The organism is Streptomyces sp. NPDC034099 (genome assembly GCF_055575415.1).
Window position 1 is genome coordinate 113210 of the sequence record NZ_JBVISR010000016.1, and the last position, 55911, is coordinate 169120.

Sequence of the window (55911 nt, forward strand, 5' to 3'; positions counted from 1 at the left end):
CGTGACGGCACCCGCATCGCCTACGAACGCTCCGGACGGGGACCGGCGGTCGTGCTCGTCAGCGGCGCCATGTCGACGGGTGCCACGACGGCGCCGCTGGCCGCCGAGCTGTCGGGCCGTTTCGACGTCACCGTGTACGACCGCCGGGGGCGCGGCGAGAGCGGCGACACCGCGCCCTACGCGGTGGAACGCGAGATCGAGGACCTGGCGGCGCTGATCGAGGCGGTGGGCGGCGAGGCGTCGCTGTACGGCATGTCCTCGGGCGGCGCGCTGGTGCTCCGGGCGGCGGCGAGCGGCCTGCCGGTGCGCCGGGTGGCCGTGTACGAGGTGCCGTACTCCATGGACGACGCCGCCGTGCGGGCGGCGGCCGAGTACACCGAGCGGCTGACCGAGGTGCTGGGGCAGGGCCGGCGCGGGGACGCGGTGGAGCTGTTCCTGCGGCACACGGGGCTGGGCGAGGAGATGATCCGGGGTGCCCGGCAGTCCCCCATGTGGGCCGGGATGGAGTCGGTGGCGCCGAGTCTGGCGTACGACGACGCCGTGCTGGGCGACAGCCGGGTGCCCACGTCGGTGATCGCCTCGGTCTCCGCTCCCCTGCTGGTCCTCGCGGGCGGCGCGAGCGACGCGTGGTGGCACGAGACCGCCCGTGCGATCGCTCAGGCGGCGCCCGACGGCAGGTACGGCACCGTGGCCGGGCAGACCCACATGGTGGAGCCGGGCGTACTGGCGCCGGTACTGGCGGAGTTCCTCGCCGGGTGAGCCGACGCCGCGGCGTCGCCGTCAATGTCGTCGTACCACCCGGCGGGCGGATCAGGCCGCGCCGGCCGTCGCGCGGGTGGTGGACGCGATCGTCGCCGAGCCCACCACGCGTGTGCCGTCGTACAGCACGATCGCCTGGCCGGGGGCGACGCCGCGGACCGGCTCGGTGAAGGTCACCTCCAGGGTGCCGTCGACCAGTTCGGCCCGTACCCCGGTCTCGCCGCCGTGGGCGCGGAGCTGCGCGGTGTAGGTGCCGGGGCCGGCGGGGGCGGCGCCGCACCAGCGGGGCCTGATCGCGCGCAGGGCGTCGACGTCGAGCGCCTCGGCCGGGCCGACCGTCACGGTGTTGTCGACCGGGGAGATGTCCAGGACGTAGCGCGGCTTGCCGTCGGGGGCCGGGGTGCCGATCCTGAGGCCCTTGCGCTGGCCGATGGTGTAGCCGTACGCGCCCTCGTGGGTGCCGAGCCGGTTGCCCGCCTCGTCGACGATGTCGCCCTCCGCCTTGCCGAGACGGTTCGCCAGGAAGCCCTGGGTGTCGCCGTCGGCGATGAAGCAGATGTCGTGCGAGTCGGGCTTCTTGGCCACCGCGAGGCCCCGGCGCTCGGCCTCCGCGCGGATCTCGTCCTTGGTGGTGACCGTGTCGCCGAGCGGGAACATCGCGTGGGCGAGCTGCCGGTCGTCGAGCACCCCGAGGACGTAGCTCTGGTCCTTGGCCATGTCGGAGGCGCGGTGCAGCTCGCGGACGCCGTCCTCGCGCAGGATCACCTTCGCGTAGTGGCCGGTGCAGACGGCGTCGAAGCCGAGGGCCAGCGCCTTGTCGAGCAGCGCGGCGAACTTGATCTTCTCGTTGCAGCGCAGGCACGGGTTGGGGGTGCGGCCGGCCTCGTACTCGGCGACGAAGTCCTCGACCACGTCCTCCCGGAAGCGGTCGGCGAGGTCCCACACGTAGAACGGGATGCCGATGACGTCCGCGGCGCGGCGGGCGTCGCGCGAGTCCTCGATGGTGCAACAGCCCCGGGCGCCCGTGCGGAAGGACTGGGGGTTCGCGGAGAGCGCGAGGTGGACGCCGGTCACGTCGTGCCCCGCCTCGGCCGCGCGGGCGGCGGCGACGGCGGAGTCGACCCCGCCCGACATGGCGGCGAGGACGCGGAGGGGACGGGTGCGCTGCGGAGTGTCAGTCATAGCCCCTCCAGAGTACGGGGAGGCGGGAACCGGAGCGCGCGAGTATGCGTTGAAGATCGTATGGGGGCGAAGCAGGGATCCACGAGCGGGTCCACACCGGGCGGGTCCGGGGACACGGACCGGCGCATCGGCCGCCGTGCGCTGATCGTCGGCGGTGCGGCGGCGGCCGTGGGCACCGGTGTGCTGGCCCGTGACGAGCTGTCCCGGCTGTGGTGGCGGGTACCGGGCGTCGAGCGGCCCCGCGAGGAGGGCGCGGTCGACTTCGCGGGCGCGCGCTGGGTGGCGGCGTCGGACGCGAACTGGCGGCGGGCGGACCGGCCGGACGACTTCGGCATCGACATGGTGATCGTCCATGTCACGCAGGGCAGTTTCGACAGTGCGGTGCGGGCCTTCCAGGACCCCGGGCACAAGGCGGCCGCGCACTACATCGTGGGTCAGGACGGGCGCGTCACCCAGATGATCCGCGAGCTGGACGTGGCGTACCACGCGGGCAACCGCGACTACAACGAACGCAGTGTCGGCATCGAGCACGAGGGCTTCGTGGACCGCCCGCGGGACTTCACCGCCGCGATGTACGCCGCCTCCGCGCGGCTGACGGCGGGGATCTGCGCGCGGTACGACATACCCGTGGACCGGAAGCACATCCTCGGCCACGTGGAGGTGCCGGGCACCGACCACACCGACCCGGGGCCGCACTGGGACTGGGACCGGTACCTGAAGCTGGTGCGGCGGGCGGCCACGAGCACCCCGTCGAAGCCGCCGACCAAAGCCTGAGCCCTGACGGCGTCGCTCACGACAGCCCCGCCGCCCGGGCGCGTTCCACCGCGGGGCCGATCGCCTTGGCGAGCGCCTCCACGTCGGCCTCGGTCGAGGTGTGGCCCAGGGAGAAGCGCAGGGTGCCGCGGGCCAGGTCGGGGTCGGTTCCGGCGGCCAGCAGGACGTGGCTGGGCTGGGCGACGCCCGCGGTGCAGGCGGAGCCGGTGGAGCACTCGATGCCCTGGGCGTCGAGCAGGAGGAGGAGCGAGTCGCCCTCGCAGCCCGGGAAGGTGAAGTGGGCGTTGGCCGGCAGGCGGCCTCCGGGCGACGGGTCGCCGCCGAGGATCGCGTCCGGGACGGCCGTGCGGACGGCGTCGACCAGGTCGTCGCGCAGGGCGCCGATCTCGCGGGCGAACCACTCGTGCTGCTCGGCGGCGAGGCGGCCGGCGACCGCGAAGGAGGCGACGGCGGGGACGTCGAGGGTGCCGGAGCGCACGTGGCGTTCCTGGCCGCCGCCGTGCAGGACGGGGACCGGGGTGTACTCCCGGCCCAGCAGCAGCGCGCCGATGCCGTAGGGGCCGCCGATCTTGTGGCCGGAAACGGTCATGGCGGCCAGCCCGGAGGCGGCGAAGTCGACCGGGAGCTGGCCGAAGGCCTGGACCGCGTCGGCGTGCATCGGTACGTCGAACTCGGCGGCCACGTCGGCGAGTTCCCGCACCGGCATGATCGTGCCGATCTCGTTGTTGGCCCACATGACGGTGGCGAGCGCGACGTCGCCGGGGTCGCGGGCGATGGCCTCGCGCAGCGTCTCGGGGTGCACCCGGCCGTGGGCGTCGACCGGCAGGTACTCGACGGTGGCGCCCTCGTGCTCGCCGAGCCAGTGGACGGCGTCGAGGACCGCGTGGTGCTCGACGGGGCTGGCCAGGACCCGGGTGCGGGCCGGGTCGGCGTCGCGGCGGGCCCAGTACAGGCCCTTGACGGCGAGGTTGTCGGCCTCGGTGCCGCCGGAGGTGAGGACCACCTCGCTGGGGCGGGCGCCGAGCGCCTCGGCGAGGGTCTCGCGGGCCTCCTCGACGGTGCGCCGCGCCCGGCGGCCGGACGCGTGGAGGGAAGAGGCGTTGCCGGTGACGCTCAGGTGCGCGGTGAGTGCCTCGACTGCCTCGGGAAGCATCGGGGTCGTCGCGGCGTGGTCGAGGTAAGCCATGGTGCGGCCGATTCTACGGGGCGGTTCCGCCCCGTCCCGGACCAAGGCCGGTCTCGCCGCCCGGCGGCCGGGGCCGGAGGGCGCGGTGGCTCACAGACTCCACGACATGGTGTGGTCGGCGGACATGAACGCCACCAGGACCAGCAGGTCGGCGACGCCCAGGCCGAGGCCGAGGAGGGCCCGGCCGCGGCGGGTGGTGCCGCGCCACAGGGCGATGCCCGCCAGGGCGATGGCGATCGGGCCGAGGAAGACGTTGAGGACGAGCAGGCCGAGCAGACCGAGGACGAACGAGGCGACGGCCATGCCGTCGGTGTCGTGGATACCCACACGACGGGTGGTGCGGGTGGTGTCGGTGCCGCGGTCGGCCGGTGCGGTGAGCTGCATGGTGTTCTCCCTGCCGTGCGTCGGTGGGCCGTGCGCCGGTGGGCGCGGGTCAGTGGGCGGAGGTGCTCCGTCGGCGGCCGTGCCGCTCGCGGAGGGCGAAGATGCCGAGCCAGACGGCGATGACCAGGCCGGCCGCGACGGAGAAGGTGAACGGTGCGTGGGCGATGGCGCCCAGGACCACACCGAGGAGCAGCAGTGCGACGACGAGAAACAGCATGGAGCGGATCCCCCAATCTTCGGTGAACGATTGTGGTTACAGTTGTTCACTGACTTCCCAGTCTAGCGCGCCCCATGACTTTTCAATTCCGGAGAACAGTTGTTAACTGCATGGCATGAGTCACACCTCCGGCGTTCGCCAGGCGCAGAAGCGGAAGACCCGGCAGGCGCTCCTCGACGCGGCGCTCGGCCTGCTGGAGGAGCAGAGCCTGAGCAGCCTGGGACTGCGTGAGGTCACCCGCGCCGCGGGCGTCGCCCCGACCGCCTTCTACCGGCACTTCCACTCCACGGCGGATCTCGGTGTGGCGCTGGTCGAGGAGGCGCTGGGCAGCCTGCACCCGATGATCCGGACCACGATGTCACCGGGCGAGGACGACGACGAACGCATCGCCCGCGCGGTCGAGTTGATCGCCGGTCATGTGGCCGCGCACCCGGCCCACGTCCGCTTTATCGCGCGGGAACGGCACGGCGGGGTGCAGCCGGTGCGCCGGGCCATACGGGAGCAGTTGGCGCGGTTCGCCGAGGAGGTGCGGGCCGAGCTGGCCACGGACGCGTCGGCGGCGGGCTGGAGCGAGACCGATCTGCGCATGCTGGCGGGCCTCTACGTCGACCAGATGCTGATCACGGCGTCCCTGTTCCTGGAGACACTGGACGCCCCGGAAGACGAACGCCGCCGGGCCGTCGAGACGGCGCGGCGGCAGCTGCGGCTGATCAGCGTCGGCCGCAGGCACTGGCTGGACTGAGGAACTGCCGGGTCAGCCGAGCCGGACCCGGGCCAGCTGGCGGGACTGGGCGACCAGGCGGTCGGCGCTGTCCCAGACCTCGGCGTCCTCCTCCAGGAAGCCGCCGGCGAGGTTGCGGGTGGTGATGGAGACGCGCAGCGGGCCCGGCGCCGGGCGGCACCGCACGTGCGCGGTCAGCTCGACCGTCGGCACCCAGCCCTTGAGCCCCAGCTCGAAGGCGGTCGGGGGCAGCGCGTCCACCGCGAGCAGCAGCGAGAGCGGGTCCGCGTCACGGCCGTCGGCGAGACCGAACCAGGCCCGCATCTCGCCCCGGCCCGAGGGCCGCCCCAGCGCCCAGCCCAGCGTGGCCGGGTCGAGCTTGAGCATCAGCCGGTCAGCGATGGCCGAGCTGCCCTCGACGGGGGCGGGGCCGTCCTGGGGGCCGAAGCACTGGTCGAGCGGCGGGATCGCGGGCGGCTCGGCCGAGGTGCGGACGTCGTCGGGCAGCGTGTCGAGGTCGCCGTAGGACGCGAGGACCCGGATGCGCTCGACCTCGTTGCCCTCGTCGTCGTACTGGAAGAGGGAGGCCTGGCCGGTGGAGAGGGTGCGCCCCGTGCGGACGGTCTCGGTGCGCACGACCGCCGGGCCCGGCCGGGAGGCGGTGAGGTAGTGCGCCGAGACGGTGAAGGGGTCGGGGTGCGGGAGCGCGTCACCGAGGGCCCGGCCCAGGACGGCCAGCAGATAGCCGCCATTGACGGCGTTGATGATCGTCCAGCCGGCCGACAGGTCGAGGTCGTAGACGCCGGGGGCGCGCGGAGTGACGGCGGTGTCGCGGTCGAACTCGCTGTCGCCGATGGTGGCCCGGGTGGCCGCTGCGGAGGCTGCTTCTGGCATGCCAGCACGGTACAACAGGAAACTACTAAGCGGTAGCTTTCTCTTCTCGCTCGCACGTGCGCAGATACGTCTCCAGCTCCGCCGCCCCGGTCACCATGGCCCGGCCCCGGGCGGAGACCCGGTCGCGCCATTCGCGCAGGGCGGCCTCCAGCGGCTCCAGCCCTCCGGCCGACCGCACCCGGGCGAGCACGGACGCGATCCGCTCCAGCGAATAGCCGCCCCGCCTGAGCTGGTGGGCGAGGCGGGCGTCCCGGACGTCGGCCGCGTCGTAACGGCGGTATCCGGTCGCCGGGTCGCGACGTGGGCGCACCAGGCCGGCGCGCTCCCACTTGCGCAGGGTCGCGGGCCGGATGCCCAGCTCCCCCGCGAGCGCCCCGATGAATCCGCCCGTCGGCCCCGGCGCACCCTCGTCGGACTCGGGCACCAGGTCCCGCAGCGCGCCCTCCACGGCCCCCAGCGTCCGCCGGTCGTCGAGCAACTGGGCGTGGCTCTCGTCGATCAGCCGGAACGCCTCGTCGAGCGCGCCCTCGTTCACGCCCCGCATCACCGCGGCCGCCGTCCCGTGGCCGTGGCCCGCCACCAGGGCGAGGAACGCGACCAGGGCCCGGGCGTGCAGCGTGGTGTAGCGGCGGTATCCGTGGGCCGTGCGGGCGGCGGCCGGGAGGATGCCGGCCGCCTCGTAGTTCCGGACCGCCTGCGCCGACAGACCGTGCGCACGGGCCAGATCGACGGGCCTGAGGCTTCCCCCGCTTTGAAGGTCGGCGGCCATCAGTCCCACGCTCCCAAGGGCAAAGTCTCAACCGAAAGTTCAACGATACCGTTGAATCCATGGCTGAACGCATCCAGGACATCGCCCGTCCCCTCGACGCCGCCGCCGTCATGCGGCTGCTGCCGGCCCCGCCCCGGCTGCTCGCCCTCGGTGAGCCCACCCACGGCGAGGACACCCTGCTCGACGTGCGCAACGACGTCTTCGGGCAACTCGTCGAGCGGCACGGCTACCGGACGATCGCGATCGAGAGCGACTGCCTGCGGGGGCTGATCGTGGACGACTACGTCACCCGGGGCACCGGCACCCTCGACGAGGTCATGGCGCACGGGTTCAGCCATCCCTGGGGCCCGAGCGCACCCAACCGGGAACTGGTGCGCCGGATGCGCGCGTACAACGAGGACCGGCCCGAGCACGAGCGGCTCCGCTTCGCCGGTTTCGACGGCCCGCTGGAGATCACCGGCGCCGCCAGCCCCCGGCAGGCGCTCACCGCGCTGCACGGGTACCTCTCGGCACAGGTGGACGCGGACCTGCTCCCCTGCACCGCTCGGACACTGGACCGCCTGCTCGGGGCCGACGACCGGTGGACCGAGCCCGAGGCGATGACGGACCCGGCGAGGTCCGTGGGGCGGTCGGCCGAGGCCGGGGAGCTGCGGACGCTCGCCGCCGACCTGGTGTCGCTGCTCGACGAGCAGACACCGCACCTGCTCGCGGCGGCCTCGCGCGACGCGTGGGACCGGGCCCGCCTGCACGGACGTACCGCCACCGGACTGCTGACGTACCACTACTGGATGGCCGACACCTCCCCGGCCCGCATGGCCCGGCTGCTGGGCGTGCGGGACCGGATGATGGCCGACAACCTCCTCGCGCTCGCCGGCCGGGGGCCGACGCTGGTCCACGCCCACAACGCCCACCTCCAGCGCGAGAAGAGCTCGATGCGGATGTGGCAGGGGCCGGTGGAATGGTGGAGCGCCGGCGCCCTCGTCGGCGCCCGGCTCGGCGGGGAGTACGCCTTCGTCGCCACGGCGCTCGGCACGATCCGGCACCAGGGGGTGGACGCCCCGCCGCCGGACACCGTCGAGGGGCTCCTGTACGCGCTGCCGCTGGACCCCTGCGTCGTGGACGCCGGACGACTGGCCGAGGCCCTCGGCGATCCGCGGCCCGCGCCCCGGGTGTCCCCCTGGTTCGGCTACGCCCCGCTCGACCCTGGCCACCTGGACTCGGTCGACGGCCTCGTCTTCGTCAAGGACATGCCGCGGCCCTGAAGCGAGCCGGGGGTCAGTCCCCCTCCACCACCGTCGACCGGCGGTTCCAGGCGCGCGGTGCCCGCCAGTGGAAGCGCAGCGCGAGCAGCCGCAGGACGAAGGCCGTGACGACCGCGAGCCCGCTGGTGAACGGGGTGAGCGTCTCGTAGCGGATGCACAGCGCGACCATCGTGGAGCCGACGATCGCGGGGACGGCGTACAGGTCGCGGTCCCAGCGCAGCAGTGAGGGCACCTCGTTGGCGAGCACGTCGCGCAGGACGCCGCCGCCGACCGCGGTGGCCAGGCCCAGGCAGGCGGAGGCGGTCAGCCCGAGGCCGTAGTCGTACGCCTTGGTGGTGCCGGCGACGCAGAACAGGCCGAGCCCGGCCGCGTCGAAGATGTTCACGCCGTTCTGCAGGCGCTCCACGTGGGGGTGGAGGAAGAAGACCAGCAGGGTGGCCAGCAGCGGGGTGAGGAAGTACCCGAGGTCGGTGAAGGCGGCGGGCGGCACCGCGCCGATCACCAGGTCCCGGAACAGCCCGCCGCCGAGCGCGGTGACCTCGGCGAGGACGGCGATGCCGAAGACGTCGAAGTTCTTGCGTACGGCCAGCAGCGCGCCGGAGATGGCGAAGACGAAGATGCCGACCAGGTCGAGCGTGTGCTGGACGGTGGGGCTGAAGAGTTGCTCGTACACCCTTCCATTCTTACTCGACAGCGAGCCCCGGCCTTACAAACGAAGGCAGGGGCTCGCTGTCGGATGAGGTGGGCGAGGTCACTTCTCCTTGGCGGGAGGCTCCTCGGTGGGAGACTCCTCGGCGGCCGGCTCGTCACCGTCCGACGTGGCACCCTCGGACGCCTCGGTCTCGGACGCCTCGGTCTCGGACGCCTCAGCCTCGGACGCCTCAGCCTCGGACGCCTCAGCCTCGGACGCCTCGGTCTCCGACGCCCCGGTCCCGGTCGCCTCGGTCTTCGCGGCCTCGGACGCCTCGGTCTTCGCGGCCTCGGACGCCTCGACCTCCGCGGCCACCGCCGCCGAGGTCGCCGCCGACTCGGCCAGCGCCTCCTCGGACACCAGCTCCGCGGCCTCCTTGGCGGCGCTGAGCAGGACGACGTCCTGCGGAGCCTGGTCCTCGAAGTTCTCCGGGTGGTGACAGGCCACCTGCTGGCCCGGTCGCAGCTCCTTGAGCGGCGGCTCGGTGGTCGTGCAGATCTGCGTCGCCTTCCAGCACCGGGTGTGGAAGCGGCAGCCGCTCGGCGGGGAGATCGGCGAGGGCACGTCGCCCTTGAGCAGGATGCGCTCGCTCTTGGCCGACTTGCGGGCCGGGTCCGGGATCGGGACGGCCGACATCAGCGCCTTGGTGTACGGGTGCATCGGCGACTTGTAGAGCAGGTCGCGGTCGGCCAGCTCCATGATCTTGCCGAGGTACATCACCGCGATGCGGTCCGAGACGTGCCGCACGACGGACAGGTCGTGCGCGATGATCACGTACGTCAGGCCCAGCTCGCTCTGGAGGTCGTCGAGCAGGTTGACGACCTGGGCCTGGATCGACACGTCGAGCGCGGAGACCGGCTCGTCGGCCACGACCAGCTTCGGGTTGAGCGCGAGCGCGCGGGCGATGCCGATGCGCTGGCGCTGGCCGCCGGAGAACTCGTGCGGGTAGCGGTTGTAGTGCTCGGGGTTGAGGCCGACCACCGACAGCAGCCGCTGCACCTCCTTCTTGACCCCGCCCTCGGGCTCGACGCCCTGGAGCTTGAACGGGGCGCTGACGATCGTGCCGATGGTGTGGCGCGGGTTCAGCGAGGAGTACGGGTCCTGGAAGATCATCTGCACGTCGCGGCGCAGCGGACGCATGCCGCCGACCCCGAGGTGGGTGATGTCCTTGCCCTGGAACTCGACCTTGCCCGCGGTCGGTTCGAGCAGCCGGGTGATCAGCCGGCCCATGGTCGACTTGCCGCAGCCGGACTCGCCCACGACGCCCAGCGTCTCGCCGGCCCTGACCTCGAAGTCGATGCCGTCGACGGCGCGGACCGCGCCGACCTGGCGCTGCAGCAGGCCCTTCTTGATCGGGAAGTGCTTCTGCAGCCCGGTCACCTTCAGCAGCGTGTCGCCGGGGGCGGCGTCCTTGGTGAGGGTGGTGCCGCTGGTCTGTGCGGGGATGGTCACCGCTTTGTCCTCTGCCTGGTCGCTCACAGCTTCGGCGCAATCTCTTCGGTCCAGATACGCTCCCGCTGCTCCTGCGACATGTGGCAGGCGGCCCAGTGCTTGCTGCCGACCTCGGTCAGCTCGGGGCGGACCGTGCGGGTGACGTCGTCCTTGGGCACGTCGGCGTACGGGCAGCGCGGGTTGAAGGCGCAGCCGGACGGGAGGTTGATGAGGGAGGGCGGCGAGCCCTTGACCGGGATGAGGCGTTCCTGCTGGTCGCGGTCGAGCCGCGGCATCGAGCCGAGCAGGCCCCAGGTGTAGGGGTGCCGGGGCTCGTAGAACACCTTCTCCGCCGGACCGCGCTCCACGCACCGGCCGCCGTACATCACCAGGAGGTCGTCGGCCAGCTCGGCGACGACGCCCAGGTCGTGGGTGATGACGATGACCGCGGAGCCGAACTCCTTCTGCAGGTCCCGGATGAGGTCGAGGATCTGCGCCTGGACGGTGACGTCCAGGGCGGTGGTCGGCTCGTCCGCGATCAGCAGCTCGGGGTTGTTGACCAGCGACATCGCGATCATCGCGCGCTGGCGCATACCGCCGGAGAACTCGTGCGGGTAGCTGTCCACCCGCTTGTCCGGCTGCGGGATGCCGACGCGGTCGAGCATCTCCACCGCGCGGCGCTTGGCGGTCTTCTTGTCCACCTTGTGGTGGATGCGGTACGCCTCCACGATCTGCTGGCCGATCGTGAAGTACGGGTGCAGCGCGGACAGCGGGTCCTGGAAGATCATCGCCATCTCCCGGCCGCGCAGCTTGCGCACGTGGTCGGGGTCGGCGGACAGCAGCTCGGTGCCGTCCAGCCAGATCTCGCCGGATATCCGTGCCTTGCGCTTGCCGTACTGGCCGGCGGTGTGCAGGCCCATGATGCCGAGCGAGGTCACCGACTTGCCGGAGCCGGACTCGCCCACGATGCCGAGGGTCTTGCCCTTCTCCAGCTGGAAGGAGAGCCCGTCGACGGACTTGACCAGGCCGTCGTCGGTCGGGAAGTGGACCTTGAGGTCGCGTACTTCCAGGAAGGCGGTCGGCGCGGGCGAGGCGCCGGTGGGCTCGCCCACCGCTGCCCCGCTCTTGCTCAGTTCGGTCATGCGAGCCTCACTCGGGGGTCGATCACGGCGTACAGGACGTCCACCACGAGGTTGGCGATCAGCACCGCGAGAGAAGTGATCAGGACGACGCCCAGGATAAAGGGCAGGTCGTGGTTCTGGATCGCGTCCAGCACCTTCTGGCCGAGGCCGGGGAGGCTGAACGTGGTCTCGGTCAGGATCGCGCCGCCCATCAGGGCGCCGAGGTCCATGCCGAGCATGGTGAGCAGGGGCGTCAGGGTCGAGCGCATCGCGTGCTTGCTGATGACGACCTGTTCCTTGAGGCCCTTGGCCCGCGCGGTGCGGATGTAGTCCTCGCCGAGGATCTCCAGCATGGTGGCGCGGGTGATCCGGGCGTACATCGCGGCGTACAGGAAGGCCAGCGTGATCCAGGGGAGGATCATGCCGCCGATCCAGCCGCTGAAGCTCTCCTCGAGCGGCACGAACTCACCGTCGATCCAGCCCAGACCGTAGGAGAAGATCGCCAGGCTGAGCAGGCCGGTGAAGTAGATGGGGAGGGAGACACCCGCCAGGGCGACGACCATCGCGCCGCGGTCCCACAGCGTGCCGCGCTTGAGGGCGGAGAGCACACCGGCGGCCACACCGAAGATCAGCCACAGCACGGCCGCGCCGAGCGCGAGGGCCAGGGTCACCGGGAAGCGCTCGGTCAGGACCGGCCAGACGGACTGCTCGGTCTTGAAGGAGTAGCCGAAGCAGGGCGCGGCGCAGTGGGTCACGTCGCCGCCGGCCGCGTAGGTGCGGCCCGCGAAGATGCCCTTGAAGAACTCCCAGGCCTGGACGAAGACCGGGTCGCCCAGACCCAGCTTCTCCCGCACACCCTCGACGGCGGCGGGATCCGCCTGCTTGCCGACGAAGTTCAGGGCGATGTCGACCCCGGCCCACTTGGGGACGAGGAAGAAGATGCAGAAGACCACCAGGATGATGACCACGAGCATCACTGCGGCGGCGAACAGCCGCCTGATGAGGTAAGCGAGCACGGGTTGCGGCCCGCTGCGTCCCGCGGGCCGCCGGAGATTGTCCGACGGCCCGCGGTCACGCCGCGCCGGCCTTCACCTGCCTTTCGTGCCGTACGGCGGGTGTACCGGTTACTTCTTGGGGTTCTTCAGGCCGATGTTCACGAAGTCGTACATACCGCTGTAGGCGTCGGTGGTGTACACGTTCGCGATGTTGCTGGAGCGCCAGTTGATGAACTTTTCGAAGACGAAGGGCAGGTAGTACCCGCCTTCCATCACCTTGTGGTTGATCTCCGTGGCGATCTTCTGCTTGCCCGCGTCGTCCTTCGCGGTCAGGTAGTCGGCGAAGAGACCGTCGATCTTCGGGTCGTCGATCATCGCGAAGTTGTTGTTCGCGCTGTCGAGGATGTAGTCGCTGTGCCACAGCGGCAGACCGTAGCCCTGCACGGACGGGAAGTCCGGGCCCCAGCCCATGATGATGATGCCGTAGCCCTTCTTCTTCACGTTCGTGGGGCTACCGATGACGCTGGCGTACTGCGAGCCGTCGTACTGGTCGATCTCGACGTCGATGCCGACCTTCTTCAGCGAGGCCTGGAGGGACTCGGCGGTGGCGACCTCGACGGGCTTGTTGTTGCGGACCGCGATGGTGGTCTTGAAGCCGCTGGGCTTGTTGCAGGCCTTCAGCTCTTCCTTGGCCTTCTCGACGTTGCCCTTCTTGTTCGCACCGGCCATCTCGTACGGGTCGTACTTCTGACCCTCGGAGCCCGGGACGGCGGGCGGCAGCATGTTGGTGCCGATGTCGCCGCCGGCGACCGGGCCACCGCGCGCGGTCTGCAGGGAGACGTGGTCGGCCCCGTAGAGCACGGCCTTGCGGCAGTGGATGTTGTCGAACGGCTTCACGTTCTGCGGGAAGGCCGCGTACCGGATGTAACCCGAGACCGGGTTGTCCAGGTTCTCCTTGTGCTCGTTCAGCGCCGTGGTGCGACCCTGCGGGGACAGACCGGTCTGGGCCAGGTCGATGTCGTAGTCACCGGCGATCAGGCGGGCGTCCAGGTCGTTGGCGTTGGTGAAGAACTTGATCGTGATCTTGTCCGGGTACGCCTTGCGGACCGGGTCCGAGCTCTGCTTCCACTCGGTGTTGCGGACCAGGGTCAGGTCCTTGCCCGGGTTGTAGGACTGGAACTTGTACGGGCCCGAGGAGAACGGGTGCAGGCCGTACTTGGACTTGGTGTCCTTGTCCTGGCGGACCGGGGACGCCGAGGTCAGCGCGAGCATCTCCTCGAAGTCCGAGTTGGCCTGCGGCAGGTGGAAGACGATCGTCTTGTCGTCCGGCGTCTCGATCGCCTTCAGACCCAGCTTGTCCTTGGACTTGTCCTTGTACGGGCCCTGGTACTCGTCCTTGGGGTCGAGCACCTCCTTGAGGTACGTCGGACCGCCGGACAGCACGTCCTGCGCCCACACGCGCTCGATGCCGTACTTGACGTCCTTGGAGGTGATCGGCTTGCCGTCCTCCCAGGTGATGCCGTCACGCAGGGTGTACGTGTAGGTCTTGCCGTCTTCCGAGACCTTGGCGACGTCGGTGGCGAGGTCGGGGGTGACCTCGGCGCCGGTCTTCCCCGGCTCCGTCTTGTTCGTGACGAGCTGGCGGCTGTAGTAGCGGGAGAAGTTCCACATGAAGCCGTAGTAGCCGCGCGTGGTGTCCCACGAGTCGGCGTCCTGCGTGCTGGCGTACTTCAGCGTGCCGCCCTTCTTGGCCTCGGAGGCCTGGGCGACCTTGTTGTTGGCTGCGTCGAAGCCGGCCGCGCCGTTCTTCGAACCGCTGCCGCCGTCGTCGCCGCCGCCGCCGCACGCCGCCGTGGTCAGCAGCGCGGCGACCACTGCGGCAGCGGCCAAAGCCTGCTTGCGCCGCCCTGAGGTGCGTTGGGTAGTCACGATCTCGGATCCTCCGGATTAGATGAGAGACCCCGTGCAGGTGCCACGGGTCGCTTTGCGGTACGGCAGGTCAGCGGGAACCCTTCGGGTCCAACGCGTCGCGCACGCCGTCACCGAAGAGGTTGAAGGCAAGAACGGTGATGAAGATCGCCACACCGGGGACCACCATGTACATGGGGTCCGACTTGTAGTAGTCGATCGCGCTCGAGAGCATCTGCCCCCAGGACGACGTGGGCGGCTTGACGCCTACGCCCAGGAAGCTGAGCGCCGCCTCGGTGAGGATGTTGGTCGGGATCATCATCGTCGTGTAGACGATGATCGGCGCCACCAGGTTGGGCAGCAGTTCCTTGAACAGGATGTAGAACCGTCCGGCCCCCAGCGACCTGGCCGCCTCGACGTACTCCCGTTCACGCATCGAGAGGGTCTGACCGCGGACCACGCGACCGATGTAGGGCCAGCCGAAGAAGCCGATGACCACGATCATCATCAGCAGACGCACGCCCGTGCCGCTCAGCCCCAGCATGGAGTCCGGCATCACGGAGACCAGGGCGATGATGAACAGGAGCTGCGGGAAGGCCAGCAGGCCGTCCATGATCCGGCTGATGAGGGAGTCGACCCAGCCGCCGAAGAAGCCGGCGAGGACACCCAGAACGGTGCCGATGACCACGGCGACCATGGCGGACAGGAAGCCGACGAGCAGCGAGATCCGGGCACCGTGGACGATACGGGCGAAGATGTCACGGCCGTTGACCGGCTCCACGCCGAGCCAGTGGTCGCCGCCGACGCCGCCCAGGGAGCCCCTGGGCGTGCCGAACAGCGGGTCGATCATGTCCTCGTTGTACGCGTTGGGCTCCTGCCCGTACAGGGAGGTGATCAGGGGCGCGAAGACGGCGACCAGGATGAGGAGCAGGACCACGATGCCGCCGGCGAGGGCCAGCCTGTCCTTCTTCAGGCGCTCCCAGGCGATCCGGCCCAGGGAGCGCCCTTGTACCGACTTGGCTTCGGCGCCGGCGACCGCCGCTTCCTCTGCCGCACTCGGGGCCGCTTCCGCGGTCGGCTCGTGCAATGGTGCCGTCATCTGGCAGGGACCCCTCTCAACCGGCGGTAGCCGGCCCGCACTTGCCGCTGTAGCGGCGTGATCAGTCCGTCGTACAAAGAGGCGAGCATCCACCCCTTGTTGCGGGAGTCTTCAACGCTTTGGCGATCTGTAGCCAGACTTGACGGGGAATGGATGCGCAACCGTGATGCTGTTTGAGGTGTTCCGTTATCCGGACAGTGGGTAACGGGGGCCGGACACGGGCGAGTTGGGACATCGGGGACAAGGGGGCGCTTTGCGTCCTCATCTACGCGCGAAGATCGCCTCGTCCGGCGGGGTCCGCGGATCCCGCGGCCGTCAGTACCGGCTACCGGCCGGAGGGTATCCGTACCCGCCCGCCGGCGCCTGGGCGGGGGCGGCCGCGTGGGCCTCGCGGTCGTAGAACGGGCGCGCGTTGGCGCGCAGCCACAGGGCGACCGGGTCGTGGGCGTCGGTCATCGCCACCGTCGACACCGGCAGCCCGTCCGGCACGGCGCCGACGGACTGCTGCATCATCGCGCGCACCGCGTCGACGGCGGGCGGTGAGGTGTCGTACACGTCCAGGCCGATGGCGAGGTACGGCGCCCCCAGCGCCGGCTGCACCCAGGCGCGTCGCAGCGCGCGGACCGCCGGGGTGCGGTGGGCGTTCTGCGCGAGCAGGGCGTAGAACTGGGGGATCTCGATGGCCGGTTCGGACAGCCGCAGGGGCCCGGCGGGCTGGCGGTCCAGGCCGGAGGCGATGCGGCGCAGGTCGAGCCAGGGGATGCCGACACCGCCGCCGGGGGCGTGCGGGTTGAGCCACAGGCCGTAGTGGTCCGGATAGAGGGCGCGGGCGACCTCCAGGCCGTCGACCACTTCGTACGACCGGTTCCAGCCACTGGCGGAGAGCTCCTGGGCGGAGGTCACGCAGGGGGCGTAGCCGTAGCCCTCGACCTCCATGTTCCCGTACTGGGCGTCCGGGGAGCCGGCCTGGCCGTGCCACAGCAGCATCCAGACCTGGCCGGAGGTGGGGCTGGCGAGGGCGCGCAGCAGGGCCTCGTAGGCGTCGTAGCGCCCGGGCGTCACCTGGCGCAGCATGTGCTCGACCTGTCCGGTCGTGGTGCCGCTGGCGCTCACGTGTATCGCCCCTTCGAGAAGTTCCCCCGGTGTCGGAACCAGCTTAAGGCTCCGCCGGGGGCGGGGGGCCTATGAGCTCGGGGTGTGCTGTCCGTTGGAGGGTGCGGGTTCGTTGTGGCTTGTCGCGCAGTTCCCCGCGCCCCTGAGTGGGTTTTCCCACCCGGTGTTTACAAGTCACCGTTGTAGAACGGCCTGACCCTCTCCCGCATCCAGTCGCAGACCGGGTCCTGGGCTGCTTCCAGGAGGATCAGGTTGACCTGCCACTTCAGGGGGGACTTGGCGAGGGCGCGGCCGAGGGCGTCCAGGGGGAGGGCGCGGGCGTCGCCCTCCCAGTGGGTGAGTTCGACGCCGACGAACAGGACCGGGTCGGCGGTCTCGACGGCGGCCAGGCAGCGGCGCGCGCTGCGGACGACGCCGATGGCGGCGAACTCGGCGGAGGCCGCGGCCAGGAAGTCCACCGGGTCGTCCTGCCAGTCCGGCTCGAAGAGGCGGACCCGGCCGCCGGAGGAGGGCCCGTCCAGCGGGGTGCGTCCGGCCCGGCACAGCTCGGCCACGGCGGGCGGCGGCAGCGGGATGCCGACCACGCCCTCCGGGTTCACCGCGATGCCGACCTGCGGGGGCAGGCCGCGGGCGAACTCCGCGGCGGGGGCGATGGTGTACGCCATGTGCGCCCCCGCGACCTGGCGCAGCTGCTCCTCCGAGCTGAACACCGGCACATAGGCCTGGCCGTCGATCTCCAGCGAGGGCAGGTCGAGGGGGCCGCTGTGCGGGCCTCCGCCGTTCGGCAGGGGTATCCACAGGAAGCTGCGGCCGAGGACCTCCACGATCCGGCCACCGGCCGACGGGATGCCGAGGGAGGCGGACAGCACCTCCTCCAGCTCGTTGCCTGGCCATCCGCCGTGCGGGTGGGGGTGCGCCTGTGCCGGGAAGTCCATCTGCCTACCTACCGCCTGCCTGGTACCGCCGTTCGTGGCTGAAAGGCTAACCCGTTCGATCCCGGGGCCCTACCCTGCGTCACCCCGTGAAGGCGATGCGGCGGAGGGTGTCGGCCGCCGCCCGGTCGAGGACCACCGCGGAGGCGCAGCCGGCGGGCAGGGAGCCCTCGGTCACCGCGCGCAGCAGACGGGAGTTGGCCGTGCGGTGCCGCAGGAACGCGTACCGCGAGACGCCCCGGCCGCGCTCGCGCTGGCCGGCCAGGGCTTCGCCGGGAGCGACGTCGAGGAGCAGCAGGTGCAGGGTGCCGTCCCGGCGGCGGGCCTCGCGGGCCAGCCAGCCGCGCACCCAGGCCTGGGTGCCGCAGTCGTGCACGACCACGCCCTCGCCGGAACGCAGCGCGCGGCGCAGCCCCGCGTAGTGGGCGAGGCGGACGAGGGGGCGGTAGAGCGCGTACGGCAGGAAGCGCGGCATGCGGCGCTCCCAGCGGTCGCGGGTGTCCTGGGAGTCGATGCGGCCGCCGCGCACGGTGCGCCGCATCAGCGTGGACTTGCCGCTGCCGGGCAGGCCGGTGATCACCACCAGGTCCCGGGGTCCGAAGAGCAGGGCGTGCGGGCTGCGGCCGTCGCGGTCCCTCAGGTCGCGGACGACGGGTGCGGTCAGTGGGGCACATGCCTCGGGGGCCGGAGCGGCGGGCTGCTTGGGCAGCGCGAGTCCGGAGGTCGTGGCGTACGCCGTGGTCCTGTTCACCGTGATCGTCCTCCCCTGGGGCGGTACACGAGTACCTCCCCGTCGAGTGTAAAGAGAAGGTAATGCGCGGGTCTCGCGTTTTCGTTCGCTTACTGCCACAAGCCGGTTACAGATCACGGTCTGCCACGGATGAGCCAGGCGTGCAATGATGGCGGCGCCAACTGCATACCGGCCGTTTGAATCCGCGCGGGAGAGTCCCCGGCCGCGCCGGGGCGCCGAAGGAGCAAGTCCCTCCCTTGAATCTCTCAGGCCCCGTTACCGCGCGGGCGAGGCACATCTGAAAAGCGGACCGCCCCCGACGGCGGTCCCACCCAAGGTGCAAGCCCTGATCGCCGTACTCCGGTGGCCGTGGCGAACCTCTCAGGTTCCGATGACAGATGGGGAGGACCGACCTCGCCACGTCCTGTCCTGGGAGACGACCGACCGATGAGCAGTACCGAACCGCGCCGTACCGCGCTCGATGCCACGCATCGCGCCCTGGGCGCGACGATGACCGACTTCGCCGGCTGGGACATGCCCCTGCGCTACGGCTCCGAGCGCGAGGAGCACGTCGCGGTGCGCGCCCGCGCCGGTCTCTTCGACCTCTCGCACATGGGTGAGATCACCGTCACCGGGCCGCAGGCGGCCGAGCTGCTGAACTACGCGCTGGTCGGCAACATCGGCAGCGTGAAGCCGGGCCGGGCCCGCTACACCATGATCTGCCGCGAGGACGGCGGCATCCTGGACGACCTGATCGTCTACCGCCTCGGTGAGACCGAGGCCGCCCCCTCCGACTACATGGTCGTCGCCAACGCCTCCAACGCCCAGGTCGTGCTGGACGCGCTGACCGAGCGGGCGGCGGGCTTCGACGCCGAGGTGCGCGACGACCGCGACGCCTACGCGCTGCTCGCCGTGCAGGGCCCCAAGTCCCCCGGGATCCTGGGCAGCCTCACCGACGCCGACCTGGACGGCCTGAAGTACTACGCCGGGCTGCCCGGCACGGTCGCCGGGGTCCCGGCGCTGATCGCGCGCACCGGCTACACCGGCGAGGACGGCTTCGAGCTGTTCGTGAAGCCGGAGCACGCCGTCGAGCTGTGGCAGGCGCTGACCCGGGCGGGCGAGGGCGCCGGACTGGTCCCGTGCGGTCTGTCCTGCCGGGACACGCTGCGCCTGGAGGCCGGCATGCCGCTGTACGGCAACGAGCTGTCGACCGCGCTGACGCCCTTCGACGCCGGTCTGGGCCGGGTGGTGAAGTTCGAGAAGGAGGGCGACTTCGTCGGGCGCGCCGCGCTGACCAGGGCCGCCGAGCGGGCCGCCTCCGAGCCGCCCCGCGTCCTGGTCGGCCTGGTCGCCGAGGGCCGCCGGGTCCCGCGCGCCGGGTATCCGGTCGTCGCCGGCGGCGAGGTGATCGGCGAGGTCACCTCCGGCGCCCCGTCCCCGACGCTGGGCAAGCCGATCGCCATGGCGTACGTCGACCCCGTGCACGCGGCCCCGGGCACGGAGGGTGTCGGTGTGGACATCCGGGGCAGCCACGAGCCGTACGAGGTCGTGGCGCTGCCGTTCTACAAGCGCCAGAAGTAGACACTGGGCGGCGCCGGCCCCCTGTGTCCCGGGCGGCGTCGGTTTCCGTGTGACGTACCGCCCCACCACCCCCTTCACCAGCCACTTCCTCGCGTACAGGAGAATTCAGGCCATGAGCAACCCCCAGCAGCTGCGCTACAGCAAGGAGCACGAGTGGCTGTCGGGCGCCGAGAACGGCGCCTCGACGGTCGGCATCACGGAGCACGCGGCCAACGCGCTCGGTGACGTCGTCTTCGTCCAGCTCCCCGAGGTGGGCGACTCGGTGACCGCGGGCGAGACCTGCGGCGAACTGGAGTCGACCAAGTCCGTCTCCGACCTGTACTCCCCCGTCTCCGGTGAGGTCACCGAGGTCAACGAGGACGTCGTCAACGACCCGTCCCTGGTCAACAGCGCCCCCTTCGAGGGCGGCTGGCTGTTCAAGGTGCGGATCACGGACGAGCCGGCCGACCTGCTCTCCGCCGACGAGTACACCGCCTTCACCGCCGGCTGAGGAGTACCGACCCATGTCGCTTCTGAACACCCCCCTGCACGAGCTGGACCCCGACGTCGCCGCCGCCGTCGACGCCGAACTGGACCGCCAGCAGTCCACCCTCGAGATGATCGCCTCGGAGAACTTCGCCCCGGTCGCGGTCATGGAGGCCCAGGGCTCGGTCCTCACCAACAAGTACGCCGAGGGCTACCCCGGCCGCCGCTACTACGGCGGCTGCGAGCACGTCGACGTGGTCGAGCAGATCGCCATCGACCGGGTCAAGGCGCTCTTCGGCGCCGAGCACGCCAACGTGCAGCCGCACTCGGGCGCCCAGGCCAACGCGGCCGCGATGTTCGCGCTGCTCAAGCCCGGCGACACGATCATGGGTCTGAACCTCGCCCACGGCGGGCACCTGACCCACGGCATGAAGATCAACTTCTCCGGCAAGCTCTACAACGTCGTGCCCTACCACGTCGGCGACGACGGCCAGGTCGACATGGCCGAGGTGGAGCGCCTCGCCAAGGAGACCAGGCCGAAGCTGATCGTGGCCGGCTGGTCGGCCTACCCGCGCCGGCTGGACTTCGCCGCCTTCCGCAAGGTCGCGGACGAGGTCGGCGCGTACCTGATGGTCGACATGGCGCACTTCGCCGGTCTGGTCGCCGCGGGCCTGCACCCGAACCCGGTCCCGCACGCCCACGTCGTCACCACCACCACGCACAAGACCCTGGGCGGCCCGCGCGGCGGTGTGATCCTCTCCACGGCCGAGCTGGCCAAGAAGATCAACTCCGCCGTCTTCCCCGGTCAGCAGGGTGGCCCGCTGGAGCACGTGGTGGCCGCCAAGGCCGTCGCCTTCAAGGTCGCCGCGAGCGAGGAGTTCAAGGAGCGCCAGGGCCGTACGCTGGAGGGTGCCCGCATCCTGGCCGAGCGCCTGGTGCGGGACGACGCGAAGGCGGCGGGCGTCTCCGTCCTGACCGGCGGCACGGACGTCCACCTGGTCCTGGTGGACCTGCGCGACTCCGAGCTGGACGGGCAGCAGGCCGAGGACCGCCTCCACGAGGTCGGCATCACGGTCAACCGCAACGCCGTCCCGAACGACCCGCGTCCGCCGATGGTGACCTCCGGTCTGCGCATCGGTACGCCGGCCCTGGCGACCCGCGGCTTCACCGCCGAGGACTTCGCCGAGGTCGCGGACGTGATCGCCGAGGCGCTGAAGCCGTCCTACGACGCGAAGGCCCTCAAGGCCCGGGTGAAGGCCCTGGCCGACAAGCACCCGCTGTACCCGGGTCTGAACAAGTAGACACCGCGCCCGAGGGGTGGGGCGCCGCATCCGCCACAAGCGGCCGGGCGCCCCACCCCTCGGCACCCCTCCGCACCACCCCCGTTCTGAGGAGTCCCCGTGGCCATCTCGGTCTTCGACCTGTTCTCGATCGGCATCGGCCCGTCGAGCTCGCACACGGTCGGCCCGATGCGCGCGGCCCGCATGTTCGCCCGCCGCCTGCGCAACGAGGAGCTGCTGGACTCCGTCGCCTCGGTCCGCGCCGAGCTGTACGGCTCGCTCGGCGCCACCGGCCACGGCCACGGCACCCCCAAGGCGGTGCTGCTCGGCCTGGAGGGCGACTCACCGCGCACGGTCGACGTGGAGACGGCCGACGACCGCGTCGAGACGATCAAGACGTCCGGCCGCATCAGCCTCCTCGGCGAGCACGAGATCGCCTTTTCCTACGACGACGACATGGTCCTGCACCGCCGCAAGGCACTCCCCTACCACGCCAACGGCATGACCCTGTGGGCGTACGACGCGCAGGGCGCCGAGGTGCTGACCAAGACCTACTACTCGGTCGGCGGCGGCTTCGTCGTCGACGAGGACGCGGTGGGCGCGGACCGCATCGTGCTCGACGACACGGTGCTCAAGTACCCCTTCCGCACCGGCGACGAGCTGCTGCGCCTGGCCCGGGAGACGGGCCTGTCCATCTCCGCGCTGATGCTGGAGAACGAGCGTGCCTGGCGCGACGAGGACGAGATCCGCGAGGGCCTGCTGGAGATCTGGCGCGTGATGCGGGCGTGCGTGGAGCGCGGCATGACCCGCGAGGGCATCCTGCCGGGCGGCCTGAAGGTCCGCCGCCGCGCCGCGAACACCGCGCGCAAGCTGCGCTCCGAGGGCGACCCGCAGGCTCTGGCGATGGAGTGGATCACGCTCTACGCGATGGCCGTGAACGAGGAGAACGCGGCCGGCGGCCGGGTCGTCACCGCCCCGACCAACGGCGCGGCCGGCATCATCCCGGCGGTCCTGCACTACTACATGAACTTCGTGCCCGGCGCCGACGAGGAGGGCGTGGTCCGCTTCCTGCTGGCCGCGGGCGCCATCGGCATGCTCTTCAAGGAGAACGCCTCCATCTCCGGCGCCGAGGTCGGCTGCCAGGGCGAGGTCGGCTCCGCCTGTTCGATGGCGGCCGGCGCCCTCGCCGAGGTGCTCGGCGGCTCCCCGGAGCAGGTGGAGAACGCCGCCGAGATCGGCATGGAGCACAACCTCGGCCTCACCTGCGACCCGGTCGGCGGCCTGGTCCAGATCCCCTGCATCGAGCGCAACGGCATGGCCGCGGTGAAGGCGGTCACGGCGGCCCGGATGGCGATGCGCGGCGACGGCTCCCACAAGGTGTCCCTCGACAAGGTCATCAAGACCATGAAGGACACCGGCGCCGACATGTCGGTCAAGTACAAGGAGACGGCGCGGGGCGGGCTCGCGGTGAACATCATCGAGTGCTGACCGGCCGACGCGACCGGGGAGGCGGGGACGCCTGGACGTCCGGGCGTGTGGGCGTGCGGGCGTGCGGGCGTCTCACATCGTGACATCCGCTTTCCGAAAAACAAGACGGCTGAGATCGTTGCAGGTCCCATGTTTCGCGCGTGAAAGACCGAGCCATGCCCGCACCGGCCTCCGGCCCAGCCCCCCAGACACCCGTCAACCCCCGGTCGCGAGTCCTCATCGCCAGCCTCATGGGCACGACGATCGAGTTCTACGACTTCTACATCTACGCGACCGCCGCCGTCCTCGTCTTCCCGAAGCTCTTCTTCCCGAGCAGCGACCCCACCACGGCACTGCTGTCGTCGTTCGCGGTCTTCGGCGCCGCGATGGTCGCCCGGCCGATCGGCGCCGTCTTCTTCGGGCACCTCGGTGACCGGCTCGGCCGCAAGAAGACGCTGGTCGTCTCGCTCCTCACGATGGGCATCGCCACCTTCCTCATCGGCGCGCTGCCGACCTACGCGCAGGCCGGCTGGGTCGCCACCGCGCTGCTCGTGCTGATGCGGCTCGCGCAGGGCTTCGCGCTCGGCGGCGAGTGGAGCGGGGCCGCGCTGGTCGCGACCGAGAACGCGCCCCGGGGCAAACGCGCCCTGTACGGGACCTTCCCGCAACTGGGCGCCCCGCTCGGCTTCATCATCGGCAACGGCCTGTTCCTGATCATCGGGGCGCTACTGCCCTCCACCGCCGGCGCCGACCCCACGCAGCCGTCCGAGGCCTTCGCGAGCTGGGGCTGGCGCATCCCGTTCCTGTTCTCCGCCGTGATGGTCGCGATCGGCCTGTGGGTGCGCTCGCGGCTCGTGGAGTCCACGGTGTTCGCCAGGACCCGGGAAGCGGGGAAGGTGCGGAAACTGCCGCTGGCCACGGTCGTCCAGGGCCACTGGCGGCAGCTGGTCCTCGGCACCTTCATCATGCTGGCGACGTACGTGCTCTTCTACCTGATGACCACGTTCTCGCTGAGCTACGGCCGCGCCGCGAAGGACGCCGACGTGCCGGGGCTCGGCTACAGCTACACCACGTTCGTCCTGATGATGATCTTCGGCGTGCTGTTCTTCGCCGTCTTCACCCTGGTCTCCGGCCCGCTCGCCGACAGGTACGGGCGCCGCACCACCCTGGTCTGGATCACCGCCGCGATCGTGGTCTTCGGTCTGGTCTGGGTGCCGCTGATCGGTCTGGGCACGCTCGGCGTGGTGCTGTGGCTGGTGCTCGGCTTCACGCTGATGGGCATGACGTTCGGCCCGATGGGCGCGCTGCTGCCGGAGCTGTTCCCGACGAGTGTGCGCTACACCGGGTCCGGCATCGCGTACAACGTCAGCTCGATCCTCGGCGCGGCCGTCGCCCCGTTCATAGCGGTGGCGCTGTGGGAGGCCGGGGACGGATCGCCGTGGCTGGTCGGCGTCTACCTCTCCGCGATGGCCGTGCTGACCCTGACCGCCCTGCTGCTCGGCAAGGAGACCAAGGACGTCTCCCTGGACGAGGGCGAGCCCGACCCCGCCGAGGAGAGCCCCCGGGCGGCCGCGGTCGCCTCCTGAGACCCCTCGTCCGCCCCGGCGTTCACCACCGCCGTACGCCGAGCGTGTCCGCGCCCGGCGTACGGTCACCGGTGGCTCAGATGCCGCAGTTCGGGGCCGACCAGTAGGGCGACGGGTCGAGGGCCACGTGGGTGTGGTCGTTGTGGTCGGGGTAGCCCGGGCCGAGGATCTCCGAGAAGCCGTGGGTCCTGGCCTGCTGGGCGAGCCGGCAGAAGCTGGGCGAGCCGGTGAGGTCCGCGGCGTCGCCGTAGAGGTGGCGGCTGGTGGACGAGCCGCCCACCGCGCTGTTGCAGGCCCGGGAGCGGAAGCCGCTGGAGATCGTGAGCGGTACGTCGCCGAGGGCGTGCCGCATCGCCTCCAGCTTCCACATGGTCTTCAGCGCGTTCGACTTGGCGGTGGCGGCGGAGACCGCGCCGCCGGACCAGTCCGAGTTGCACTTGTTGAGCTCCGCGTAGGTGAAGTGGACGGGGGTGCAGTCCGCGTCCTGGAGCGCGTAGATCTTGCTGAAGGTCGCGGCGCCCGCGACGCCGTCCGCGCCGAGACCGTAGGCGGCCTGGAACTTCTTGACGGCGGCGGCGGTCCGGGCGCCGTACTGACCGTCGTAGGAGAGCCGTTCGCCGGAGGTGACCCAGCCGGCGACGCGGATCTGGAGCTGCGTCACGTCGCTGCCGGAGGAGCCCTGGGAGAGGGTGCGGTTCCAGGTGTAGCAGGAGTCGGCGTGGGCGGCGCCGGCGGTGGCGCCCACCCCGACCGCCGCTCCAGCCATGAGCATGACAAATGAGAGAAGGAGACGTGACACGCGTCTGAACATCCCGGCCTCCCGACCGTCGAGTCGTCCGTGCACCGGAGCCCAGCGTGGGGCACCGCGCTACGCGCGTCAATGGCGCCGAGGCGAAGCGAAGTCGACGTTTCCGCTTCGGGCAGGGATCACCCGTGCCATCGTGGGGAATAAGCAACTCCCGTCCCCCCACCGTCTTTCAGGGAGGCTCCATGCTGCGTGGCATCGACGTCAGCGCGTATCAATCCTCCAGCTACGACACGGACGGCCTCTCCTTCGTCTTCGTGAAGGCGACGGAGGGCCGTTCGTACGTCAACCCCAAGCTCTCGGCCCAGACGAAGCGGGCCCGCGACGCCGGACTCGTCGTCGGCTTCTACCACTTCCTGTGGCCGGGCAACCTCACCGCCCAGGCCGAGTACTTCGTCTCCAAGGCCCCGGACCGCAAGGGTGACATCCTCGCCGTCGACTGGGAGACGAACGGCGAGGGCACCCATCCGAGCAACGCGGAGAAGGACAGCTTCATCCGCAAGCTGAAGGCGCTGCGGCCGGACAACAGGATCGTCCTCTACTGCAACCGGCACTTCTGGCTGAACGTCGACACCACCTCGTACGCCGGTGACGGCCTCTGGATCGCCGACTACGTCTCGGCGGGCAAGCCGCGCATCCAGGCCAAGTGGCGCTTCCACCAGTACACCGACGACCCGGTCGACACCAACGTGGCGGACTTCGCGAGCAAGGCCGCGCTGAAGGAGTGGGCCCAGAGCGCCTGAGGGCGGGGTCAGCCCCGGAAGGCCGCGGGCCGCTCCGGGGACGCCTGCGCCAGTGCCTCGGTGACGCCGTCGACGCCCTCACGCAGGCCGTAGACCGGGGTGTCGGGCTGCTGGCGCCAGGAATCGTCGATGCCGCCGGCGTCGACGGTGTCGAAGCCCAGCTCGTCGATGAGGGCGCGGACCTTCGCCTTGGCCGCCTCGTCGTCGCCGGCCACCGGGAGCGCCATGCGGTCGGGCGCGCCGGCCGGACGGGGGCGGTCGAGGATGTCCTGGGCGTAGGTGCCGTTGAAGGCCTTGACCACCGGGTGGCCGAGGTGGCGTTCGGTCCAGCGGCTCTCGGTGAGGCCCTCGTCCTCGATGCCCGCGATCCGGCCGTCCCGCTGCTGCGGGTAGTAGTTGCCGGTGTCGATGACCGCGACGCCGTCGGCGGCCCCGTCCAGGACGCCGGACGGCAGGTCGGGGATCGCCTTGAGGGGGATCGTGACGACCACGACCTCCGCGCCCCGCGCCGCCTCCTCGACCGGTACGGGGGTCGCCCCGGTCTCCTCGGCCAGAGCGGTGAGCGTGTGCGGGCCGCGGGAGTTGGCGACGGAGACGTCGTGCCCGAGGGCGGTCAGCCGCCTGGTGAGGTTGCCGCCGATGTTGCCCGCGCCGATGATGCCGATCTTCATGTTGCTGACTCGCCTGGCCCTTCGGAGGTCGTGTCGCGCGGAGCCCGGCGGCTCGCGCCCGTGACCAGCTCCAACCTCCGGCCGGGGTGGGCTATTCCGTGCCAGGGGCGCCCGTCCGGGTGACCGGTGGGCGCCCCTTTCGCCGCGGTGTCGCCTACTTGTTCAGGTGGGCCCAGAACTCGTCGAACGACAGCTGCTTGTCGCCGTCGAGGTCGCGGCCGGCGATGATCGCCTCGGCCACCGACTCGGTGACGTTCCAGTCGCCGCCCTGGGCGAGCGCGGTCTTGAACTCGGCCGCGGTGATGAGGCCGTCACCGTCCGTGTCGATCCGCTCGAACTGCTTGCGTGCTTCCTCGATGTCGGCCACCGGTCCGCCCCTCGTTCCGTGCATTGGGTCCATCTGACGCAGGTCAGATTAACCGGCCACCCGAGCACCCAGTGCGGCGACCACCCACCTGAACTGCTCCTCGTGGGCGGACGGCGGCTCCAGGCCGTTCACGATCGCCGACAGTTCCCGGTAGCGGGCGAGCCGGACGTTGGTCACCGCGGTGAGGCGTTCGAGTACGACGGCCGGGTCGGCGTCGCCGATCAGCGCGCGCACGATGTCGGCGGCCCGGGGCGAGTCCGGTGCGACGCCCTCGCGCAGCGCGTCGCCCGCGAGCTGCACCAGGCGGCTCATGAACCAGAGCGAGGAGCCCGCGGGGACGTCCGAACCCCGGTCCGCCGCGTTGAACTCGATCATCCGGCGCATCGTCGCCCGGAACTCCGGGTCCTGGATCAGTTCGGCCAGTTCCACCCAGGCGTCCACCTGCTCCGGCGTGGGGTCGTCGGGCAGGTCGGCCGCGGCGAAGCGCAGGCGGGTGCGGATGTCGGGGTCCGCGGTGTCGATGCCCGCGAAGACCTCCGCCATGAAGTCCTCGATGATGCGGCGCCGTTCGGCGGTGGACAGTCGTGCCAGCTTGTTCATCAGCGTCATCTCCTCGGCGGTCGAGCCGCGTCGCGCCACGGTGGACAGCACCGCGCGGGTCACCCTCAGCGAGCTGATCTGCGCGTCCAGCGCGCTCACGTGCGCCTCCGCGACCTCCGCGACGGTGGTCTCGCCGGCCAGGACGCGGCGTACGGCGTCCAGGCCGAGGCCCAGTTCGCGCAGGGTGCGGATCAGCTCGAGACGGGCGGCGGACTCGGCGTCGTAGAGCCGGTAGCCGCCCGCGGAGCGGGTGACCGGGGGCAGCGCGCCCTCGTCGGACCAGTAGCGGATGGTGCGCACCGTGAGTCCGGTGGTCCGCGCCAGTGCGCCGATCGTCATGAGGCCGGTGCCGTCGTCGGTCATGTCTGGGAGTCTGTGCCTTCCAGTGGGTGGAGACTCAAGGAGCAGGGTGTGGCGGAGAGCCTGCGGGACATTCTGGACGCGGCGGCGCGGGGCGTGTTCCCCGCGGCGGACGGCGGGACGAGCGTCGTGCCGCAGCACGGCGGGCGGGACGCGGGCGTCGTCGCCTTCACGGCGCACTCGGTCGTCTTCACCGACGAGGACGAGGGGTGGGTGCGCAAGACGCTGGCGTCGCTGGGCTGCGACCCCCTCGCCGCGACCATGAATCCCCGGTTCCTGACGGCCTTCGCGGAGCGCACGGGGCGGGCGACCGACACGATCGACGTGCTGCTGACGGGCGCCCCGCTCCGGGGGTGCCCGGAGGTCGCGCTGAGGGAGGTCGCCGATCCGGGGCATCCGCGCGTGGTCGCGGCCCGGCGGCGGCGCGACGGGGTGCGGGTGTGGGCGGCGGACGGCGGGGTGCTGGTGCTGGGCCGTGGGGTGGCCGGACGGCTGGAGGTGGCCGTGGAGGTGGCGGAGGGGGCGCGGCACCGGGGGCTGGGCCGGCGGCTGGTGACGGCGGCGCGGCAGCTGGCCGGTGACGAGCCGGTGTGGGCGCAGGTGTCGGCGGGGAACGCCCGCAGTCTGCGGGCGTTCCAGGCGGCGGGTTACCGCCCGGTGGGCTCGGAGGCGCTGTTCCTGCGCCCCTGAGTCAGGCTGTCCTCCGGGCGGGGCCGGTCAGTGCCAGGGCTGGTAGTGCGGGTTGCTCTCGCACTCGCTCATGATCTCGGTCTTGGTCTGCCGGTCGACCGGGCAGACGCCGATGATGTACTTCCGCTGGATGCCGCCGGGGAAGGCGACCTCGACCTGGTCGGCCCACTTGTGGGTGTCGCCGATGGTCTTGTTGACGTCGATGCCGCCGGGGGCGTCGATGTAGTAGTTGTAGCCGGACTTGTACCAGGTCTTGTAGAGGTCGTGGTCGTAGCTGGTCGAGACGTACGGCGAGGGCTGGTTGACCAGGACGTACTTCTCGACGTCGTACTGCCCGTTCGCGACGTCCTTGGCGTGGAAGCCCTCCTCGAAGACGACCTGCGGGCCGCGGCTGTCGCTGCGGTAGAGGGTGCCGCAGCTGGTGCGCCAGACCGGCTCGGGGGTGATGCGCTCGATGTCGACGCCGCGGTCGGCGGCGGCCTTGGTCCTGTCGTCGAACTGGGGACAGGCCGGGGCGGCCTTGGCGAAGGCGGCCGACGGGGCCGGGGCGGCCTCAGGGGCGGTGGCGGCGGTGGTGGCGAGGACCGCGGAGAGCGACAGGACGGCGGCGGCGGTCCGTCGGCGCAGACGAGTGGTGATCATGCGGATACGATCCCGGCTCCGGAGGGGCGCGTTCCGGATTCTCACCCGTAGGTGGCGTGTCCGGCGAACCGGCTTGCCTTCGGCGGCAGATGGCCCCTCAGCGGTCCACGACCCGCATCTCGAACCAGGTGGTCTTCCCGCGCGGCAGCAGGTCCACGCCCCAGCGGTCGGAGAGCTTGTCGACGAGGAAGAGGCCGCGCCCGCTGATGTCCGTCTCCTGCACCGGCATCAGACAGGGCAGCCCCCGGGAGGGGTCACGGACCTCGACGCGGATCCAGCCGGGGCGGCGGCGCATGTGCAGGCCGAAGATCCGGGCGCCGGTGTGGCGTACGGCGTTGCCGACCAGCTCGGAGACGAGCAGGACGACGTCCTCCGTGACCTTGGGGCCGAGCTGCCACTGACGCAGGGCGACGACCTGGGCCAGCCGGCGGGCGGTGGCGGCGGACTCGGGGCGGGAGGGCAACGGAACCTCGCGCTCCGTCGGGTTGCCGAACAGTTCCAGCACCTTGAGCGCGCGTTCGTCCTCGACCGCCGGCGACCAGCGTGCCGCGGTCGCACGTCCGGCTCCCCGCGGCAGTTCCGTACCATCCAGCCCCGCCATGACCCCATCATGGCCGCCCACGGCGGGCTCCGGGGCCGTTCCCGGGGAATACGCCCCCGCGGGAGCCGGGCCGGGCGACGGTCGATCGGCATATGCCACAGGCAGTTCGGGGCCGGAAACGGCCCCACTGACCTGCGTGAACGGCTCGGCCGGAGACAAGCGACGGACTCCCTCGACAAGGCGCGCTTAATGGTGCGTTAAGGCTGCCATAAACCGCCCCATCGAGGGAGCCGGATCAGACACCGCGTCAATTGCAAGGGGTACAAGGCGACTTCGGACGAGGTGACGTCTTCGTACGAGACACGTCAGAGGAACTTGGCCTTGCCGGGGCCCTCTTCCACGAAACTGCGCATTCCGCGCTCGCGGTCCTCCGTGGCGAACAGGCCCGCGAACCAGTTGCGCTCGACGGCGAGGCCGGTCTCGATGTCCGTCTCGAGACCGGTGTCGATCGCCTCCTTCGCCGCGCGCAGCGCGATGGCGGGGCCCTTGGCGAGCCGCGCGGCCCAGGCGTGCGCCTGCTCGTAGACCTCGGTGGCCGGGACCACCCGGTCCACCAGGCCGAGCGCCAGCGCCTCGTCGGCCTTCACCTGGCGTCCGGTGAAGATGAGGTCCTTGGCCTTGGAGGGGCCGATCAGCCGGGACAGCCGCTGGGTGCCGCCCGCGCCCGGGATCAGGCCGAGCAGGATCTCGGGCTGGCCCAGCTTGGCGTTCTCCCCCGCGATGCGGAAGTCGGCGCAGAGGGCGAGTTCGCAGCCGCCGCCCAGCGCGTAGCCGGTCACGGCGGCGACCACCGGCTTGGGGATGCGGGCCACCGCCGTGAAGGAGTCCTGGAGGGCGCGGGACCGCGCGATCATCGCCGCGTGGTCCATCACCTGCATCTCCTTGATGTCCGCACCCGCCGCGAACACCTTCTCGCCGCCGTGGATCACCACGGCGCGTACGTCCTCGCGCCGGGTGACCTCCTCGGCCAGCTCCTTCAGCCGGTCCTGGGTGGCGACGTCCAGTGCGTTCATGGGCGGGCGGTCCAGGCGCAGCGTTCCGACGCCGTCCGCGACTTCGAGATGTACGGTCATGCTCCGCAGGTTAGCGGGCGTTCACGTGCGGTGGCAGTCGCCCCTTACGCCTTCCACTTCTCCCAGGACATGTTCCAGCCGTTGAGGCCGTTGTCGGGGGCGATGGTGGCGTCCTCGGAGTTCTTGACCACGACGACGTCGCCGACGATCGAGTTCTCGAAGAACCAGCGGGCCGGCGCCTTCTCGTCCCAGCCGCCGCGCACGTCGCGCAGGCCGATGCAGCCGTGGCTGGCGTTGCGGTTGCCGAAGGCGTCACCGCCCCAGTAGTTGCCGTGGATGAAGGTGCCGGAGGTGGACAGGCGCATGGCGTGCGGGACGTCCTTGATGTCGTACTCGCCGCCGTAGCCGACGGTCTCGCCGTTCATCCGGGTCACCGCGAGCCGCTCGGTGATGACCATCTGGCCGTTCCAGGTCTCGTAGCCGGGCGCTCCGGTGGTGACGGGGATCGTCTTGAGGGTCTTGCCGTCCCGTACGACCTTCATCGTGTGCTTCTTGGCGTCCACGACGGAGACCTGGCTGCGGCCCACGGTGAAGGAGACGGTCTTGGCCTGCTCGCCGTAGACGTCCTCACGGCCCTCGACGCCGTCGAGGTTGAGGTCGACGGTGACCTTGGTGCCGGCCTTCCAGTACTTCTCGGGGCGGAAGTCGAGGCGGTCGTTGCCGAACCAGTGGCCCTCGACCTCGACGGCCGGCTCGGTCTTGACGGTGATGGCCTTCTCGACGTCCTCCGGGTTGGTGATGCCCCGGGTGAAGCGGATCGAGAACGGCATGCCGACGCCGACCTTCGAGCCGTCCTCCGGCGTGAAGGCGCCGACGAAGGTGTTCTTCGGCGTCAGGGTGGTGAAGCGGGAGTCCTCGGCGGCGGTGCGGCCCTCGGAGTCCTTGGCGACCGCGTGCACGTGGTACGTGGTGGCGGCGGCCAGGTGGGTGGACGGCGTCCAGATGGCGCCGTCCCCGGATATCTTCCCGTCGACCTTCGTGCCCTTGCCGTCCTTGACGACGACCTCGGTGAGCCGGCCCTTCGCGGCGCCGATCTTCAGGGCGCCGCTGGTGTCGACGGCCTTGGCCCCGTTCGCGGGAGCGATGGTGACGACGGCCTCGGACTGCTTGCTCTGCGCCGCGGTGGAGTCCTTGCCCTTCTCCCCCTTGCCGTCCCCGGCACCCGAGCCGCTCCCACCGCACGCGGTGACGGTCAGCATCAGCAGCCCGAGTACCGCCCCCGCTATCGGACGCACGTTCACCTTGTTCTCCCCTCGCCGGGCCCGGTCGGGCCCGCACCCCAGTGCGCCCGCGCGCACCGGCGCATCGTAACCGCAGGCCAGGGGGTCGAGGGACAGGGCAATTGTCACTGTTCCGTACCGAGTTGGCGGGAGGGTGCCGCGAGGCGCGGCCGGTGTCAGTTCACCGCGCTGCCCGCCTTCCACTGCTTCCACTTCATGTTCCAGCCACCCAGCCCGTTGTCGGGGGCCACGGTTCTGTCCTTGCTGTGGACGACCTCGACGACGTCGCCGATGAGGCTGCGGTCGAAGAACCAGCCCGCCGGGGTGTCGGAGCCGCCGCCCTTGTCGTCGCGCAGCCCGACGCAGCCGTGGCTGACGTTGGCCCGGCCGAAGGTGTCGGCGGGCGCCCAGTAGTTGCCGTGCAGGAAGGTGCCCGAGCTGGTCAGGCGGATGGCGTGCGGGACGTCGGGGATGTCGTACTCGCCGCCGAAGCCGACCGTGCGGCTGTTCATGCGGGTGACCTCCAGCATCTCGGTGATCACCATCCGGCCGTTGTAGGTGGGTGTCGTCGGGGCTCCCGCGGTGATCGGCACGGTGGCCAGCAGGGTGCCGTCCCGGCGCACCTCCATGGTCCGCTCGACGGCGTCGACGCGGGAGACCTGGCTGCGGCCGACGGTGAAGGAGACCTTCTTGCGCTGGAGCCCGTAGACGCCCTTGGCGCCCTCGACGTCCCGCAGGTCCAGGTCGACGGTGACCTCGGTGCCGGGCTTCCAGTACTCCCTCGGGCGGAAGTCGAGGCGGTCCTTGCCGAACCAGTGGGGGCGGATCTCGGTGGCGGGGCTCGCGGTGACGGTGACGGCGCGTTCGACGGCGGCGCGGTCGGTGATCTCCCGGTTGAACTCCAGCGAAACGATCATGCCGGTGCCGACGACCGAGCGGTTCTCGGGGGCGACGTAGGCGATGAAGCGTTCCTCGGGGACCTCGGTGGTGAACGTGGTGTGCCGGGCCGAGCGGTGTCCGCCGCCGTCCAGGGCGACGGCGTCGACCGTGTACTTGGCGGCGAGGGCGAGCCGGTCGTCGTCGGGCCGCCAGCTGAGGCCGTCCTCGGAGATCCGGCCGGGCACCGGGGTCTCCTGCGCGTCCTGCGACCGGACGACCTTCACCGACTCCAGGCGCCCGTCGGGCACCCGCACCGACAGCTTCCCGTCCGGCCGCACGGCCTTGCTCCCGTCGTCCGGGGTGACGCGGATGACGTCCTCGGCGGCGGGTTGTTTGCCGAACATCTCGCCGATGCCCGAGCCGATCCCGGACCCGACGCCGCCGCCGTCCGAGGTGCATCCGGCGGCCCCGGCCAGCAGTCCTGCCCATGTCAGTAGGGCGGCCAGAGCGGCGCCCGCGCGCCGTGCGCGCTCGTGTACGTGCCTCACATCCCTCCGTAACGACCGGTCGGCCCTGGGGAAACGTGAGTGCGAGCCACCCGGTGGGCAGAACTGTGGGGAGGACGACGCGACGGGGAGCAGCGGTCGGGACGCCGCACGCCCTCCTGCCGGACGTCGTTCCACGAGCCGTGGGAGGCTGACAGGTGTCCAGCGCAGCCGAGCAGGAGGCGGTGCCCGGGGAGCGGGCCGCCGCGGACGGCCACCCCGCCGTCGTGGTCAAGGGCGGGCGGCGCGCCGCGCCGCCGCCCGCCGTGCCGGCCCGGCCGGGCACCCCGGTGCCGCTGGGCGCCCGGTTCCGGACCGGGCCCGACCAGGTGGCGGGGACCAACTTCGCCCTGTGGGCGGGCGGGGCGGAGGCCGTGGAGCTGTGCCTGTTCGACGGGCCGGGCCCCGGTGCCAGGGAGAGCCGGGTGCGGCTGACCGAGCTGACCCACGAGATCTGGCACGGCTTCGTGCCGGGCGTGCGGCCCGGGCAGCGCTACGGCTACCGGGTGCACGGCCGCTGGGACCCGTGGACCGGCGCCCGCTGGAACCCGGCGAAGCTGCTCCTCGACCCGTACGCCCGCGCCGTGGACGGCGACTTCGGCCTGCCGCCCGAGGTGTACGGCCATGTGCGGGACTGGCCGGAGCAGCGAGTGGCGGACACCGTGCGCGACGACCGGGACTCGGCGCCGTACGTACCCAAGGGCGTCGTGGTGCACGACGACGACGACTGGTCGGACGACCGCAGGCCCAAGACGCCGTGGGCGGACTCGGTCATCTACGAGCTGCACGTGCGCGGTTTCACCAAGCTCCACCCCGGCATCCCGCCCGAGGCGCGCGGCACGTACGCGGGCCTCGCCCACCCCGCGGCGATCGAGCACCTGACGCGGCTGGGCGTGACGGCGGTGGAGCTGCTGCCGGTGCACCAGTTCGCGCACGAGAGCCACCTGCTGGACCGCGGCCTGAGGAACTACTGGGGCTACAACTCGGTCGGCTACTTCGCCCCGCACGCCGCCTACGCCTCCTCCGGCACCACCGGTGAGCAGGTCGGCGAGTTCAAGCGGATGGTGCGCGCGCTGCACGCGGCCGGCATCGAGGTGATCCTCGACGTGGTCTACAACCACACGGCGGAGGCGGGCGAGCTGGGCCCCACGCTCTCGCTGAAGGGCATCGACAACCGCGGCTACTACCGCCTCCAGCCCGACGCCCGCCGGTACGCCGACTACACCGGCTGCGGCAACACCCTGCACGTCGTCCAGCCGCACGTGCTGCGTCTGATCACCGACTCGCTGCGCTACTGGGTCACCGAGATGGGCGTGGACGGCTTCCGCTTCGATCTGGCGGCGGCACTGGCCCGCTCGATGCACGACGTCGACATGCTCTCCCCGTTCCTCGCGGTGATCGCGCAGGACCCGGTGCTGCGCCGGGTGAAGCTGATCGCCGAGCCGTGGGACGTCGGTTCGGGCGGCTACCAGGTGGGGGCCTTCCCGCCGCTGTGGACGGAGTGGAACGACCGCTACCGCAACGCGGTGCGGGACTTCTGGCGGCACGCGCTGCCGGACGTGCGGGAGATGGGGTACCGGCTGTCGGGCTCCAGCGACCTGTACGCGTGGGGCGGCCGGCGGCCGTACGCCTCGGTCAACTTCGTCACCGCGCACGACGGTTTCACGCTGCGGGACCTCGTGTCCTACGAGCGCAAGCACAACGAGGCCAACGGCGAGGGCAACCGGGACGGCACGGACGACAACCGGTCCTGGAACTGCGGCACGGAGGGCGAGACGGACGACGCTCAGGTGCGTGCACTGCGGCGGCGCCAGCTGCGCAACCTGCTGACCACGCTGCTGCTGTCGACCGGGGTGCCGATGCTGGTCGCGGGCGACGAGATGGGCCGCACCCAGCGCGGGAGCAACAACGCCTACTGCCAGGACAACGAGACCAGCTGGGTCGACTGGAGCCTGCTGGACGACCCGGAGTGGCGCCCCCTGTTCGCGCTGGTCTCGCGGCTGATCGCCCTGCGCCACCGGCACCCGGTGCTGCGCCGCCGGGCCTTCTTCTCCGGCCGGGCGCACTCCGCGGACGGCCTGCGCGACCTGGCCTGGTTCACCGCGGGCGGCACGGAGATGACGGAGCGGGACTGGTACGCCCCCGCCGCCACCCTCGGCATGTACCTGTCCGGGCGGGACATCCCGGGCCGGGACGAGCACGGCGACCCCATCACCGACGACAGCTTCCTGGCCGTCCTGCACGCGGGCGAGGAGCCGGCCGGCGTCGTCCTGCCGGGCGCCCCGTGGGCGGAGCGGTACGAGGTGGTCGTTGACACCGGCCGGGAGGAGCAGGGCGAGGCGCCGGGCGCCGTGCATCCGGCGGGCGCGGAGATCACGGTGCCGGGACGGACGGTGCTGCTGCTGCGGGCGGGGTGAGGGCCTTCCCCGGGGGAGCGGCGCGGCCCGGTCAGCCGAGGATGCCCCGGTCGTACGCCGTCGCGACGGCCGCCGCGCGGTCGTTCACGCCGAGCTTGGCGTACAGGTGGGTGAGGTGGGTCTTCACGGTCGCCTCGCTGATGAACAGCTCCCGGGCGATCTCCTTGTTGGAGGTGCCGCGCGCCACCAGGGCGAGCACCTCGCGTTCGCGGGCGGAGAGGGGCTCGCCGCCGGGCGCCTTCGGGGCGCGGACGGCGGAGACCAGCCGGGAGGCGACCGCCGGGGAGAGGACCGTGCGCCCCTGGGCCGCCGCGCGGACCGCGGTGAACAACTCGTCGCGGGGCGCGTCCTTGAGGAGGTAGCCGGTCGCTCCGGCCTCGATCGCGGGCAGGGTGTCGGAGTCGGTGTCGTACGTGGTGAGCACGAGCACCCTCGCGCGGGCGCCGCGCCGGGTCAGCTCCCGGATGGCGTCCACGCCCGAACCGCCCGGCATCCGCAGGTCCATGAGGATCACGTCGGGGTCGAGCGCGGCCGCGCGTTCCAGCGCCTCCGTGCCGCCCGCCGCCTCGCCGAGGACGCGGAAGCCGGGCGCGGACTCGAACATGCCGCGCAGGCCGTCGCGGACCACGGGGTGGTCGTCGACGATGAGCAGGGAGATCGCGGCGTCGGCGGTCGTGGTGTCGTGGGGCGCGGCGTCATCGGTCATGGCGGACCAACGGTACGCGAGCGGAGACGGCCGTGCCGTGCCCCGGTTCCGCCTCCACGGTGAGCGAACCGGCGATGCGCTCGGCGCGGGCCCGCATGCCGTCGAGGCCGAAGCCGCCGCCGGGGGTGCGCTCCCGGGCGGTCAGCGGGTCGAAGCCCCGGCCGTCGTCGCGGATGTCCAGGGTGACCTCGTCGCCCATGTAGGAGAGGGTGACACCGACCCGGCCGGCGGCGGCGTGCCGGGCCGTGTTGGACAGGGCCTCCTGGGCGATGCGCAGGAGCGTGGCGGCGACCTCGTCGTGCAGGTGTTCGGCGGTGCCGGTGACGGTGAACCGGGCCTGGACGCCGGTGCGTGCGCCCCACTCCGTCACCGTCTTCTTCAGCGCGTCCGGCAGTCCGTCCTCGGCCAGCGCGACCGGTGAGAGGTTGTGCACGGAGCGGCGGGCCTCGCCGAGGCTGTGCCGGGCCAGGGCGAGGGCCCGGTCCAGGTGTTCGCGGCCGAGCGCCTGGTCCGGGGTGGCCGCCACGACCTGGAGCTGGGCGATGATGCCGGTCAGGCCCTGGGCGAGGGTGTCGTGGATCTCGGCGGCCAGCCGCCTGCGCTCGTCGGCGACCCCCGCCTCCCGCGCCTGGACGAGGAGCTGTGCGTGGAGGGCGGCGTTCTCGTCGAGCGCCTGCTGGAGGGCGGTGTTGGTGCGCTCCAGTTCGGCGATGGTCTCGACGCGGGCGCGGCTGCGGGCCTCCTCCAGCGCGGCGAAGTGCGCGAAGAGGGCCACCAGCATGCTGTTGACGGTGAGGATCGCGCCGAAGAGCACCCAGCCCATGACCCCGTTCGGCGGCAGCCCGCCGGACTGCGAGCCCGCGAGGGTGACGGCGGTGGCGAACAGTCCGGCGCGGCACAGCCTGCGGGGCAGCAGGTACTGGGCGCCGAAGTAGCCGACGACCGCGTAGAAGGCGAACAGCGGGTTCAGCCAGGTGAGGGCGAAGCCGATGGCCCAGCGGACGGCGTAGTAGCAGGTGCCGGCCGCGGACGGTTCGGGGCGGGTGCGCGCCGCCCGGTTCCACCACAGCTGCAGCGCGACGGCCGCGCCGATCAGGGCGCCGCTCGCCCGGCGTTCGCCGGTCGTCATGCCGATCGCGTCGGCGGCCGACCAGGCGACCAGGGTCCCGACGGCCAGCAGCGCGTACGGGCCCCAGCGGTGGAACGCCGCCCACCGCTCGTCGACCGCCGTCGTCTCCGTCATGGCGTCATTGTCGGACACGCCGCCGCCCCTTCCGTTCGCTCCCGGTCGCCCCTGGTCACTCCCAGCGGAACCAGCGTGCGGCCGCCGCCGTGAGCAGCACCGTCCAGCCCACCAGCACCGCCAGGTGGGACCAGCCCGGCCAGTCGCCCGCCGCCGCCTCGTTGAGGGCCTGCGCGGCCGCGCCGAACGGGGTCCAGCCGACGATCCGGGCCAGCAGGTCCGGCATGGCCTGCACCGGCAGCCACACGCCCGCGCAGAACATCGCCGGGAAGAGCGCGGCCGACCCGATCGCACCGGCGATCTTCGTCGTGCGGGAGAGCGCGGAGAGCACGGCGCCCAGCGAGAGCGCGGCGAGCACGGCGAGGAGCAGTGCCAGGAGATAGCCGAGGGGCTGCTCGGGCAGGCCCACGTCGAAGGCGAGCCGCCCGACCGCGAGCGCGAGCAGCGCCGAGACCAGGGCGGCGGCGCCGCACACCACCATCTGCGCGGACAGCAGCGCCGCCGGGCGGACCGGGGTGGCGGACATCCGGCGCAGGATGCCCCGCTCGCGGTAGCCGGTGAGCACCTGCGGCATGCCCTGAAGGCCGCCGACGGTCAGGCCGAGCAGCACGGCCACCGGCACGTAGGCGTCGACCGGGCGCAGTCCGCCGAAGGAGGGGTCGGCCTCGCGGAAGGACGGGATGGACCCGAGGACCACCAGCAGCAGGGTCGGGAACACCAGCATCCAGAACAGTGCGCCGGGTTCACGGCGGAACAGCCGCATCTCGGTCCTCAGTACGGCGGTGTCGAAGACGTCGGTGGTCATGCGGTGGCCTCCGTCAGGTCCAGGAAGGCGTCGTCCAGCGTGGTGTCGGTGACCCGGAGCTGGTGGGCGGTGACGCGGGTGCGCGCGAGCAGGGTGATGACGGCGTTGACCGTCTCGTCCGTGCCGGACAGGGTGACGCGGCCGTCCTTGAACTCGGCGGAGGCGAGTCCGGGCAGCGCGCGCAGGTCCGCCTCGTCCAGCGGCGCGGACGGGGTGAAGCTGATGACGGTGGCGCCCGCCGAGCGCCGGATCAGTCCGGCCGGGGTGTCCAGCGCGGCGACGCGGCCCCGGTCGATCACCGCGATCCGGTCGCACAGCCGCTGGGCCTCCTCCATGAAGTGGGTGACCAGCAGGACGGTGACCCCGCCCGCGCGGATGTCCTCGATCAGCTGCCAGGTCTCCCGGCGGGCGCGCGGGTCGAGGCCGGTGGTCAGCTCGTCCAGGACGACGACGCGGGGGTCGCCGACCAGCGCGAGCGCGATGAACAGGCGCTGCTTCTGACCGCCGGAGAGCTTGCCGAACCGGGTGTCCAGCATCGGGGCGAGATCGAGCCGCTCGGCGAGCGGGCGCCAGTCGGCCGGCTTCGGGTAGAAGGCCGCGTACAGCTCCAGGGCCTCGCGGACGGTGAGCTTGGGCTGGAGTTCGCTCTGCTGGAGCTGGGCGCCGAGGACCTCGGCGACCCGCCGGTGCTCGGCGACGGGGTCGAGCCCGGTGACCCGGACCCGGCCGGCCTCGGGGACGCGCAGTCCCTCGACGCACTCGACGGTGGTGGTCTTGCCGGCGCCGTTGGGGCCGAGGACGCCGAAGATCTCGCCCTCCTCGACGGCGAAGGACACACCGTCGACGACGGGGCGGCCGCCGTAGGACTTGCGCAGGTCGGTGACTTCGATGACGGGCATGGCACCAGCGTCCCGCCGGGCGGGCGTCCGGCACATCGGCCGACGCGCTCGAAGGCGCATCAGCCGATCGGTCGATGCCCCCGTACGACCCCGGTGGGCCCCCGAAACTCAGTGGGCAGTGTCAGTGGTGAACCGTAGGCTCGCTCCTGATGCCCACGAAACCCGCCCCCGCCAAGGATCTCGCCCCGGACGCCGCCGAGAAGCGTTCCACCGTACGTGCCCTGCTGCGGCTGTGGCCCTATGTGCGGCCGGTGCGCGTGCGGTTGGGGACGGCCGCGGTGACAGCGATCCTCGCCTCCTGCGTGGGGCTGGTGATCCCGCTCGTCCTGAAGTGGATGGTGGACGGCCCGGTCGCCGACCGCGATCCGGCGGGCGTGTGGCTCGGGGCGCTGTACCTGCTGCTCCTCGGGCTGGCGGAGGCGCTGCTGTTCGGGTTGCGGCGGTGGCTTGTGGCGCGGCCGCTGGCGGGGGTCGAGGCGGGCATGCGCGCGGATCTGTACCGGCACCTGCAGCGCCTGCCGGTGGCCTTCCACGACCGCTGGGCTTCGGGGCAGTTGCTCTCGCGCGGGACGACGGATCTGATGCTGCTCCGCATGTTCCTCGCCTTCCCGCTGACGTTCCTGCTGGTCAACGGCGTGACGATCCTGGTCGGCGTGGGCATCATGCTGGTCCAGGACTGGACGCTGGGGCTGGTCATCCTCGGACCCGCCATCCCGGTGATGATCACCTGCGGGATCTTCGAGAAGAAGTACTCGGCGGTGGCGCGACGGGCGCAGGACCAGGTCGGGGACCTGACGACGGTGGTCGAGGAGAGCGTGCTCGGCATCCGCATCATCAAGGGGTTCGGACGGCACCGCAGCCAGGCCCGTGCCTTCCACGAGCTGTCGCACACGCTGCGGGGCACGGAGCTGCGCAAGGCGCGGCTGCTGGCGGCCATCTGGGCGGTCATCGTGACGCTGCCCGAGGTGGCGATCGGGGCGGCACTGGTGGTCGGGGCGGTGCAGGTGGCGGACGGGGCGCTGTCGGCGGGGACGCTGGTGGCGTTCCTGTCGACGGCGCTGGCACTGCGGTGGCCGGTGGAGTCCATCGGCTTCCTGCTGGCGATGAGCCAGGAGGCGGCGACGGCCACGGAGCGGTTTTTCGAGGTGATGGACGCGGAAGTCGAGTCGCCGGGGGGCGCTGGTGACCGTACGTTCGGGTCGGGGGGTAGGGAGCGCGGCCCGGCGTTGCGGGGTTCCGCCGCGCCCACCCGTGCCGCCCCTGGGGGTACCTCCCAGGCCGTTCAGGCAGTGGGGGAGGCACGACTGCCAGCAGCGGGGCGGGCCGACGGCCTGCGGTTCGAGCACGTGCGGTTCCGTTACCCCGACGCCGCCCCGGACTCCACGCCGCTCCTGACGGACGTCGACCTGCACATCCGCTCCGGCGAGTCCATGGCCCTGGTCGGTGCCACCGGCAGCGGGAAGACGACGCTGACCGCGCTCGTGCCGCGCCTGCACGAGGTGACCGAGGGCCGGATCACGCTGGACGGGGAGGACATCACCACCCTGTCCCGCGAGGAACTGCGCTCGATGGTCGCCGTGGCCTTCGAGGAGCCGACCCTCTTCTCGGCCACCGTCGGCGAGAACGTGCTGATGGGGGCCGCCGAGGGCGCCGGCGACGCGGAGCTGGAGCGTGCACTCGCCGTCGCCCAGGCCGACTTCGTGCACGCGCTCCCCCAGGGCACCGGCACCCAGGTCGGCGAGCAGGGCCTCAGCCTCTCCGGCGGCCAGCGTCAGCGTCTCGCGCTCGCGCGGGCGGTGGTGGGCAGACCCAGATTCCTGGTCCTGGACGACCCGCTGTCCGCGTTGGACGTGCACACGGAGGCCGCGGTGGAGGCCGCCCTGCGGCAGGTCCTCGCGGACACCACCGCGCTGATCGTGGCCCACCGCCCCTCCACCGTCCTGCTCGCCGACCGCGTCGCCCTGCTCTCCGGGGGCCGCATCACCGCCGTCGGCACCCATCACGAACTGCTGCGCACCAGCGCCGAGTACGCCCATCTGATGTCCGGCCTCGACGGGCACGAGAACGACGAGGGATCCCAGGGAGGGGACGGCCGATGACCGCGCCCACGGCCACCGCGCCGAAGAGGGAGCAGCCGGAGGACCCGCGGCACGGGGATCCGGCCGAGGCGGCGGACCTCGCCGCCGACGGCGGCTTCGACCAGGACGTCCTGCCCAGCCCGCCGGGTGCGACCGGCGCCCTGCTGCGCTCCCTGCTGACGCCCATGAGGGCCCGGGTCGCCCTCACCGTCCTCCTCCTGCTGCTCCAGCAGGCGGCCGTGCAGGCGGGCCCGCTGCTGGTGGCGTACGCCATCGACCACGCCGTGCCGGCCCTGCGGGACGACGACCACGGCCCGCTGGTCGCGGTGGGCGCCGGCTACCTGCTGTGCTCGCTGGCGGCGGGCGGACTCCAGTACGCCTTCATCGCCGCCGCGGCCCGGGTCAGCCAGGACGTGCTGCTCGACCTGCGCGGCCGCATCTTCCGGCACGCCCAGGCGCTGAGCGTCGACTTCCACGAGCGCTACACCTCGGGCCGTCTCATCTCCCGTTCCACCACGGACGTGGAGTCCCTGCGCGAGCTGCTCGACGAGGGGCTGCAGGAGCTGGTGACGGTCATCCTGTCCTTCGTCTACATCGCCGCGCTGCTGCTCTGGCTGGACTGGGGCCTGGGCGCCGTGGCAGTGGCGTCGTTCGTGCCGCTGTACGCGCTGGTGCGGCTCTACCAGCGGCGCGCGGGGCGGGTGTACCGGCAGCGGTCCACGGCGATCGCGGCGGTGATCGTGAAGTTCGTGGAGACGATGAACGGCATCCGGCCGGTGCGCGCCTTCCGCCGGGAGGCCGCCAACGACGCCGACTTCGCGGTGCTGAACCGCCGGCACGAGCGGACCAACGGCAACGCGCTGCTGGAGATGGCCCGTTACGTGGTCGGCTCCCGCCTGATCGCCAACACGGCCGTCGCGGGCATCGTGCTGTGGGGCGCCTACCGGGTCGCGGACGGCACGCTGGCGCTCGGTGTGCTGGCGGCGGCGGTGCTGTACCTGCGCCGGCTGTACGACCCGATCGACCGGCTGGGCATGTTCCTGAACTCGTACCAGTCGGCGGCGGCCTCGCTGGAGAAGATCGCCGGGCTGCTGGCCCAGACGCCGTCGGTGCCCGAGCCGACCACGCCGAAGGAGCTGCCGCCGCTGGAGTCGGAGCACCCCGGCCGCGAGGTCGTCTTCGACGCGGTGAGCTTCGGCTACCGCAGCGGCGGCGAGGTGCTGCCGCGCTTCGAACTGACGCTCCCGGCCGGGCAGACGGTGGCCGTCGTGGGCTCGACCGGCGCGGGCAAGTCGACGCTGGCCAAGCTGCTCGCCCGGTTCTACGACCCGTCCGCCGGGCGGGTCCTGCTGGACGGCACCGATCTGCGCGACCTGGCCGTGCCCGAACTGCGGCGCGGGGTGGTGATGGTGACGCAGGAGGCGTTCCTGTTCTCCGGCACGGTCGCCGACAACATCGCCATCGGCCGTCCGGAGGCGACGCGGGAGGAGATCGAGCGGGCGGCGAAGGCGATCGGCGCCCACGACTTCATCGCCGCGCTGCCGGACGGCTACGACACCGACGTACGCAAGCGGGGCGGCCGTATCTCCGCCGGTCAGCGGCAGCTCGTGGCGTTCGCGCGGGCGCTGCTCGCGGACCCGGCGGTGCTGATCCTGGACGAGGCGACCAGTTCACTGGACATCCCCGGCGAGCGGGCGGTGCAGCGGGCGATGACGACGGTGCTGAAGGGCCGTACGGCGGTCGTCATCGCGCACCGGCTGTCCACCGTGGAGATCGCCGACCGGGTGCTGGTGATGGAGCACGGCCGGATCGTCGAGGACGGCACCCCGGACGAACTGATCGCCGGTACGGGCCGGTTCGCGGATCTGCACCGGGCGTGGCGGGACAGTCTGGCGTGAGGATCGACGCGTACGAGGACCCCGGCACACCGGACCACCGGGGCGGCTGGCGGTACCTGGCCTGGCTGGTCCGGCGGCAGTGGCCCCGGTGTCTGGCGGGGGCGGTCCTCGCCAGCGCCTGGATGGTGCTGCTGGCGGCGACGCCGTACCTGATGGCCCGGGCGGTCGACCACGGCCTGGCGCCCGGTGACCTGGGCGCGCTGGCGGGCTGGACGGGCGCCATGGTGGCCGTCGGCGGGGTCAACGCATGGCTGGGCATGTTGCGGCACCGCACGATGACGAAGGTGCGCATGGACGCCAACTTCCGCACGGTGAAGGTGGTCGTCGGGCACGCCACACGGCTCGGGGCGGCGCTGCGCGGGCAGGTGGGGGCCGGTGAGGTCGTCACCATCGGAGTGGGCGACGTGCAGACCATCAGCACGTCCCTGACGGCCGTGGGGCCGGGCGTCGGCGCGGTCGTCGCCTACGCGGCGGTCGGCGGGCTGATGCTGTCCGTGTCGCCCCGGCTCGCGCTGGTGGTGCTGCTCGGGGTGCCGTTGCTCGCGGTGCTCCTCGGCCCGCTCATGGGACGGCTGCAGGGCCGGGAGACCGGGTACCGCGAGCGGCAGTCCGTGCTGACCGCGCGGATCGGCGACCTCGCGGGCGGACTGCGGGTGCTGAACGGGCTGGGCGGCAAGGGTCTGGTCGCGGACGCCTTCCGCCGCGACTCGGGCCTGCTGCGCGAGCAGGGTTACCGGGTCGGCGCGGTGACCAGCTGGATCCAGGCCCTCGGGGTGGGGCTGCCGGTGCTGTTCCTGGCCCTGGTGACCTGGCTGGGCGCCCGGCTGGCGGTGCAGGGGCACATCAGCGTGGGCGAACTGGTGTCGGTGTACGGCTATGTCGTCGCGCTGGGCTGGCCGGTGGCGTTCCTCATCGAGATGGGCCACCAGCTCAGCCGCGGCGTGGTGGCCGCCCGCCGTGTCGTCGCCTTCCTGCGCCTGGAACCGGAACCGGACACGGGCACCCGGGACGCCCCCGCGGAACCCTCGGTGCTCTACGACCGGCCTCGGGCGTACGGATCACCCCCGGCCGCATGACCGCCCTGGTCACCTCCCGCCCGTCCGACGCCACCGAGATCCTGGACCGCCTGGCCCGCTACGCCCCGTCCGACGCGACCTGGGGCGACGTCCCCCTGGCCGACATCCCGCTCCCCCAGATCCGCTCCCGCATCCTGGTCGCGGACCCGGAGGCCGACCTCTTCGCAGGCATCCTCAGCGCCGTGGTGGGCGCTCAGGAAACGCCGAGCAGGGGCGCGGGCAGTGTCGATGTGCGGTTCCGCCGCTTGGGCGCGACCAGCCACAACGCACCCGCAGACGCCCCACAACGCACCGGGGCGGACGAGCCGGCGAAACTCACCGCAGCCATCCACGCGGCCGCCGCCGAAGACATCGTCCGCGCCCTCCCCGAAGGACTCGGAACCCAGGTCGCGGCGCAAGCCCGCGACCTGTCCGGCGGACAACGCCAACGCATCCGCCTGGCGAGGGCCCTCCTGACCGACCCCGAGATCCTCCTCGCCGCCGAGCCCACCTCCGCCCTGGACGCCCACACGGAGGCCACCGTGGCCGACCGCCTCAAGCACGCCCGCCGGGGCCGGACCACGGTGCTGGCCGCCACCTCACCGCTTCTCCTCGACCGCGCGGACGTCGTGCACCACCTGGTCGACGGCAAGGTCGCCGCCACCGGCACACACCGCGAACTCCTGGACACCGAACCGGGGTACCGCGCCCTGGTCGCGCGGGACGACGAGGGCGCCGAAGAAGGGGAACCGGCCCGATGACACAGCTGCCCGTCGCCGAGCGCACCGACGTCCGCCGCGCGGCGGCCGGCCTGGTGCGGGCCGACCGGAGGTCCTTCACGGTCGTCCTGGGTCTCAACGGGCTGGCCGCGCTGGCCGGTCTCGCGGGTCCTTGGCTGCTGGGGCGGATCGTCGACGAGGTGCGCGGCGGGGGCGGGGTGGACGCCGTGGACCGGATGGCCCTCGCCATCCTGCTGTGCTCGCTGGCGCAGTTGCTGCTGGCCCGCTGGGCGCGGTACGTGGGGCACCGCTTCGGGGAACGGACGCTCGCGCGGGTGCGGGAGCGGTACGTGGAGCGGGCGCTCGCGCTGCCCGCGTCCGTGGTGGAGCGGGCGGGGACCGGGGACCTGACGACGCGCGGCACCGCCGACGTGACCACCGTGGGCACGACACTGCGCGACGCCGGTCCCGAGCTGCTGGTCAACGCGGTGCAGGCGCTGTTCCTCATGGCCGCGGTGTTCGTGCTCGACCCGCTGCTCGGTCTGGTCGGGGTGCTCGGGCTGACGCCGGCCTGGCTGGCGCTGCGCTGGTACCTGCGCCGGGCGCGGGCGGCCTACCTCGCCGAGGGCGCGGCCGGCTCGGAGGTCGCGGAGAGCCTGGCGGCCACGGTGGCGGGAGCCCGCACGGTCGAGGCGTTCGGGCTGGCGGAGCGGCGCGTGACGTCGAACCACGAGGCGCTGGAGGTCTCGCGGCGCACCCGGTTCCGGACCCTGTTCCTGCGCAGTGTGTTCTTCCCCGCGGTGGACATCTCCTACGTGCTTCCCGTGGCGGGCGTGCTGCTCCTCGGCGGGGTCCTGCACACCCACGGAGCGGCGAGCCTGGGGACGGTGGTGTCCTGTGCCGTCTACCTCCAGCAGCTGGCCGGGCCGCTGGACGAGGTGCTGATGAGGGTCGAGCAACTGCAGGCCGGCAGCGCCTCCTTCGCCCGGGTGGAGGGGCTGGCGGCGGCCCCGCGGGCGGCGGCCGACGAGTCGGCGGTGCCCGCGGACGACCGGATCGACGTGTCCGGTGTGCGGTACGCCTACGAACGGGGCGGGGAGGTGCTGCGCGGGGTGGACCTGACCGTGCGGCCGGGCGAGCGGCTGGCGGTCGTCGGTCCTTCGGGGGCCGGCAAGACCACGCTGAGCCGGCTGCTGGCGGGCGTGGACGCGCCGACCCGGGGCTCGGTGACGGTGGGCGGGGTGCCCGTGGTCGCCCTGGGTCCGGAGCGGCTGCGCCGTCAGGTGGTGCTGGTAACCCAGGAGCACCATGTGTTCCTGGGGACGGTCCGCGACAATCTGCTGATCGCCGAACCGGCGGCCACGGACGAGGAGTTGTGGGCGGCGCTCGCCGCGGTGGGTGCCGAGGGGTGGGTGCGGGAGCTGCCCGGCGGCCTCGGCGCCGAGCTGGGTGCGAAGGGGCACTCCACGGACGGCTCGCAGGCCCAGCAGCTCGCGCTGGCCCGGGTGGTGCTGGCCGACCCGCACACCCTGATCCTGGACGAGGCCACGGCCTTGCTGGACCCGACGACGGCCCGGCACACGGAGCAGGCGCTGGCCGCCGTACTGAAGGGCCGTACGGTCATCGCCATCGCGCACCGCCTGCACACCGCGCACGACGCCGACCGGGTGGCGGTGATGGAGGACGGCCTGCTGACCGAGCTGGGCACGCACGAGGCGCTGGTGGCGGCGGGCGGGGCCTACGCCGCCCTGTGGGGTTCCTGGCACGGGGCGCCGGTCGCCGACCGGGCTACTGACTGAGCGGGCGGTCAGTAGCCCGCCGAGAGCGCCGGCAAGCAAAGATTCCGTTTATCGAACGTGAACTCCCGGTCAACGGACCAATTCCAGCCAACTTGCTGACGCGCCCCTGACAAGTAGCGCTTTCTCCTGCCACTCTTCCGTCGGCCCTCCACAGTGCCCCCACAGCTTCCCCACGAGTGCTGTGCAGCGGCCGGCTCGTAGCACGTGGTTTCTGCGTACCGCACAGTTCCGCCCGGTCGGCCACCCGCCGGCCGGTCTCCCCTGGCCGCGTGACCCGCGGCCACGCAGAAGGAGTCAGTGTTGAGCAGCAGCACTCCCCACAGACGCACCTCCCACACCACCGCTTCCGCCTCCTCCCGTCGCGTCACGCACCGGCGTGCCGCGGCCGTCGCGCTGGCCGGTGTCGCGGCTCTGATCGCCACGGCGGTCCAGTCCGGCACCGCCACCGCGGCCCCCGACCCGTCACCCGCGAAGGGCAACGAGCTGGTCGTGCTCAGCCCGTCCCAGCGCGCCGAGCTGATCCGCGACGCCAACGCCACCAAGGCGGAGACCGCCGACGACCTGGGCCTGGGCGCCAAGGAGAAGCTGGTCGTCCGGGACGTGCTCAAGGACCGCGACGGCACCCTGCACACCCGCTACGAGCGCACCTACGACGGCCTGCCCGTCCTCGGCGGCGACCTCGTGGTGGCCAGTGAGGCGGGGAAGACGGAGCAGGTCGTGAAGGCCACGGCCAAGGCGATCAAGCCGGCCACCGTGACGCCGAAGATCTCCGCCGCGAAGGCCGAGTCGCAGGCGGTGTCGGCCGCTGAGGCCGCCGGAGCCGAGCAGCCGGACGCCGACCGCGCCCCGCGCAAGGTGATCTGGGCGGCGAACGGCACTCCGGTCCTCGCGTACGAGACGGTCGTGGGCGGCCTCCAGGAGGACGGCACCCCGAACGAGCTGCACGTGATCACGGACGCCGCCACGGGCGCCAAGCTGTACGAGTACCAGGCCATCGAGAACGGCACCGGCAACACGATGTACAGCGGCACGGTGACGCTGGGCACCGCGCAGTCGGGGTCGTCGTACACGCTGACCGACACGGCGCGCGGCAACCACAAGACGTACAACCTCAACCGCGGCACCTCCGGCACCGGGACGCTCTTCACCGGGTCCGACGACGTGTGGGGCAACGGAACCGCGTCCAACGCGGAGACCGCCGCCGCCGACGCCCACTACGGGGCGGCGCTGACCTGGGACTACTACAAGAACGTGCACGGCCGGTCCGGCATCCGCGGCGACGGCGTGGGCGCGTACTCCCGGGTCCACTACGGCAACAACTACGTCAACGCCTTCTGGTCGGACGACTGCTTCTGCATGACGTACGGCGACGGGTCGGGCAACACCAACCCGCTCACCGCCATCGACGTGGCCGGGCACGAGATGACCCACGGCGTCACGTCCAACACCGCGGGACTCAACTACAGCGGCGAGTCCGGCGGCCTGAACGAGGCCACGTCCGACATCTTCGGCACATCGGTCGAGTTCTACGCCAACAACTCCTCGGACGTCGGTGACTACCTCATCGGCGAGGAGATCGACATCAACGGCGACGGCACCCCGCTGCGCTACATGGACAAGCCCAGCAAGGACGGCGCGTCCAAGGACTCCTGGTACTCGGGCATCGGCGGGGTGGACGTCCACTACTCGTCGGGCCCGGCCAACCACTTCTTCTACCTGCTGAGCGAGGGCAGCGGCACCAAGACCATCAACGGTGTCACCTACAACTCGCCCACCTCGGACGGCCTCCCGGTCACCGGCATCGGCCGCGCCAAGGCGGAGAAGATCTGGTTCCGCGCGCTGACCACCAAGTTCACCTCGACCACCAACTACGCGGGCGCCCGCACCGGCACCCTCGCGGCGGCCGGTGAGCTGTACGGCACCGACAGCGCCGAGTACACCGCGGTGGCGAACGCGTGGGCGGGCATCAACGTCGGCTCCCGGCCCGGTGGCGGCGACCCCGGTGACGGCACCACGTTCGAGAGCACCACGAACGTGAACATCCCCGACTACGGGTCCGCGGTGACCTCGTCCCTCACGGTCTCCGGCCGCACCGGCAAGGCGCCGAGCAACCTCAAGGTGGGTGTGGACATCGTGCACACCTGGCGCGGTGACCTGCAGATCGACCTGGTAGCGCCCGACGGTTCGACGTACCGCCTGAAGAACAGCGGCAACGACCCGGCGGCGGACGTGCACGAGACGTACACGGTCAACGCCTCCTCCGAGACGGCCAACGGCACCTGGAAGCTGCGCGTCCAGGACCAGGGCCCGGCGGACACCGGCTACATCGACGCCTGGCGGCTCACCTTCCCGTAGGCGGACCGGCCCACGGGGGCACCCTCCCAAGTCGGGGCGCCGCTCCGGAGGTTCGATTCCTCCGGGGCGGCGCCCTCTCCATGTCCGCCCCCAACCGCCCCTTTTTGCCAAGCACTTACCGCCGCCTTGTTGTCACTTGACCGAGGTCACACGGCCTTCACATTCCCGCACCACACACCCGGACGACGATTTTCGGCCAACATCATCACGCCCTCCTGACATGTACGCGCCTTCGGTGTCAGTCTTCCGTCACCCACAGCACCACTTCGCAGCAACCGGCCGGACACCCCACGCCGTCCGGATCCCCCCACCGAAGGAGCTTGTGTGTCTTCCGTCTTCGCGCGCCACAAGCGCACCACCCTGGCCCTCGCCACCGCGGTCGCCGCCGGAGCGATGCTCACCACCGGCCTGACCGCGGGCAACGCCGCCGCCGACAGCACCGCGCCGTCGGCCCTGCCGGGCGCCCCCGTGCTGCTGTCCGGCACCGCCCGCAGCGCGCTCGTCCAGGAGCAGCAGGCCGGCGCGGCCGGCACCGCCCGGGAGATGGGTCTCGGCGCCAAGGAGAAGCTGGTCGTCAAGGACGTGGTCAAGGACCGCGACGGCACCCTGCACACCCGCTACGAGCGCACCTACGACGGCCTGCCCGTCCTCGGCGGCGACCTCGTCGTGCACACGTCGCGGTCCGGCGCCACCAGAGGGGTCACCAAGGCGACCAAGGCCGCCGTCGAGGTCGCCACCGTCACCCCGAAGGTGAAGGCGGCCAAGGCCGAGCAGCAGGCGCTGTCCGCCGCCCGGGACGCCGGGTCGTCGAAGACCGCGGCCGACTCCGCGCCCCGCAAGGTGATCTGGGCCGCCGAGGGCAAGCCCGTCCTCGCCTACGAGACCGTGGTCGGCGGCCTCCAGGACGACGGCACCCCCAACGAACTGCACGTCATCACCGACGCCGCCACCGGCGCCAAGCTGTACGAGTACCAGGGCGTCGAGACCGGCTCCGGCAAGAGCCTCTACTCGGGCACGGTCGAACTCGGCACCACCAAGTCGGGCTCGTCGTACCAGCTCAACGACACCGGGCGCGGCGGCCACAAGACGTACAACCTGGCCCGCAAGACCTCCGGCACCGGCACCCTGTTCACCGACGCCGACGACACCTGGGGCACCGGCGCCGCCTCCAGCGACCCCCAGGACCAGACCGCCGCCGTCGACGCCGCCTACGGCGCCCAGGTCACCTGGGACTTCTACAAGCAGAGCTTCGGCCGCAGCGGCATCAAGAACGACGGCAAGGCCGCCTACTCCCGCGTCCACTACGGCAGCAACTACGTCAACGCCTTCTGGTCGGACAGCTGCTTCTGCATGACCTACGGCGACGGCACGGGCAACACCAACCCGCTGACCTCGCTGGACGTGGCCGGCCACGAGATGAGCCACGGCGTCACCTCCAACACCGCCGGCCTCGAGTACAGCGGCGAGTCCGGCGGCCTCAACGAGGCGACGTCCGACATCTTCGGCACCGGCGTGGAGTACTTCGCGAACAGCTCCGCCGACAAGGGCGACTACCTCATCGGCGAGCGGATCGACATCAACGGCGACGGCACCCCGCTGCGCTACATGGACAAGCCCAGCAAGGACGGCGCGTCCAAGGACTACTGGTCCTCCGGCCTCGGCGGCGTCGACGTCCACTACTCCTCGGGCCCTGCCAACCACTTCTTCTTCCTGCTCGCCGAGGGCAGCGGGGCGCGGACGGTGGACGGGGTGGCCTACGACTCCCCGACCTCGGACGGCTCCACCGTCACCGGCATCGGCCGCGCCAAGGCGCTGCAGATCTGGTACAAGGCGCTGACCGCGTACATGACCTCGACGACCGACTACGCCGGCGCCCGCGCGGCGACCCTGAGCGCGGCGTCCGACCTGTACGGCGCCGACAGCACCGAGTACAAGACGGTGGGCGCGGCCTGGACCGCGATCAACGTGAACTGACCCGGAGCGACAGCGGCACCAACACGGCGGGCGGCACCCGGAACCAGGAGTTCCCGGGTGTCGCCCTACGCTTGGTGCCCATGTCCTTCACGTACGACGACGTCGGCGCCACCCGCGAGCAGGGCGCCTGCCCGCCCGGCTTCCGCCCCATGCACGTACGCACCCGCCTCGGGGAGGGCGAACCGGTGTTCCGGCGCGCGGTCGAGGCCGTGCTCACCTGGGAGATGCACCGGGAGATGGGCGTCGGCATCGACGCGAGCGCGGAGCGTGCCGCGCCCGGGGTCGATGTCACCGTCACCCTCGCCGGCATGATCAAGGCGCCCTGCCGGGTGGTGTGGACCCTGGAGGAGCCGCGCCGGGCCGGCTGGGCCTACGGCACGCTGCCCGGCCATCCCGAGTCCGGCGAGGAGGCCTTCGTGGTGGACCGCACAGGTGACGGCACCGTGTGGCTCACCGTGTCCGCCTTCAGCCGCCCCGCCAAGTGGTACGCCAAGGCCGGCGGACCGGCCGCCCGCGCCTTCCAGCACGCCTACGCCCGCCGGTGCGGCACCGTCCTGCGGCGGCTGAGCGGCGGCGACGAGCAGGACTGAGCCCGCCCCGCCGGCCACCGCCCGGCCGCCGCGGTGCTCACCGCATCAGCAGGCCCGCCGCCTCCACCAGGTCGCCCGAGGGCACCGCGACGAGGCCGGTCTCCACGCCGGACGCCAGCAGCCGGTGCGCGGGCAGGACCCGGACCGTGTAGCCGAAGGGTCCGGTGCGGTCCAGGGCGAGCGGGCCCTCGTACACCCAGCGGCCCTCCAGGTCGGGGCCGCCGACCGGCTTCAGCGGCACCTTCGCCGCGTCGGTGATCCGGTCCTCGGAGTCCACCCGGCCGGAGACCGCCTGCACCTCCACGTCCTCCGGCGCGAGGTCGCCGAGTTTCACCCGGACCCGCAGCCCGAGGGTGGCGCCGAGTTCGGCGCTCGCGGTGGCGGCGGACGTCTCCACGTGGTCGACGCTCACCCCGGACCAGGCCGCCCGCACCCGCGCCTTCCACTCGGCGAGCCCGCGTGCGGAGTCCGGGTCCATCGCGCGGTGGGCCTCGGCGGCCGGTGCGTAGAGCCGCTCGACGTACTCGCGGACCATGCGGCCGGCCAGCACCTTGGGGCCGAGCAGGCTGAGGGTCCTGCGCACCATCTCCAGCCACCGGTCGGGCAGCCCGCTCGCGCCCCGCTCGTAGAAGCGCGGGGTGATCCGCTGCTCCAGCAGGTCGTAGAGGGCGTTGGCCTCTATGGCGTCGCGCCGGTCCGGGTCGGTGCCGGCGCCGTCGGCGGTGGGGATCGCCCAGCCGAAGTCGGGCTGGTACCACTCGTCCCACCAGCCGTCGAGGACCGACAGGTTGAGGCAGCCGTTGAGCGCCGCCTTCATGCCGGAGGTGCCGCAGGCCTCCAGCGGCCGCAGCGGGTTGTTCAGCCAGATGTCGCAGCCGGGGTAGAGCTTCTGCGCCATCGCCATGCCGTAGTCCGGCAGGAACACGATGCGGTGGCGCACCCGCGGGTCGTCCGCGAACCGCACCAGTTCCTGCACCAGGCGCTTGCCGCCGTCGTCCGCCGGGTGCGCCTTGCCCGCCACGACGATCTGGATCGGCCGCTCGGGATGCAGCAGCAGGTCCATCAGCCGGTCCCGGTCGCGCAGCATCAGCGTGAGCCGCTTGTACGACGGGACGCGCCGCGCGAAGCCGATGGTGAGCACGTCCGGGTCGAGGACGTCGTCGATCCAGCCCAGCTCGGCCGTCCCGGCACCCCGCTGCCGCCAGGAGGCGCGCAGCCGCTCGCGCACCTCCTCCACGAGCTGGGCGCGCAGGGTGCGGCGCAGCTCCCAGATGTCCTGGTCGGGGATGTCGGCGACCGAGTCCCAGCGGTCCGAGCCGCCGACGGCCAGCGCGTCCTCGGCCCGCTGCGCGCCGATCTTCCGGGCGCCGAGCCGGAGCACCTCGGGGGCCACCCAGGTCGGGGCGTGCACGCCGTTGGTGACGGAGGTGATCGGCACCTCGTCGGCGTCGAAGCCGGGCCACAGTCCGGCGAACATCCCCCGGCTGACCCCGCCGTGCAGCAGGGAGACGCCGTTGGCGCGCTGGGCCAGGCGCAGGCCCATCACGGCCATGTTGAAAAGGTTGGGCTCGCCGCCGGGGTAGGTCTCCATGCCGAGCCTGAGGACGCGTTCGACGTCGATGCGCGGGAGTTCGGAGTCGGGGCCGAAGTGGCGGGCGACCAGCTCACGGTCGAAACGGTCGATTCCGGCCGGGACCGGGGTGTGGGTGGTGAACACGGTGCCGGCCCGCACCGCCTCCAGGGCGGCACCGAACTCCAGGCCCTCGTCGCACAGTTCGGCGATGCGTTCCAGGCCGAGGAAGCCGGCGTGGCCCTCGTTGGTGTGGAACACCTCCGGCGCGGCGTGGCCGGTGAGCCGGCAGTAGGTGCGCACCGCCCGGACACCTCCTATGCCGAGCAGCATCTCCTGGAGCAGCCGGTGCTCGCTGCCGCCGCCGTAGAGCCGGTCGGTGACGCCGCGTTCGCCGCCCTCGTTCTCCTCGACGTCCGAGTCGAGGAGCAGCAGCGGCACCCGGCCGACCTGGGCCAGCCAGATCCGGGCCCGCAGCTCCCGGCCGCCGGGCAGCGCCAGGGCGACGTGCGCGGGGGTGCCGTCGCCCTCCTTGAGCGGGGCGAGGGGCAGTTCGTGGGGGTCGAGGACGGGGTAGTGCTCCTGCTGCCAGCCGTCCCGGGAGAGGGACTGGCGGAAGTAGCCGTGGCGGTAGAGCAGACCCACGCCGACGAGCGGCACCCCCAGGTCGCTGGCCGCCTTGAGGTGGTCGCCGGCCAGGATGCCGAGGCCGCCGGAGTACTGGGGCAGCGCGGCGGTGATGCCGAACTCGGGCGAGAAGTAGGCCACGGCGGCCGGGAGTCGGCCCGGCTGGGCCTGGTACCAGCGGTCGCCGGTCATGTAGTGGTCGAGGTCGTCGGCCACCGCGGTCAGCCGGCGCAGGAAGCGCCGGTCGTCGGCCAGCTCCGCGAGGCGCGCGGGCGGCACGGTGCCGAGCAGCCGTACCGGGTCGCGGCCGGACGCGGTCCAGCACTCGGGGTCGACGGACTGGAACAGGTCGCGGGTCTCCGGGTGCCAGGACCAGCGCAGATTGCGGGCCAGATCACTGAGCGGCCGGAGGGGGTCGGGGAGAACGGGACGGACGGTCAGTCGACGGATCGCCTTCACCCGGTCGACGTTACCGCGCGATGTGTCCCTTTCTGGGGCCTTCGCCCTGATGCGCCGGACAGTTATGACGCGCACGGCGTGTCGATATGGCCGGATCTTTCCCCGTCGGCCTTCTTGTGACACTTCGGCCCGGACGGAAAGCTGCACATGTCGCGACGAACGCTGATTGCGGGAGCGGCATCCGGGAAAGCGACGGTCAGGTCGCCGCGTGTGTCGCGTTGTCGACATACGCGCGAGTAGTTAACAAAGTGCCGGATTGCCCACCGGAAGGGTGTGGGAAGGCTCCTGCGGTACACCCCGCACGCACCACGCAGGACCCACCTCCCCAGAGTCATCCGCCCACCCAGTTGACGCGGACAGGAGCGGTCATGCCCGCCACGCACCACACGTCAGCAGTCCCCGCGGAGAGCACCACCGTCGTCGGGCGCATCCCCGTCCTGGACGTCCGCCCGGTCGTCCAACGGGGACGCAGACCGGCCAAGGCAGTCACCGGCGAGACGTTCCAGATCTCCGCCACCGTGTTCCGCGAAGGGCACGACGCGGTGGCCGCCAATGTCGTCCTGAGAGATCCACGGGGCCGGCCGGGCCCCTGGACACCGATGCGGGAGCTGGCCCCCGGCACCGACCGCTGGGGCGCGGAGGTGACCGCGGGCGAACCCGGGCTGTGGTCGTACACCGTGGAGGCCTGGGGCGATCCGGTCACCACCTGGCGGCACCACGCGCGGATCAAGATCCCGGCGGGGATGGACACGGACCTGGTCCTGGAGGAGGGCGCCCGGCTGTACGAGCGGGCCGCCGCCGACGTCCCCGGCAGCGAGGACCGGCGCGAGCTGCTGGCCGCCGTCGACGCCCTGCGGGACGAGAGCCGGCCGCCCGCGTCCCGGCTGGCGGCGGCGTTGACGCCCCGGGTGGACGCGGTCCTGGCCCGCCACCCCCTGCGGGAGCTGGTCACCTCCTCCGACCCGCTGCCCCTG

Annotated in this window: 48 protein-coding genes, 1 pseudogene and 2 riboswitches (1 of these 51 running past the window's edge); of the genes and pseudogenes, 20 read left to right on the plus strand and 29 right to left on the minus strand. The window is 72.0% G+C overall.

All coding sequences use genetic code 11. The annotated features are described in order from the left end of the window. On the plus strand, positions 1-759 hold the 3' portion of the coding sequence (locus ACZ56V_RS34040) for an alpha/beta fold hydrolase (RefSeq protein ID WP_467383533.1). 21 nt of this gene lie to the left of the window's left edge; 759 of the gene's 780 nt are visible here — the last part of the coding sequence; the start codon falls outside the window, past its left edge; its stop codon occupies positions 757-759. Between the two features lie 51 nt (positions 760-810). On the opposite strand, the gene mnmA is transcribed toward ACZ56V_RS34040, so the two are convergent. After that, complete coding sequence (gene mnmA, locus ACZ56V_RS34045) at positions 811-1941, minus strand: tRNA 2-thiouridine(34) synthase MnmA (RefSeq protein WP_398917999.1); 1131 nt, start codon at positions 1939-1941, stop codon at positions 811-813. A gap of 60 nt (positions 1942-2001) precedes the next feature. On the opposite strand from mnmA, the gene ACZ56V_RS34050 reads away from it, so the two are divergent. Beyond that, on the plus strand, positions 2002-2715 hold the full coding sequence (locus tag ACZ56V_RS34050; protein ID WP_468947470.1) for an N-acetylmuramoyl-L-alanine amidase: 714 nt from the start codon (positions 2002-2004) through the stop codon (positions 2713-2715). 16 nt (positions 2716-2731) lie between these two features. Here ACZ56V_RS34050 and ACZ56V_RS34055 read toward each other — a convergent pair whose 3' ends face one another. The 3 genes from ACZ56V_RS34055 to ACZ56V_RS34065 form a co-directional block, all read right to left on the minus strand. Further along, on the minus strand, positions 2732-3901 hold the full coding sequence (locus ACZ56V_RS34055) for a cysteine desulfurase family protein (protein WP_398918003.1): 1170 nt from the start codon (positions 3899-3901) through the stop codon (positions 2732-2734). 90 nt (positions 3902-3991) lie between these two features. Next, complete coding sequence (locus tag ACZ56V_RS34060) at positions 3992-4285, minus strand: DUF4190 domain-containing protein (protein ID WP_468947472.1); 294 nt, start codon at positions 4283-4285, stop codon at positions 3992-3994. Positions 4286-4334: 49 nt separating this feature from the next. Then, positions 4335-4502 carry a hypothetical protein gene (locus tag ACZ56V_RS34065; RefSeq protein ID WP_468947474.1) on the minus strand — a complete coding sequence of 56 codons (168 nt, stop codon included), beginning with the start codon at positions 4500-4502 and terminating at the stop codon, positions 4335-4337. Positions 4503-4617: 115 nt separating this feature from the next. Here ACZ56V_RS34065 and ACZ56V_RS34070 point away from each other — a divergent pair, with 115 nt between their 5' ends. Continuing rightward, complete coding sequence (locus ACZ56V_RS34070) at positions 4618-5244, plus strand: TetR family transcriptional regulator (RefSeq protein ID WP_398918006.1); 627 nt, start codon at positions 4618-4620, stop codon at positions 5242-5244. 12 nt (positions 5245-5256) lie between these two features. Here ACZ56V_RS34070 and ACZ56V_RS34075 read toward each other — a convergent pair whose 3' ends face one another. Next, positions 5257-6117 carry a thioesterase family protein gene (locus ACZ56V_RS34075; protein WP_398918008.1) on the minus strand — a complete coding sequence of 287 codons (861 nt, stop codon included), beginning with the start codon at positions 6115-6117 and terminating at the stop codon, positions 5257-5259. A gap of 25 nt (positions 6118-6142) precedes the next feature. Then, positions 6143-6886, minus strand: a complete 744-nt coding sequence (locus ACZ56V_RS34080; RefSeq protein ID WP_468947509.1) for a TioE family transcriptional regulator — start codon at positions 6884-6886, stop codon at positions 6143-6145. 59 nt (positions 6887-6945) lie between these two features. On the opposite strand from ACZ56V_RS34080, the gene ACZ56V_RS34085 reads away from it, so the two are divergent. Further along, a complete protein-coding gene (locus tag ACZ56V_RS34085) occupies positions 6946-8148 on the plus strand; it encodes an erythromycin esterase family protein (RefSeq protein ID WP_467383526.1) in 1203 nt (400 codons plus the stop codon). A gap of 13 nt (positions 8149-8161) precedes the next feature. Here ACZ56V_RS34085 and ACZ56V_RS34090 read toward each other — a convergent pair whose 3' ends face one another. The 9 genes from ACZ56V_RS34090 to ACZ56V_RS34130 all read right to left on the minus strand — a co-directional run bounded on the left by ACZ56V_RS34090 (position 8162) and on the right by ACZ56V_RS34130 (position 18189). Next, the gene (locus tag ACZ56V_RS34090; RefSeq protein WP_467383525.1) at positions 8162-8821 is read right to left on the minus strand and encodes a trimeric intracellular cation channel family protein; all 660 of its coding nucleotides are present in this window, start codon (positions 8819-8821) and stop codon (positions 8162-8164) included. Positions 8822-8899: 78 nt separating this feature from the next. Next, positions 8900-10291, minus strand: coding sequence for an ABC transporter ATP-binding protein (locus ACZ56V_RS34095; protein WP_468947477.1), 1392 nt, complete (start codon positions 10289-10291; stop codon positions 8900-8902). Positions 10292-10314: 23 nt separating this feature from the next. Further along, positions 10315-11412 (minus strand): ABC transporter ATP-binding protein, encoded by a 1098-nt coding sequence (locus tag ACZ56V_RS34100; protein ID WP_104633331.1) that lies wholly within the window; start codon positions 11410-11412, stop codon positions 10315-10317. After that, positions 11409-12407, minus strand: a complete 999-nt coding sequence (locus ACZ56V_RS34105; protein ID WP_356367450.1) for an ABC transporter permease — start codon at positions 12405-12407, stop codon at positions 11409-11411. Before ACZ56V_RS34105 ends, ACZ56V_RS34100 begins: the two co-directional genes overlap by 4 nt. A gap of 108 nt (positions 12408-12515) precedes the next feature. Beyond that, the gene (locus ACZ56V_RS34110) at positions 12516-14315 is read right to left on the minus strand and encodes an ABC transporter substrate-binding protein (RefSeq protein ID WP_356367449.1); all 1800 of its coding nucleotides are present in this window, start codon (positions 14313-14315) and stop codon (positions 12516-12518) included. A 70-nt stretch (positions 14316-14385) separates the two neighbouring features. Next, positions 14386-15393 (minus strand): ABC transporter permease, encoded by a 1008-nt coding sequence (locus ACZ56V_RS34115; protein ID WP_104633328.1) that lies wholly within the window; start codon positions 15391-15393, stop codon positions 14386-14388. 315 nt (positions 15394-15708) lie between these two features. Continuing rightward, a complete protein-coding gene (locus ACZ56V_RS34120) occupies positions 15709-16506 on the minus strand; it encodes an enhanced serine sensitivity protein SseB C-terminal domain-containing protein (protein WP_104633327.1) in 798 nt (265 codons plus the stop codon). A gap of 167 nt (positions 16507-16673) precedes the next feature. Continuing rightward, a complete protein-coding gene (locus ACZ56V_RS34125) occupies positions 16674-17441 on the minus strand; it encodes an enhanced serine sensitivity protein SseB (protein ID WP_468947481.1) in 768 nt (255 codons plus the stop codon). A 79-nt stretch (positions 17442-17520) separates the two neighbouring features. Beyond that, the gene (locus tag ACZ56V_RS34130; protein WP_398918021.1) at positions 17521-18189 is read right to left on the minus strand and encodes an AAA family ATPase; all 669 of its coding nucleotides are present in this window, start codon (positions 18187-18189) and stop codon (positions 17521-17523) included. Positions 18190-18366: 177 nt separating this feature from the next. Then, positions 18367-18460: riboswitch (glycine riboswitch) on the plus strand. Then, positions 18461-18576, plus strand: a riboswitch (glycine riboswitch). Positions 18577-18615: 39 nt separating this feature from the next. Between ACZ56V_RS34130 and gcvT the strand changes: the two genes are divergently transcribed. From gcvT to ACZ56V_RS34155, 5 genes are all read left to right on the plus strand, one after another. After that, on the plus strand, positions 18616-19749 hold the full coding sequence (gene gcvT, locus ACZ56V_RS34135) for a glycine cleavage system aminomethyltransferase GcvT (RefSeq protein WP_468947483.1): 1134 nt from the start codon (positions 18616-18618) through the stop codon (positions 19747-19749). A 112-nt stretch (positions 19750-19861) separates the two neighbouring features. After that, positions 19862-20239, plus strand: coding sequence for a glycine cleavage system protein GcvH (gcvH, locus tag ACZ56V_RS34140; RefSeq protein WP_356371595.1), 378 nt, complete (start codon positions 19862-19864; stop codon positions 20237-20239). Positions 20240-20252: 13 nt separating this feature from the next. Then, positions 20253-21515 carry a serine hydroxymethyltransferase gene (glyA, locus tag ACZ56V_RS34145; protein ID WP_398918025.1) on the plus strand — a complete coding sequence of 421 codons (1263 nt, stop codon included), beginning with the start codon at positions 20253-20255 and terminating at the stop codon, positions 21513-21515. Positions 21516-21614: 99 nt separating this feature from the next. Beyond that, the gene (locus ACZ56V_RS34150; protein WP_467383510.1) at positions 21615-22982 is read left to right on the plus strand and encodes an L-serine ammonia-lyase; all 1368 of its coding nucleotides are present in this window, start codon (positions 21615-21617) and stop codon (positions 22980-22982) included. A 155-nt stretch (positions 22983-23137) separates the two neighbouring features. Then, complete coding sequence (locus ACZ56V_RS34155; protein WP_467383646.1) at positions 23138-24547, plus strand: MFS transporter; 1410 nt, start codon at positions 23138-23140, stop codon at positions 24545-24547. Positions 24548-24623: 76 nt separating this feature from the next. On the opposite strand, the gene ACZ56V_RS34160 is transcribed toward ACZ56V_RS34155, so the two are convergent. Beyond that, positions 24624-25358 carry a D-Ala-D-Ala carboxypeptidase family metallohydrolase gene (locus ACZ56V_RS34160; RefSeq protein WP_398916957.1) on the minus strand — a complete coding sequence of 245 codons (735 nt, stop codon included), beginning with the start codon at positions 25356-25358 and terminating at the stop codon, positions 24624-24626. Positions 25359-25537: 179 nt separating this feature from the next. Here ACZ56V_RS34160 and ACZ56V_RS34165 point away from each other — a divergent pair, with 179 nt between their 5' ends. Then, entirely contained in the window at positions 25538-26095 is a 558-nt protein-coding gene (locus ACZ56V_RS34165) for a glycoside hydrolase family 25 protein (RefSeq protein WP_398916960.1), read from the plus strand. An 8-nt stretch (positions 26096-26103) separates the two neighbouring features. Here the strand turns inward: ACZ56V_RS34165 and ACZ56V_RS34170 are convergent, their stop codons facing one another. The 3 genes from ACZ56V_RS34170 to ACZ56V_RS34180 are packed head-to-tail and all read right to left on the minus strand — an operon-like array spanning position 26104 to position 28096. Beyond that, positions 26104-26871 carry an NADPH-dependent F420 reductase gene (locus ACZ56V_RS34170; RefSeq protein WP_467383645.1) on the minus strand — a complete coding sequence of 256 codons (768 nt, stop codon included), beginning with the start codon at positions 26869-26871 and terminating at the stop codon, positions 26104-26106. Between the two features lie 49 nt (positions 26872-26920). Continuing rightward, a complete protein-coding gene (locus ACZ56V_RS34175) occupies positions 26921-27133 on the minus strand; it encodes an EF-hand domain-containing protein (RefSeq protein WP_003973534.1) in 213 nt (70 codons plus the stop codon). A gap of 48 nt (positions 27134-27181) precedes the next feature. Beyond that, positions 27182-28096, minus strand: a complete 915-nt coding sequence (locus ACZ56V_RS34180; protein WP_468947488.1) for a helix-turn-helix domain-containing protein — start codon at positions 28094-28096, stop codon at positions 27182-27184. A 48-nt stretch (positions 28097-28144) separates the two neighbouring features. On the opposite strand from ACZ56V_RS34180, the gene ACZ56V_RS34185 reads away from it, so the two are divergent. Then, a complete protein-coding gene (locus ACZ56V_RS34185; RefSeq protein ID WP_468947490.1) occupies positions 28145-28783 on the plus strand; it encodes a GNAT family N-acetyltransferase in 639 nt (212 codons plus the stop codon). A gap of 27 nt (positions 28784-28810) precedes the next feature. Here ACZ56V_RS34185 and ACZ56V_RS34190 read toward each other — a convergent pair whose 3' ends face one another. The 5 genes from ACZ56V_RS34190 to ACZ56V_RS34210 all read right to left on the minus strand — a co-directional run bounded on the left by ACZ56V_RS34190 (position 28811) and on the right by ACZ56V_RS34210 (position 33746). Further along, on the minus strand, positions 28811-29425 hold the full coding sequence (locus ACZ56V_RS34190; protein WP_467383504.1) for an ADP-ribosyltransferase: 615 nt from the start codon (positions 29423-29425) through the stop codon (positions 28811-28813). Between the two features lie 97 nt (positions 29426-29522). Further along, positions 29523-30026, minus strand: coding sequence for an ATP-binding protein (locus tag ACZ56V_RS34195; protein ID WP_398916968.1), 504 nt, complete (start codon positions 30024-30026; stop codon positions 29523-29525). Between the two features lie 305 nt (positions 30027-30331). Next, positions 30332-31099, minus strand: coding sequence for an enoyl-CoA hydratase/isomerase family protein (locus tag ACZ56V_RS34200; protein WP_467383501.1), 768 nt, complete (start codon positions 31097-31099; stop codon positions 30332-30334). 44 nt (positions 31100-31143) lie between these two features. Continuing rightward, the gene (locus ACZ56V_RS34205) at positions 31144-32340 is read right to left on the minus strand and encodes a L,D-transpeptidase (protein WP_398916971.1); all 1197 of its coding nucleotides are present in this window, start codon (positions 32338-32340) and stop codon (positions 31144-31146) included. 155 nt (positions 32341-32495) lie between these two features. Then, positions 32496-33746: a L,D-transpeptidase gene (locus tag ACZ56V_RS34210; RefSeq protein WP_398916974.1), complete on the minus strand. Its 1251-nt coding sequence runs from the start codon at positions 33744-33746 to the stop codon at positions 32496-32498. A 155-nt stretch (positions 33747-33901) separates the two neighbouring features. Here ACZ56V_RS34210 and glgX point away from each other — a divergent pair, with 155 nt between their 5' ends. Beyond that, the gene (gene glgX / locus ACZ56V_RS34215) at positions 33902-36160 is read left to right on the plus strand and encodes a glycogen debranching protein GlgX (protein ID WP_398916976.1); all 2259 of its coding nucleotides are present in this window, start codon (positions 33902-33904) and stop codon (positions 36158-36160) included. A 31-nt stretch (positions 36161-36191) separates the two neighbouring features. On the opposite strand, the gene ACZ56V_RS34220 is transcribed toward glgX, so the two are convergent. The 4 genes from ACZ56V_RS34220 to ACZ56V_RS34235 are packed head-to-tail and all read right to left on the minus strand — an operon-like array spanning position 36192 to position 39813. Further along, positions 36192-36866, minus strand: coding sequence for a response regulator (locus tag ACZ56V_RS34220; RefSeq protein ID WP_398916978.1), 675 nt, complete (start codon positions 36864-36866; stop codon positions 36192-36194). Beyond that, positions 36856-38109 (minus strand): sensor histidine kinase, encoded by a 1254-nt coding sequence (locus tag ACZ56V_RS34225; protein WP_467383494.1) that lies wholly within the window; start codon positions 38107-38109, stop codon positions 36856-36858. The genes ACZ56V_RS34220 and ACZ56V_RS34225 overlap by 11 nt, the downstream gene beginning before the upstream one ends. Positions 38110-38164: 55 nt before the next feature. Continuing rightward, entirely contained in the window at positions 38165-38914 is a 750-nt protein-coding gene (locus ACZ56V_RS34230; protein ID WP_468947495.1) for an ABC transporter permease, read from the minus strand. Further along, on the minus strand, positions 38911-39813 hold the full coding sequence (locus tag ACZ56V_RS34235) for an ABC transporter ATP-binding protein (protein WP_398916984.1): 903 nt from the start codon (positions 39811-39813) through the stop codon (positions 38911-38913). The genes ACZ56V_RS34230 and ACZ56V_RS34235 overlap by 4 nt, the downstream gene beginning before the upstream one ends. Before the next feature lie 149 nt (positions 39814-39962). On the opposite strand from ACZ56V_RS34235, the gene ACZ56V_RS34240 reads away from it, so the two are divergent. From ACZ56V_RS34240 to ACZ56V_RS34270, 7 genes and pseudogenes are all read left to right on the plus strand, one after another. After that, positions 39963-41912 carry an ABC transporter ATP-binding protein gene (locus tag ACZ56V_RS34240; protein WP_398916986.1) on the plus strand — a complete coding sequence of 650 codons (1950 nt, stop codon included), beginning with the start codon at positions 39963-39965 and terminating at the stop codon, positions 41910-41912. Beyond that, positions 41909-43789 (plus strand): ABC transporter ATP-binding protein, encoded by a 1881-nt coding sequence (locus ACZ56V_RS34245; protein WP_468947497.1) that lies wholly within the window; start codon positions 41909-41911, stop codon positions 43787-43789. The genes ACZ56V_RS34240 and ACZ56V_RS34245 overlap by 4 nt, the downstream gene beginning before the upstream one ends. After that, positions 43786-45605, plus strand: a pseudogene (locus ACZ56V_RS34250) (ABC transporter transmembrane domain-containing protein). Before ACZ56V_RS34245 ends, ACZ56V_RS34250 begins: the two are co-directional and overlap by 4 nt. Further along, positions 45602-47362, plus strand: a complete 1761-nt coding sequence (locus tag ACZ56V_RS34255) for an ABC transporter ATP-binding protein (protein WP_468947499.1) — start codon at positions 45602-45604, stop codon at positions 47360-47362. The pseudogene ACZ56V_RS34250 and the gene ACZ56V_RS34255 overlap by 4 nt, the downstream one beginning before the upstream one ends. Positions 47363-47662: 300 nt before the next feature. After that, positions 47663-49717, plus strand: a complete 2055-nt coding sequence (locus tag ACZ56V_RS34260; protein ID WP_467383485.1) for a M4 family metallopeptidase — start codon at positions 47663-47665, stop codon at positions 49715-49717. A gap of 324 nt (positions 49718-50041) precedes the next feature. Then, positions 50042-51691 carry a M4 family metallopeptidase gene (locus tag ACZ56V_RS34265; RefSeq protein ID WP_468947502.1) on the plus strand — a complete coding sequence of 550 codons (1650 nt, stop codon included), beginning with the start codon at positions 50042-50044 and terminating at the stop codon, positions 51689-51691. Positions 51692-51771: 80 nt separating this feature from the next. Beyond that, positions 51772-52281 (plus strand): DUF1990 family protein, encoded by a 510-nt coding sequence (locus tag ACZ56V_RS34270; protein WP_365866442.1) that lies wholly within the window; start codon positions 51772-51774, stop codon positions 52279-52281. A 37-nt stretch (positions 52282-52318) separates the two neighbouring features. Here the strand turns inward: ACZ56V_RS34270 and ACZ56V_RS34275 are convergent, their stop codons facing one another. After that, positions 52319-54937 carry a glycosyltransferase family 1 protein gene (locus ACZ56V_RS34275; RefSeq protein WP_468947504.1) on the minus strand — a complete coding sequence of 873 codons (2619 nt, stop codon included), beginning with the start codon at positions 54935-54937 and terminating at the stop codon, positions 52319-52321. A gap of 368 nt (positions 54938-55305) precedes the next feature. Here ACZ56V_RS34275 and ACZ56V_RS34280 point away from each other — a divergent pair. Further along, on the plus strand, positions 55306-55911 hold a 606-nt coding region (locus ACZ56V_RS34280), incomplete at its 3' end, for a maltotransferase domain-containing protein (protein ID WP_467383480.1).

Bases quoted from the DNA above. Each gene is read 5' to 3' on its own strand.
- ACZ56V_RS34115 (WP_104633328.1), bottom strand. From the start codon at position 15,393: ATGACGGCACCATTGCACGAGCCGACCGCGGAAGCGGCCCCGAGTGCG.
- ACZ56V_RS34065 (WP_468947474.1), bottom strand. From the start codon at position 4,502: ATGCTGTTTCTCGTCGTCGCACTGCTGCTCCTCGGTGTGGTCCTGGGC.
- gcvT (WP_468947483.1), top strand. From the start codon at position 18,616: ATGAGCAGTACCGAACCGCGCCGTACCGCGCTCGATGCCACGCATCGC.
- ACZ56V_RS34200 (WP_467383501.1), bottom strand. From the start codon at position 31,099: ATGACCGTACATCTCGAAGTCGCGGACGGCGTCGGAACGCTGCGCCTG.
- ACZ56V_RS34160 (WP_398916957.1), bottom strand. From the start codon at position 25,358: ATGTTCAGACGCGTGTCACGTCTCCTTCTCTCATTTGTCATGCTCATG.
- ACZ56V_RS34240 (WP_398916986.1), top strand. From the start codon at position 39,963: ATGCCCACGAAACCCGCCCCCGCCAAGGATCTCGCCCCGGACGCCGCC.
- ACZ56V_RS34075 (WP_398918008.1), bottom strand. From the start codon at position 6,117: ATGCCAGAAGCAGCCTCCGCAGCGGCCACCCGGGCCACCATCGGCGAC.
- ACZ56V_RS34080 (WP_468947509.1), bottom strand. From the start codon at position 6,886: ATGGCCGCCGACCTTCAAAGCGGGGGAAGCCTCAGGCCCGTCGATCTG.
- ACZ56V_RS34235 (WP_398916984.1), bottom strand. From the start codon at position 39,813: ATGCCCGTCATCGAAGTCACCGACCTGCGCAAGTCCTACGGCGGCCGC.
- ACZ56V_RS34155 (WP_467383646.1), top strand. From the start codon at position 23,138: ATGCCCGCACCGGCCTCCGGCCCAGCCCCCCAGACACCCGTCAACCCC.
- ACZ56V_RS34180 (WP_468947488.1), bottom strand. From the start codon at position 28,096: ATGACCGACGACGGCACCGGCCTCATGACGATCGGCGCACTGGCGCGG.
- ACZ56V_RS34255 (WP_468947499.1), top strand. From the start codon at position 45,602: ATGACACAGCTGCCCGTCGCCGAGCGCACCGACGTCCGCCGCGCGGCG.
- mnmA (WP_398917999.1), bottom strand. From the start codon at position 1,941: ATGACTGACACTCCGCAGCGCACCCGTCCCCTCCGCGTCCTCGCCGCC.
- glyA (WP_398918025.1), top strand. From the start codon at position 20,253: ATGTCGCTTCTGAACACCCCCCTGCACGAGCTGGACCCCGACGTCGCC.
- ACZ56V_RS34125 (WP_468947481.1), bottom strand. From the start codon at position 17,441: ATGGACTTCCCGGCACAGGCGCACCCCCACCCGCACGGCGGATGGCCA.
- gcvH (WP_356371595.1), top strand. From the start codon at position 19,862: ATGAGCAACCCCCAGCAGCTGCGCTACAGCAAGGAGCACGAGTGGCTG.
- ACZ56V_RS34195 (WP_398916968.1), bottom strand. From the start codon at position 30,026: ATGGCGGGGCTGGATGGTACGGAACTGCCGCGGGGAGCCGGACGTGCG.
- ACZ56V_RS34230 (WP_468947495.1), bottom strand. From the start codon at position 38,914: ATGACCACCGACGTCTTCGACACCGCCGTACTGAGGACCGAGATGCGG.
- ACZ56V_RS34060 (WP_468947472.1), bottom strand. From the start codon at position 4,285: ATGCAGCTCACCGCACCGGCCGACCGCGGCACCGACACCACCCGCACC.
- ACZ56V_RS34050 (WP_468947470.1), top strand. From the start codon at position 2,002: ATGGGGGCGAAGCAGGGATCCACGAGCGGGTCCACACCGGGCGGGTCC.
- ACZ56V_RS34070 (WP_398918006.1), top strand. From the start codon at position 4,618: ATGAGTCACACCTCCGGCGTTCGCCAGGCGCAGAAGCGGAAGACCCGG.
- ACZ56V_RS34100 (WP_104633331.1), bottom strand. From the start codon at position 11,412: ATGACCGAACTGAGCAAGAGCGGGGCAGCGGTGGGCGAGCCCACCGGC.
- ACZ56V_RS34220 (WP_398916978.1), bottom strand. From the start codon at position 36,866: ATGACCGATGACGCCGCGCCCCACGACACCACGACCGCCGACGCCGCG.
- ACZ56V_RS34225 (WP_467383494.1), bottom strand. From the start codon at position 38,109: ATGACGGAGACGACGGCGGTCGACGAGCGGTGGGCGGCGTTCCACCGC.
- ACZ56V_RS34270 (WP_365866442.1), top strand. From the start codon at position 51,772: ATGTCCTTCACGTACGACGACGTCGGCGCCACCCGCGAGCAGGGCGCC.
- ACZ56V_RS34165 (WP_398916960.1), top strand. From the start codon at position 25,538: ATGCTGCGTGGCATCGACGTCAGCGCGTATCAATCCTCCAGCTACGAC.
- ACZ56V_RS34245 (WP_468947497.1), top strand. From the start codon at position 41,909: ATGACCGCGCCCACGGCCACCGCGCCGAAGAGGGAGCAGCCGGAGGAC.
- ACZ56V_RS34190 (WP_467383504.1), bottom strand. From the start codon at position 29,425: ATGATCACCACTCGTCTGCGCCGACGGACCGCCGCCGCCGTCCTGTCG.
- ACZ56V_RS34055 (WP_398918003.1), bottom strand. From the start codon at position 3,901: ATGGCTTACCTCGACCACGCCGCGACGACCCCGATGCTTCCCGAGGCA.
- ACZ56V_RS34085 (WP_467383526.1), top strand. From the start codon at position 6,946: ATGGCTGAACGCATCCAGGACATCGCCCGTCCCCTCGACGCCGCCGCC.